Origin of the sequence: Catonella sp., from assembly GCF_052173895.1 — a bacterium.
Classification (GTDB): Bacteria; Bacillota; Clostridia; order Lachnospirales; family Lachnospiraceae; genus Catonella.
The window spans coordinates 1-57671 of sequence record NZ_JBQMXS010000007.1 but is presented as its reverse complement, the minus strand read 5'-3'; the positions used below and the strand labels follow the sequence as shown (position 1 = coordinate 57671).

The window sequence follows — 57671 nt, the reverse complement described above, 5'->3', positions numbered from 1 at the left end:
TTCCGGCAGGTGCTTTAGTTGAGATTGAAGCTATTGCTTCAAAATAAAAAATAAAATGAAGAGAATGCTTCAAAACAAAAAGAGGAACAGATGAATAAAGAAATTGCAATAGATGGACCGGCAGGAGCAGGTAAAAGCACAATAGCTAAAAAAGTGGCTGAAAAACTGGGTTTGATTTATGTAGATACAGGAGCAATGTTTAGGGCGATAGCTTTTTTTATGACTGAAAAAGGTATAGGTGTTGATGAGCTTGACAGGATAAAAAGTGAACTTGAAGATATAAGGCTTGATATTGTTTACGAAAATGGTGAACAGCAGGTTATACTCGGTGATGAAAATGTAAGTGGAAAGATAAGAAAGCCTGAGATTAGCAATGCTGCGTCTAAGTTCGCAGTCATACCTGAAGTGAGAACAAGACTGTTAAACCTACAAAGAGAGCTTGCAAAAAAAAGACCTGTAGTTATGGATGGAAGAGACATAGGCTCTAAGGTACTTCCTAACGCAAGTGTTAAGATTTTCTTGACTGCAGATGTAAGGGTAAGGGCAGAGAGAAGATATAAAGAACTTACACAAAAAGGTGAAAGTGTTAATATAGAGGATATTATGTCCGATATTAAAAGTAGAGATGAGCAGGATATGAATAGAACAGTTTCGCCGTTAGTACAGGCGAAGGATGCTGTATTAGTAGATACCTCAGCACTTAGCATAGAAGAAGTGGTTGAGGTTATAATAAAAATTGCTAAGGATAGAAATTCGGAATTTAAGTAGTTAGTTAGAAAGAGGAAACTATATTTGGAAATAAAGGTTGCTAAAAATGCAGGATTTTGCTTTGGAGTAAGGCGAGCAGTGGAGCTTGCAAATAAATTTTCTGATGAAGGAAAACCTGTATACACTTATGGTGAAATAATCCATAATGAAATTGTGGTAAAAGAGCTTGAAGAAAAAGGAGTAAAGGTTGTAAATGACTTGGATGAAATGAAAGAACTAGATGAAGGTATTTTAATAATTCGTTCACATGGAGTCCCTAAGTCAGATTATGATAAACTTTCTGAAATGGGAGTTTGCTACAAGGATGCAACCTGTCCCTTTGTAAAAAAAATACATAAGCTTGCAAAAGAGTATTCAGAAAATTCTAATAATCAGATTGTGATTGTAGGAGCAGAAAATCATCCTGAAGTTATTGGGATAAAAGGATGGTGTTTAACAGAGCCTGTTATTATAGGGAGTGTAGAAGAGGCTCTAAATTATTCGAAAAACTCTGAGAAAACTCATGTTATTTTAGCTCAAACCACATTTAATTTAAATAAATTTCAAGATATAGTTGAAATTTTTAAGAAAAAGAGATATTATAGTATTGTTTTGAATACTATCTGTAATGCTACCGCTGAAAGGCAGACAGAAACAGAGAAACTTGCAGAGAAGGCTGATGCAATGATAGTAGTTGGCGGCAGACATAGCTCCAACACTCAAAAATTATACGATATCTGTATAAAAAAATGTGTTGATACTTACTATATACATACACCTGAGGACTTGGACCTGGGAAAACTAAAAAAATTTCGTTGCGTAGGTATTACAGCAGGGGCTTCAACCCCAAATAATATTATTGAGGAGGTTCGGACCAAGATGGCTGAAATGAGTTTTGCAGAAATGTTAGAACAGGAGGAGTCTTTAAAGAATCCGGTACACACTGGTGCAGTGGTAAAGGGACAGGTGATTGCTGTTAAGGAAGATGAAATCATTTTTAATATTGGATATAAAGCTGATGGAATTCTTACAAAGAATGAGTACTCTAATACTCCTACTGATCTTACTACAGTTGCTAAAGTTGGAGATGAGATGGAAGTTAAGGTGCTTAAACTTAACGATGGAGATGGACAGGTACTTCTTACATATAAGCGTCTTGCTGCAGAGAAAGGCAATAAGCGTCTTGAAGAGGCATTTAACAACAAGGAAGTACTTAAGGCAAAGGTTACACAGGTGCTCAATGGCGGCTTAAGTGTTGTAGTTGATGAGGCAAGAGTATTCATCCCTGCAAGCCTTGTATCTGATACTTATGAGAAGAATCTTGATAAGTATGCAGGAGAAGAGATTGAGTTTGTAATTAGCGAGTTCAATCCTAAGAAGAGAAGAGTAATCGGTGACAGAAAGCAGATTCTTGCAGCAAGGAAGAGTGAGCTTAAGAAGGCACTTTTCGAGAAACTTGCAGTTGGTCAGGTTGTAGATGGAACAGTTAAGAATGTAACTGATTTCGGAGCATTTATAGATCTTGGCGGAGCAGATGGACTTCTCCATATTTCTGAAATGAGCTGGGGTCATATCGAGAATCCTAAGAAAGTATTTAAGGTTGGCGATATGGTTAAGAGCTTTGTTAAGGATATTCAGGGTGAGAAGATTGCTTTAAGCCTTAAGTTTGAGGATCAGAATCCTTGGGCAGGAGCTGAAGAGAAGTTTGCTGTTGGCAATATAGTTTCGGGTAAGGTTGCTCGTATGACAGATTTTGGTGCTTTCATTGAACTTGAGCCTGGAGTTGATGCCCTGCTCCATGTGTCACAGATAGCAGCTAATCATGTAGAAAAACCAAGTGATGTGCTTAAAACCGGCGAAGAGGTAACAGCTAAGATTGTCGATTTCAATGCTGAGACAAAGAAGATTTCACTTTCTATCAAGGCTCTTTTAGTTGGAGCAGATGAAACTGAAGAAAAAACTTCTGAAGATGAGAATAAGGCAGAATAATAAATTGAGCATACTCAGCTTGTGCAGTTAGTTCTGTATGAGCTGAGTTTTTAATTTATCATAATGAGAATATAAAAGTAGAAAGAGAAATAAATTAATCGGAGGGGAAGTATGAATGACTACGAAAGTTTTAAAAAGCAGATCTATACCTTGTCTTCAATTGATTTAGATGCATATAAAGAAAAGCAGATGAAGAGAAGAATAGATTCTCTTATTTCCAAAAATGGATTTAAGGGATATGATGAGTATGTGAGAGGTTTAAAAACTGATAAGGAGCTTTATGCAGCTTTTATAAATTATCTTACAATAAATGTATCTGAATTTTGGCGTAATCCAGAGCAGTGGGCAATCCTTGAGAAGGATATAATTCCATATCTTATGAAGAAACATGGAAGAAATATAAAAATATGGAGTGCTGCCTGCTCTACAGGAGATGAGCCTTATTCTCTTGTTATGTTGCTTTCAAAATTTTTACCGCTTAATCAGATAAGAATAATAGCGACTGATATAGATGATCAGGTGCTTGAAAAAGCAAAAATGGGAGTTTATAGCTATAATAGTGTAAAGGGACTTCCTAAGGAATTTTTGGAGAAGTATTTTACTAAGCTTACAGCAACATCATATAAGATTAATGATGATATAAAGGCTAGAGTGGAGTTTAAAAAACACAACTTACTTAAAGATCCTTACCCTGCCGGATGTTCTATGATAGTATGCAGAAATGTAGTTATATATTTTACTGATGAGGCAAAAAATGAAGTGTTTAAGAAGTTTCATTCTGTGCTAAAGCCGGAAGGAGTGCTTTTTGTAGGAAGTACAGAGCAGATTATCCAGTCTACAAGCATTGGATTTAAACCGCAGTACTCGTTTTTCTATATCAAGCAGTAAATAAAAAAATAGGTGATGAATGATAAGATGATTAAAGTTGCATTAGATGTAATGGGTGGGGATAATGCTCCGTATGAAATAATAAAAGGAGCAGTTCTTGCTGTAAGTGAAAATAAAGAGCTTAAGGTTTTTTTGACTGGTCAGACAGGACTAATTGAAGAGAATTTAGATAAATTAATTTCAGAAGGAATTTCGGTAGATAGGAAACTACTTGAAATAGTAGAAGCACCGGAAATTATAACAAATGATGAAGCACCGGTAATGGCAATAAGAAAGAAAAAGGATTCTTCTATATCAGTTGCAATGAGACTTGTGAAGGAAGGAGAGGCTGATGCTTTTGTATCGGCAGGTTCTACAGGAGCTGTCTTAGTAGGTGGTCAGCTGGTTGTAGGTAGATTAAAAGGGATAGAGCGTTCTCCACTTGCCTCTCTTTTGCCTACACAGAAAGGAGTATCACTCCTTATTGACTGTGGAGCAAATGTAGATTCTAGGTCTGCACATCTAGTTCAGTATGCGATTATGGGTTCTATTTACATGGAGAATGTAATAGGAATTAAGAATCCTAAGGTGGCTATAGTAAATGTGGGAGTAGAGGAAGAAAAGGGAAATGCTCTCGTAAAAGAAACTTACCCTTTATTGAAATCCTGTACTGACATTAATTTTACAGGCAGTATTGAGACGAGACAGATACCTTATGGAGATGCAGATGTAATTGTGTGTGATGCATTTGTGGGCAATGCTATTCTTAAGCTTTATGAGGGAGTTGCAGGGGTGCTTTTAGAGGAAATAAAAAAGGGACTTTTAAGCACTACTCTTAGTAAGCTGGGTGCAATGCTTTCAAAAAAAGCACTTAAAAATACATTGTCAAAATTTGATGCCACTAAACATGGCGGAGCACCAATGCTTGGACTTAACGGGTTGGTAGTAAAGACACATGGAAATGCTAAACATAATGAAATAAAAAATGCTCTTATTCAATGTATAAGTTTTAAGAAACAGGGCATTAATAATAAAATTAAAGAATATTTGTCAGAATAAACTGGCGTAAGGAGGAAGTATGGAATTTGAAAGAATTAAGGAAATTGTAGCAGGAGTACTTCATGTAGACGAAAACAGTATTACTCCTGATACAAAGTTTGTTGATGATTTGGGGGCAGATTCATTAGACCTTACATCGATTGTTATGGAAATTGAAGAGCAGTTCGGTATTGAAATTCCAGATGATGCAATTACATCAATAGTTACTGTGGGCGATGCTGTGGAAAAACTTGAAGAAGCTAGTGAACAGTAGTATAAGTCAAAACAAGTAGGTACTAAATATTGTAGTAAAATGTCTTTGATAGTTAGCTATACTTGCCTTATATCGAAAGTAAACTTTCATATAGGTAAATTAAGCTAACTATTTTGACATTCTACTTATGAAAGGGGAATGAGCTTGAATTTATTTATTAGACCTGAAAAGGCAGAGAAAATAGAAAAGATTATAGGCTATTCATTTAAGGATAGAAAACTTCTTGTCAATGCGTTTTCACATAGTTCATTTGTGAATGAAAAGCATCTTACAAAGTCTGATTGCAATGAGAGAATGGAATTTTTGGGTGATGCCGTTTTGGAGCTTATCACAAGCGAATATTTGTTTAGAAGATATAAAGAGATGCAGGAGGGGGAGCTTACCAAACTTCGTGCAGGACTTGTATGTGAGGCATCACTGTCTTATTCAGCAAGGGAAATAAAGCTATATGAATATTTGCTTTTGGGGCATGGTGAAGCAATGACAGGGGGACGAAATAGGGACTCTATACTTTCGGATGCGATGGAAGCACTTATCGGAGCTATTTACCTTGACGGTGGTCTTACTAATGCAAAAGAGTTCATTGAAAAACATATATTAAATGATGTTGAGAATAAAAAACTCTTTTTTGATAGTAAAACTATCTTTCAGGAAATGGTACAGAGTGAAAATATTGGAATTATTAGCTATAAACTTATTGATGAATATGGTCCTGACCATGATAAAAAATTTAGGGAAGCAGTTTATATTGATGATAAAGAGTATGGTATTGGTGAAGGACATACAAAGAAGGCGGCAGAGCAGGTTGCGGCCTATAATGGTATTTTAAAATTAAAAGCTGAAAGAGGCGAGGGAGGCTTATGTATTTAAAAAGTGTAGAAATACAAGGTTTTAAATCCTTTGCTAATAAAATAGTATTTTCTTTTAAAGATGGTATTACAGGTATAGTCGGACCTAATGGCAGTGGAAAGAGTAATGTGGCTGATGCTGTAAGATGGGTCTTAGGCGAGCAGAGTGCAAAACAGCTTAGAGGCTCGAAGATGGAAGATGTTATATTTTCAGGTACTGAAATCAGAAAGGCCCAGAGTTTTGCTTTTGTTGCAATCACAATAGATAATTCGGATAAAGTACTGCCTATTGATTATGAAGAGGTAACAGTTGCAAGAAGGGTGTATCGTTCAGGTGAAAGTGAATATCTAATAAACGGTCATGGTTGTAGATTAAAAGATATAAGTGAACTTTTTCTTGATACAGGCATAGGCAAGGAAGGTTATTCGATTATAGGGCAGGGGCAGATAGAAAAGATTATAAGTGGACGGCCTGAAGATAGGAGGGAGCTTTTTGATGAGGCAGTTGGAATAACTAAGTTTAAAAAGAGAAAAGCTGAGTCTATAAAAAATCTTGAAGAGGAGAGTGCTAATTTAGCCAGAGTAAAGGATATAATGTCCGAACTTGAAAGGCAGATTGGACCACTTTCTAAGCAAGCAGAAACAGCTAAGTTATATCTTGGATATAGGGATGAACTTAGAAAATATGAAATAATCAATTTTATAAATGAATATGATAACATAGCTGAATCAAAGACAAAGGCAGAATCAGATAAGATTTTGGCAGAAGGTAATCTTAAAGATGCAGAGTCTTCATACAATGATATTAAGGAAGAATATGAACAGCTGGAGCAGTTATTAAATGAAAAAACCGTTTTGATAGATGAGGCTGTAAAGATTATTTCAGCTAAACAGGTTGAAAATGAAAAGGCTGAGGGTGAGCTTAAACTTATAAAAGAACAGATTAGTTCTATAAATAAGAACTTAGAAGATAATGAGGCAAGAATTAAACAGGCTGAAGATAAACTTGAAGGAACTGTAAAAGAGGAAGAAGGTATTAGGCTTAAAATACAGGAATTGGATAGAAGGGAAGAAAAACTTTTATCTGAAGATACTGTATTAAAATCAGTACTAACTGAAAAGTTATCATTTAAAATTGAGATAGAAAATAAAAGAGATATAAAACTTAATGAAAAGGCCGGAAGAGAAAAGTTAAGAGCTGAGGCTAAAGGAAGAATAGAACTTTATAAGTCAAATTTGGAACAGCATAAAATAAGGCGACTTGAAATCAATCAGAAAATTCTTAGAAATAAAGAAATTAGTGATAGTCTTAATGCTCAATATAATGAAGCAACAGGAAAAATTGAGGAGCTGACAGAACAATTTGCAAAATTGGAAATGGCATATACGGATGCACAAGAATCAATAGAGCGTCTGACTAAGGAGAGATTGGCAAAGGATAAAGAGGTTTCAGAAAAACAAAAAGAAATGCTTTCAAGTAAGGCTCTGCTAAGCTCGCTTATGAACATGGCTGAAAAGTATGATGGATATGGTAATGCAGTAAAGCGAGTAATGGAACATAGAAAAGAAGAAAATGGAATTATTGGTGTAGTGGCCGATATTGTGAAGGTTAAGCCAAAATATGAGACAGCTGTAGAAACGGCTATGGGTGGAGCTATACAAAATATAGTTACAGATAAAGAAGTGACGGCAAAGCGTACAATAATCTGGTTAAAGGAAAATAAGTTAGGTAGAGCTACATTTCTTCCGTTAGATGCAATGACATTGCACAATCCGGGAAACTTTGGAGGTGCATTAAATGAAGAGGGTATAGTAGGAGTTGCCTCTTCGCTTGTTGAGTTTGAACCTAGGTATGCAGGGCTTGTAAACCATATTTTAGGGCGTACTCTTGTAGCAGAGAATATGGATTATGCAGTTAAAATAGCAAGAAAGTACAGATATTCATTAAGAATAGTTACTTTGGATGGAGAACAACTAAATCCCGGAGGATCTATTTCAGGAGGAGCATTTAGAAATACAAGCAATCTTTTGGGAAGAGCAAGGGAAATTGAGGAAAAAAAAGAGAGTTTGTCGGTGCTTGAAAAAGAATATAATGAATTAAAAAAAGCAGTAGAAGACATTAGGGTAGCTATTAATGAGGCAAAAAACAGTGCATCTATTTATAAAGATAATATCTCAGAAATAAGGGTAAGTCTAAAGACTGAGCAGAATAATATGAAGCAGTTAGAGGGAAGAATTGCAGAGGTGGAGCAGGCTCTGAATGAAATCAGGCTTGACGGTACAAACCTTGATAAGGAAAGAGATATTGCAGAAAGAGAAGTAGAACAGCTTGATAAGATAATAAATGAGGATGGAAATATTCAGGAAGAAGATTCTGAGCTTGACAGCCTCATTAAAAGCCTTGAAGATACTGTAAGTGAGATAAACAGTATAAATGAAGAGATAAATCAGATAAAAATAACTGAAAGTACCATTTCTACGGAGAAAAACTTTGTAAATGAAAGTTTGGAAAGGATAAATAAAGAGAGAACCTTAGCAGATGCAGAGATTGAAGAGTTGAAAAAGCTGGGATTAGAACTAAAGCTCGCTCTTAAAGAAAAATCTGAGGGTGTAGAGGTGTTATTAAAAAGCATAGATAGCTTGAGGGAAGAAATAGAGGTTTCTGAAAATAATAGAAAGATTCTTATTGCAGAAAAGGAAGAAATTTCTACAAGCTATAAATCATTTTTTGATAAGCGTGAAGAAATAGCTGAATTAAGGTCAAAACTTGATAAGGAAATATATAGGCTTGAAAGCATTATAGAAAAGGCTGATGCAAGTCTTGAAACTATGGTGGATTATATCTTTGCCGAATACGGAATAACCTATTCAGAAGCTGTTAAAAATAAGCTTGAATTAGATGCAGAATATACGAGTTTCGCACTAAAAAAGCTGATTAATACTCAGAAAAACCTTATAAGAGAGTTAGGGAATGTAAATGTCGGAGCGATAGAAGAGTATAAGGAAGTAGGCGAAAGATATGAATTGCTGAAAACTCAGGCAGAGGACATAGTAAAGGCGGAGGATGCTCTAAGGGCGATAATAGATGAACTTGACCGAAGAATGAGAGAGCAGTTTGATGAAAGGTTCAAGGATATAAATGAACAGTTTGACTTAGCTTTTGCAGAACTTTTTGGAGGAGGTAAAGGAAGGCTTGAGTTGACTGAAGGAGAAGATGTTTTAGAAGCAGGAATAAAGATTATAGCACAGCCTCCGGGTAAAAAATTACAGAACATGATGCAACTTTCGGGTGGAGAGAAGTCTCTTACAGCCATAGCACTTTTGTTTGCAATCCAAAATCTGAAACCCTCACCATTTTGTTTGCTTGATGAGATAGAAGCGGCTTTAGATGATTCAAATGTAACAAGGTTTGCAGATTATTTACATAAACTTACAAAGAATACGCAGTTCATAGTTATTACCCACAGAAGAGGAACAATGAATGCAGCAGATATGCTATATGGAATAACAATGCAAGAAAAAGGTGTATCTACAATGGTTTCAGTAAATCTTATAGATGCTGATATCAAGTAAAGAAAGAAGGGTGAAATATGGGATTTTTCAGTAAACTTGCAGAAGGTCTTACAAAGACAAGAAACAATATAATGAACAGTGTTTCAAATATTTTCACAGGGCATGATATTATAGACGATGATTTTTATGAAGAACTTGAAGAAACACTTATAATGGCAGATCTTGGTATAAGTACTACTACTTCGGTTATAGAGAACCTGAAAGTTAAGGTGAAGGAACTTAAGATAAAAGATCCTGTAGATTGTAAAAAACATCTGATGGACAGCCTTAAGGAACAGATGAAGGTAAAACCCGATGCTTATGATTTTGAAAATAAAAAATCTGTAGTGCTTATGATAGGTGTAAATGGGGTGGGTAAGACTACATCTGTAGGAAAGCTTGCCAGTCAGCTTAAGAGTTCGGGTAAAAAAGTACTTATAGCGGCTGCAGATACATTTAGGGCAGGTGCGATAGAACAGCTTACAGAATGGGCAAAACGCTCAGATGTAGAACTTATTGCACAGAAAGAAGGCAGCGATCCGGCTGCAGTTGTATTTGATGCAGTAAATGCAGCAAAAGCTCGTAATGTGGATGTACTTATTTGCGATACTGCAGGAAGACTGCACAATAAAAAGAATCTTATGGATGAATTAAATAAGATATATAGGATAATTGAGAAGGAATATTCTGATGCAATAATAGAAACCCTTGTAGTAGTTGATGGAACTACCGGACAGAATGCAAAAGAACAGGCAAGGCAGTTCTCTGAGGCAGCACCTGTAAATGGAATTGTACTTACTAAACTGGACGGAACAGCCAAGGGGGGGATAGCAATAGCTATTGAGTCTGAGCTTAGTATTCCCGTAAAGTACATAGGAATAGGAGAAAAGATAGAGGATTTGCAAAAGTTTGATGCGGAGCAGTTTGTGGAGGCACTATTTGAGGTAAGTTTGAAGGAAGAATGAGGTGATTATTTATGATAACACTTGAGAAATTTGAAGAGGCTGCCGAGGCAGTGAAAAAGGTTGTAAGTCCTACAAAACTCGTATATAGTGAATATTTTTCAACTCAAAGCGGTAATAAGGTATATCTTAAACCTGAAAATATGCAGTATACAGGAGCTTATAAGGTAAGGGGAGCTTATTATAAGATAAGTACTCTTTCAGAAGAAGAAAGGAATAGAGGGCTTATTACAGCCTCAGCAGGTAATCATGCACAAGGAGTGGCTTATGCAGCTAAACTTTTCGGTGTGAAGGCAATAGTGGTTATGCCTACAACAACTCCGCTAATAAAGGTAAACCGCACTAAGTCTTATGGTGCAGAAGTAATTCTACATGGTGATATCTATGATGAGGCTTGTGACTATGCTTTAAAGCTTGCTAAAGAAGATGGAATGACCTTCATTCATCCTTTTGATGACGAGATAGTGGCTATGGGACAGGGAACTATAGCTATGGAAATTATTAAAGAACTTCCTACGGTAGATTATATACTTGTGCCTATTGGAGGGGGAGGGCTTTGTGCAGGAGTTTCAACCCTTGCAAAGATGCTTAATCCTAAGATTAAGGTGATAGGAGTAGAACCGTCAGGAGCTGCCTGTATGAAGGCATCACTTAAAGAAGGAAAGGTAGTAAGCCTTAAGAAAGTAGAAACAATAGCTGACGGTACTGCTGTAAGAACTCCCGGAACAAATGTCTTCCCTTATATTAAAGAAAATGTTGATGATATAATTACAATAGATGATGAAGAACTTACCTTAAATTTTCTTGATATGATAGAAAATCATAAGATGGTAGTGGAGAACTCAGGTCTGCTTACAGTGGCAGCAGTTGGTAAGCTTGGTGTTACAGGCAAAAAAATAGTTTGTATTATTAGTGGAGGAAATATAGATATAATTACTGTTTCTTCTATGGTTCAGCATGGACTTAGGCAGAGGGGGAGGATATTTACTGTATCGGTTCTTCTTCCTGACCGTCCGGGTGAACTTGCAAGGGTATCTGAGGTAATAGCAGAGTTAAAGGGTAATGTAATAAGACTTGAGCATAATCAGTTTGTAAATATAAATAGAAATGCTGCTGTGGAGCTTATAATTACTATGGAATCTTATGGAATGGAGCATAAGAAAGAAATAATAGACGGACTTGGTAAAAAAGGCTATAAGCCGAAAGAAGTACAGGCTAAAGGAAGTCTTAACTGATGAAGATAATTGGTAGAATACATACTGATTTCAAAGAAAAATTTGGAATACCAAGGCAGAGTGGTTTGGTAGAAGAATTGACAGCAAAGATATATTTTGAGCCTGAATATCGTAATATAGATGCTTTCAGAGGCTTAGAGGGCTTTAATTATATTTGGCTTATTTGGAAGTTTTCAGAAACAGTCACAGATACTTTCAGAGCAAGTGTAAGACCGCCAAGACTTCCAAGAAATGAGCATCTTGGAGTTTTTGCAACAAGAGCACCATATAGACCAAACCCTATAGGGCTTTCGAGTGTGAAACTGCTTTCTATAGAAAATACTGAGGAAGGGCCTGTACTTACGGTTGGAGGGGCTGACTTGTTAGATGGAACGCCAATTTATGATATTAAGCCTTATCTGCCATATGCGGATTGCCACATGGATGCACTGGCCGGTTATACAGAAATTACTAAAAAGCATATTTTAGAAGTTGAAATACCGGAAGAAGAATTAACTAAGGTAATCGGGGAGAAAAGAGAAACTTTGATAAAAGTGCTTAAACAAGATCCAAGACCTTCATATCAGCAAGAGGATGAAGATAGGATTTATGGAATGTTTTTTGCTAATTATGAGATTAAATTTAGAGTTATTAATAATATACTTAAGGTAATAAATATTGATGATGTGATTGATTAGGAGAGATATAATGAAGAAGATTTCGGTAGTAATAAAGGAAACTGTAGAGAAGGTTTTTGTAAGTTTAGGTTATGATAAGAAATATGGAATGGTAGGCATCTCAAACCGTCCTGACCTTTGCCAGTATCAGTGTAATGGTGCGATGGCAGCGGTTAAGGAGTATAAAAAAGCACCTCTTGATATAGCAAATGAAGTGGCAGATAAACTGAAACTCTCTGAAGAAGGCAGGATATTTGAGAAAATAGAAGTAGTTAAGCCGGGTTTTATCAATCTCACACTTAAAGACGAATATTTGGCAGACTATGTAAATAAAATGGGAGAGACCGAGAGCTTTGGATATGAAAATGAAGGTAATCCTAAGAAAATAGTTATTGACTACGGTGGTCCTAATGTAGCTAAACCTCTACATATAGGGCATCTTCGTTCTGCAATCATAGGTGAAAGCATAAAGAGAATAGAAAGATTTGCAGGAAATGAAGTAATAGGAGATGTACACCTTGGTGATTGGGGACTTCAGATGGGACTTATAATTACTGAGGTTAAGCATAGAAACCCTGAACTTGTATACTTTGATGAAGGTTTTACAGGAGAGTATCCAAAAGAGGCACCATTTACCATAGGTGAGCTTGAAGAAATTTACCCAACAGCCTCAGCGAAGTCAAAGGAAGATGAAGAGTATAGAAATGAGGCACTTTCTGCTACCGCACTTTTGCAGAGTGGAAACAGAGGCTACATAGCACTCTGGAATCATATTTTATCAGTATCTGTGGCAGACCTTAAGAAAAATTATGACAACTTAAATGTAAGTTTTGATCTTTGGAAGAAGGAAAGTGATGCACAAGCCTATATACCGGATATGGTAGAAAAAATGAAGGCTGATGGTTTTGCACATATGAGTGAGGGTGCATTGGTAGTGGATGTTACAAGAGAAGATGATAAAAAGGAAGTACCTCCTTGCATTATCCTCAAATCAGATGGAGCATCACTTTATAGCACAACTGACCTTGCTACAATAGTAGAAAGAGTTAAGCTTTTTAACCCAACTGATATACTTTATGTTGTTGACAAAAGACAGGAAATGCATTTTGAACAGGTATTCAGAACTGCAAAGAAGACAGGAATTGCACCTGAGAATTTAAACCTTACCTTCTTAGGTTTTGGTACTATGAATGGTAAAGACGGCAAGCCTTTTAAGACAAGAGAAGGTGGAGTTATGAGGCTTGAGAGACTTATTTCAGAAATAACCGAAGAAGTAGAAATAAAAATGTCTGACAGGGACATGGACGAAGAAGTTAAGCATAAGGTCGCCAGACAGGTTGGACTGGCTGCCCTCAAATACGGAGATTTGTCAAATCAGGCAAGTAAGGACTATATATTTGATTTGGACAGATTTGCTTCCTTTGAAGGAAATACAGGTCCATATATCCAGTATACAGTGGTAAGAATACGTTCAATTTTGGATAAATTTATATCAGAAAAGGGTATTACAAAGGCTGAACTGGATAAGTTTTTTGTGGATAAAAAGATTGTTAAAAGTGTAACGGAGTCAGAGAGAAATCTTGAACTTGTTATAGCAAAGTTCTCTGATATGATAGATTTGGCTGCAACAGAGTTTGCACCACATAAGGTATGTGCATATATTTATGAAATGGCAAATTGTTTCAGTGCATTTTATCATGAGAACCATATACTTAATGAACAGGATGAGGATAGAAAATATTCTCTGCTTAAACTGTCTTATATAACTGAGAAGATAATAGTAAAATGCCTTGATTTACTTGGTATAGATGCTCCGGAACGTATGTAAAATGGTGATATAATGAAAAAAGGAAGAATAATAGTTAAATTATTAATATTTATCTTCATTTTTGAGGCTGTCTTTTATAAAGACAGCCAATTTTTAAATGCTGCTGTATCAGAAGGACAAAATATGGTGAGAGTTGGACTTACAAAGGAATATTTTAATAAGACTTCGATAAGCATTGATAATCAGGCTATTAAAATAGGATTTTCTAAGGAAGATAATTATTATCCAACTGATATATTAAGAGGCAATAAGGGGATAAGTATTTCTAGAGCCTATGGTAGCTATAATGTATATGGAGGAAGCTTTCCGTCTTTCTCTAAGGCTGCTTCGGAGGCTGCAAGTCTTAGGGCTTCCAAAAAGTCTTTAACTGTAGTTCCGGCTTTGGTAGGGCTTGACAGAAATAACAGGGGAGTTTGGAAACTTTATGATGTCTATTCTACTGAAAATGTATTGAATACCAATGATGTATATTCGATGAAATTAAAAAATAAAAGCAGTAAATATTTATTGGCTGTTACAATTGGCAGCAGTAAATTTCTTGTAGATGTGGATGAGGCAGGGGCAAACTCTCAGTTTGAGGCTGTAAACAAGGCTGAAGGAGTATCTGTAGAGGGAGAAAACAGGTACAGAGGGAGAATTGAGATAGGAACTTACGGAAAAAGTGGGGTAACGCCTGTAAATGTAATAAATCTTGAGGACTATATCAGAGGCTCGGTTCCTATGGAAATGAATCATACTTGGCATATTTCAGCGCTTAAGGCTCAGGCAGTATGTGCAAGAAGTTTTGGGGCAGCAGTTTCGGGTTTTGGTTCGGACAGTGATATAAAAAAAGGATATAAGCTTACCAATACAATTTCTCATCAGTCTTATGGAGGGATGAAGGTTGAAACTAAAGAAACTGACAAGGCAGTGAAGGATACCGAAAATGAATTTGTTACATATAAAAACAGGGTTGTAAAAACTACTTATTTTTCAACTTCAGGCGGTTATACAGAGGATTCGGAAAATGTATGGGGAGGTAAAAAGCACTGGCTTAGGGCTGTGCCTGACAGGTATGAAAATAAACCTGAAAAAAAGCCATGGAAGATGGGATTTACAAAGTATCAGCTTTCAGCTATGCTAAAAAGCTATGAGGCAATTAAGGGAAAGAAGATTGGAAACATAGAGGCAATAAAGGTTATAAGGCGTTCTAAGTCAGGAAGGGCTCTTGTGGTCAAAGTTACCGGAAGTCTTGGAAATCTTGTCTTAAAAAAGCAGGAAATCAGAAAGGCATTTAATCTTTATAGTACAAAAATAAAAATTTATACTGCCTCTGATTTTGTAAGAAACTTAAGTGGTTGGAATGAAGATTCAGTTAAAGGGGATTTTATTTTTTCAGGAAGTGGCTATGGACATGGAGTAGGGCTTAGTCAATCGGGGGCAAGAGGTATGGCCGAGGCAGGCTACGGCTATAAAAAAATAATAATGCATTATTTCACAGGGGTTGAAGTACATTAAAAAAGCGTAACAAAAAATCAAATTTTGTTACGCTTTTTTAATGTATTATATTATTATGTAGTTTCTCCGAAATCAGTTTCGGCATAATCAGAACTGTCTTCAGCATTTGGAAGCTTTCTTACTTTGATTATTTCTATTCTTCTGTGGTCTATGGATTCTATCAGAAAAGAGAGCAGGCCATCTGTAATAGCATCTCCTTTTTCAGGCAACCTCTCAAAAAGTTCAATAAGTTTTCCTGCAATAGAATCATAATCATCTGAATTGTATTCGGTACCAAAGAAATCGTTAAAATCTTCAAGCCTTGTAGAGCCGAGTACCATAAATTCATCCTGATCTAATTGTACTATATCATCAACTTCGTCTTCGTCATATTCATCACGAATATCCCCCACGATTTCCTCAAGCAAATCTTCAAGAGTAATAAGTCCTACTGCAGAACCGTATTCATCCAATACTACACACATAGAAAGAGAAGCCTTTCTCATTTCTATAAGCAGTTCTGAGGTCTTTTTAAATTCGTAGGTAAAGTTTGCAGGACGAAGGACTGAATCAATCTTAAAATCTTTTTTATCTCCCTTATAAAAAGCTACGTCCTTCAAGTAAACAATACCAATAATATTATCAACATTTTCCTGATAAACAGGAAGTCTTGAGTATTTATCTTCTTCAAAAGCAGATAGAAGTTCATCGTAACTTATGTCATCACTTATAAGGCACATATCAACTCTTGGTACCATTACATCTTTTACAAGTGAGTCACCAAAATCCACCACATTGGTTATCATTTCTTTTTCTTCATTTTCAATTATACCCTCTTCATGGCTTACCTCCACATAGGTTAATAGCTCGTTTTCAGTAATTCCGGAAGTATTTATGTCAGGATCGATACCAAAGAGCTTGAGTAGAGTGCCGGATATAATATTTAGAAGAAAAACAAGTGGAATAAAAACTTTCATTATAACTATAAGTATTGGTGCATAGGCAAGTGCTATACTCTCCGAATACATAGTTGCAATTGTCTTAGGTAATACCTCACCAAACACAAGTATTAAAAGGGTGAGAATACCTGTTCCGATACCTATGTATATATTGCCAAAAACTTTTGCAACAAAGGTTGTTGCAAGGGCAGAAGCAGATATATTTACAATATTATTACCGATAAGTACGGTGCTGATAAATCTTCTTGAGTCATCAGTAATCTGTGCTACAAGAGCAGCATTTTTAACATTTTCTTCTACCATAGAACGAATTTTAATCTTATTTACAGAAATTATTGCAGTTTCCGCTGATGAAAAAAATCCTGAAAGTAGAATTAGAATAAAAAGCACGATAATATTTATCGCGTCACTGGGGTCCAAATCATCATCTCCTTAGCTGTAAAAATAATAAAGTGTATAAAAATACCTCTTTATCATACATGAATAGAGGGTTTCTGTCAAGAGGGGGTAAGGCTTAGACATTAAAAACAATGAGCTATTTTGGTATGCGTATGTGTAAAACTCATATTTTGTATTGATACTTTTAGATATGAAATGTATACTTTAGGTTATATCAATATTAGATGAGGAGAAAATAATGGAAATCTGGTATTATGAAGTGGTAAGTATAGACGGTGATTATGCAAATCTAAGGAGAACAGATATTGAGTCAGATGATATTAAGCTTGTAGCAAGGGCTTTACTGCCTTTAGAGATTACAGAAGGCAGTAAGTTAAGATATGAAATGTTTGAATATATATTGGAGAATTGATTATGAATATACAGATTTTTGGAACTAAGAAATGTAACGATACTAAAAAGGCTGAGCGTTATTTTAAAGAGCGAGGAATAAAGTATCAGTTTGTAGATATGAAAGAAAAAGGGATGAGCAAGGGAGAATTTATCTCTGTTGCTGAGAAAAATGGAGGGGTGGATAATATGTTAAACCCCGATGCAAAGGATAAGGATGCGCTTGCACTTATAAAGAATATTGCAGATGAAGATAAGCTTACAACTATTCTTGAAAGTCAACAGGTAATTAAGACTCCAATTGTAAGAAATGGCAAGCAGTCCACTCTTGGCTACAAACCGGAGGTATGGAAGACTTGGGAATAAGGGGAAAGTTAACAAAAATATAAAAGAATGTTAAAACTTGTGAGATTGAAAAAACATAATCCTTATGTTAAAATTAAAAAATATATAAATAAAGACATATGTAACACTAGATGTAACACCAACATTAAAAATAATAATAAAAACCCGATTAAATAAGGGTTTTAAGGAGGAATTATAGAATTATGAAATTAGGCATAGTAGGACTTCCAAATGTAGGCAAAAGTACATTATTTAACTCATTAACCAAGGCAGGAGCAGAGTCAGCCAACTATCCTTTCTGTACCATTGATCCAAATGTAGGAGTGGTTGCAGTACCTGATGAACGTCTAAATGTACTTGGTAAGATGCATAATTCAGGAAGAATAGTGCCTGCTGCAATTGAATTTGTAGATATAGCAGGTCTTGTAAAGGGAGCATCTAAGGGAGAAGGGCTTGGTAACCAGTTTCTTGCAAATATAAGAGAGGTGGATGCTATAGTCCATGTTGTAAGGTGCTTTGAGGATACCAATATTATCCATGTAGAAGGCTCTATTTCTCCTGCAAGAGATATAGAAACTATCAATCTGGAACTCATATTTGCTGATATAGAAGTGCTCGAAAGAAGAAAAAGCAGGGTAGCTAAGTCTGTAAGTGCAGACAAGATATACAAAAAAGAACTTGATATGATAGTAAGATTGATGGCATTTCTTGAAACCGGTAATCTTGCAAAGGCTTTTGAAAGAGAAGATGAGGATGAGGAAAAGTTCTTTGCTGAATACAATCTTCTTACAGCAAAGCCTGTAATTTATGCAGCAAATGTAAAGGATGACGACTTAGCTGATGATGGAGCAAACAATCAGTATGTAAAAGAAGTAAGAGATATAGCCCTAAAAGAAGGCTCGGAGGTATTTGTAGTATGTGCGCAGATAGAACAGGAAATATCAGAGCTTGATGATGAGGATAAAAAGAGCTTTTTGGAGGACTTAGGTCTTTCTGAATCAGGACTTGAGAAACTTATAAAAGCCAGTTATAAGCTACTTGGTCTTATAAGCTATATTACAGCTGGTGAGATGGAGACTAAGGCATGGACTATAACAGCCGGAACTAAGGCTCCTCAGGCAGCAGGAAAGATTCATACAGATTTTGAGCGTGGATTTATCAGAGCAGAAGTGGTAAGTTACGACAATCTTATAGCTTGTGGAAGTATGGTGGCAGCTAAAGAAAAGGGGCTTGTAAGAAGTGAAGGCAAGGAATATGTTATGAATGACGGAGATATAGTTCTTTTCAGATTTAATGTATAAGGAGAGAGCCTATGTTTGCTTTAGATGCGATTTCTTTTCCAAACCTTGGGATAATGATTGAAAATCTTCCTAAGAGTATCTCGATATTCGGAAGATTTGACATAGCATTTTATGGAATAATAATAGGATTTGGTATAGCTTTAGGCTATATTGTTGCCAGCTTTCAGGCAATAAGAACCGGTCAGGATAAGGAAATGTATCTTGATTTTGCTATGTATGCAGTTATTATATCCATAATTGGTGCGAGAATATACTATGTAGTATTTTCATGGGATGATTATAAAGATGACATTGTCCAAATATTTAATCTGAGGGCAGGGGGACTTGCTATTTATGGGGGAGTAATAGGTGGTATAGTTACAGGTTTTGTTTACTCTAAAATAAAAAAGATTAAGTTTACCTTACTTGCAGATACAGCCTGTGCCGGACTTCTTACGGGGCAGATAATAGGACGATGGGGGAATTTTTTTAATAGAGAGGCTTTCGGAGATTATACTGATAGCCTTCTTGCGATGCGACTTTCTACCTATGATGTCAATCAAAATGCAATAACAAGAAAAATGCTTGAAATGGCTGAAGAAGGCGGATATGTGGGGTTTATACAGGTTCATCCTACATTTTTGTATGAATCTGTTTGGAACTTGTGCCTTCTTGTAATAATACTTTTATACACGAGGCACAAAAAATTTGGTGGAGAAATATTCCTAATTTATATGGGAGGATATGGACTTGGCAGAGCAATTATAGAAGGGCTTAGAACGGATCAGCTTACAATAGGCAGTTCGGGAATAGCTGTATCTCAGATGCTTGCACTGTTTTTATTTACCACAAGTGTATTAATAATCTTATATAATAGGGTCTTGTTAAAAAAAAATAAAAAAAAATAAATATTATTTGATAAGAATAAAGTCTTCAAAACCTAGTAAAATCAAGGGATTGAGGACTTTTTTTGATTTAAAAGGCGAATAACAGAACATGTGTATTATTGAAAAAAGTTTTAATTTATAATAAAATATTGAAAAAAGTGGAGCAAAGTGGTTTGTATATCACATAAAGTGGTTTAAAAGGGAAGGGTGGTGTTCTTATGTTTACAGGTTCTTATGAACATATAGTAGATAATAAGGGCAGATTAATTATCCCTTCCAAATTTAGAGAGGAGCTTGGGGAGAAGTTCATTATTACTTTTGGACTTGATGGCTGTCTCTATATTTATCCTATGGAAAAATGGGAGAGCTTTTTAGAACAGTTGTATAATCTGCCTAGTGGAAAGAAGAGTAGAGAATTGCAGAGATATTTTCTTGCAGCTGCTGTAGAAAGTGAAGTAGATAAGCAGGGAAGGACTTTAATTCCGGCAATGCTTAGGGAAAGAGCCAATATTGATAAAAATATTGTGATAGTTGGAATGATGGGAAAAATAGAGCTGTGGGATAAAGAACTCTGGGATAAGAATAATTCGGAATTTGGAGAGATTGATGAAATTGCCGAACAGATGGCAGAGTTTAACTTAAATTTTATGTGACAGACTGATTGAAAGGAGGAATATGTTTTATGAATGAGGATTTTAACTTTAAGCATATTCCTATAATGCTTAATCAGGTTATAGACGGACTTGATATCAAGCCAAATGGAATATATGTAGATGGTACTCTTGGTGGAGGTGGTCATTCTTATGAAATAGCAAAAAGGCTCACAGCCGGAGGCAGACTTATAGGCATTGATCAGGATGAGGCGGCAATAAGGGCAGCTACAGAAAGATTATCCGAGTTTGCTGACAGGGTTACAGTAGTAAGAAGTAATTATGCTCAGATGGTCAGTGTTCTTCAGAGTATTGGAATAAGGCAGGTAGATGGTATACTTCTTGATTTAGGAGTTTCTTCCTATCAGTTAGATACAGCTGATAGAGGATTTTCATATATGGAAGATGCTGTGCTTGATATGAGGATGGATACGAGACAGGAAAAGACAGCAAAGGACATTGTTAATAATTATAGTCAGGCTGAACTTACCAAGATAATAAGGGATTATGGTGAAGATAAGTTCGCAGCAAAAATAGCTGCACAAATAGTGAAATTTAGAGATACAAAGCTTATTGAAACCACAGGTGAACTGGCAGATATTATCAAAACTGCAATTCCTGTTAAGTTTAGGCTTACCGGAGGACATCCTGCTAAGCGTACCTTTCAGGCTATAAGGATAGAGTTAAATAGGGAACTGAGCGTGTTGGAAGAGTCTATAGAAGGAATGATAGACCAGCTTTCAGATGGAGGAAGAATGGCAGTGATTACCTTTCATTCTCTAGAAGACAGGTTGGTTAAGTATGCATTTAAAAAAGCAGAATCACCTTGCACCTGTCCACCTAATTTTCCGATATGTGTTTGTGGTAATAAGTCAAAGGGATTTGTAAATTCAAGAAAGCCGATAGTACCGGCTGATGAAGAAATGGAAAGGAATCCAAGATCAAAAAGTTCTAAGCTTAGAATTTTTGTCAGAAGGAGGGAAAGCAATGAATGAAAGAATGAATGTAAGAAACAGGAATCTGACAAATGGTTCTATGGCTTTAAGTACTAGGAATTCAGCACTTCCTAAAAGGAGAGAACTTCCTAATAGGTCACCACAGAAATTAAAAAAGCATAAGCCGAAACATATAAAATATGCAGATTTAAAATATGCTCCTTCAATTGACTTTTTTAGTTTTGTAGGTCTAATGTTGGCAGCAGTAATTCTTGTATTGGTTTGTGTGGGATATGTTAAAGTGTATAATGAAATAAAACAGACTGAAATGGAGACTAGAAATCTTAACAGTGAGTTAAACAGCATTAAAATTGCCAATGATAATATTGAAAATACTTTATATAGTAATATAGATTTGGAAAACATAAGAAAGATAGCAATAGAAAAATATGGCATGGTCTATCCTTATGAAAATCAGATTATATTATATAAGAGTGTGACTAACGGATATGTAAGGCAATATGGTGCTTTAAAAGGTAATGAGGATATCGGCATTATTGATAGAGTTTTAAGATTGGTAAATGCGAGATAGGAGAAAAATGTCGGAAAGAACTAATAATTCAAGTAGGGGCAGAAGAAGGAAGAAGAAAAAACCGAGCTTACTTGCACTTTTAGTATATAAGTTTTTAGTATTTATTGCTAGAGGAATTAAGTTTAAGACCAAAGTCAGGTTTACAGGTTTAATTTTTACAGGTGGCTTTATATTTATAATATTAGCTGTAATATCGGTAGCTTATGGGAAAGGTGACGGATATAAAAAAAAATATCTCAAACAGCAGACTTACAACAGCAATCCTATTATCTCTAAAAGAGGAGACATATCAGATAGAAGAGGAGTGGCTCTTGCAAAATCTGTTTTAGTTTATAACCTTGTATTAGAGCCTGCAATTATATTAAAAAAAGAAGATATTTACAGAGATGCTACAGTAAAGCTTATAAGTGATTATTTCAATATTGCAGTGGATGAATTAAATAAGATTATATCTGAGAATCCATCATCAATGTATCAGATTATAAAAAAAGAAGTGACCTATGACGAAAGAGATAGGTTCATATCAGCAGCAACTAAATTTAATGCAAGAAATACTGATGCAGAAAAAGAAGAAACAAAGAAAAATAGGGTAGTGGGATATAATTTTGAAGGATATTATAAAAGAACTTATCCGTTAAATAGCGTAGCAAGTAATGTCGTTGGTTTTGCTTATTCAGGAGATTATGCAGAATGGGGACTTGAAGGGTATTATAATACTAAACTAAATGGCAAAAATGGGGTAAGATATGGCTATTTCAATGCTAATATGGAGATAGAAGAGACAGAAATAGAGGCGAAAAATGGATTAAATCTAATCACAACAATAGACTCGGATGCTCAGAAACTGACAGAAGATATAATAGCAGACTATCAGAAACGAGAACAGGCCAAAAATGTAGGAATTATAATTATGAATCCTAATAACGGAGAAATTTATGTTATGGCGTCTGATAAAGGGTATGATTTGAATAATCCGAGAGATTTGAGTGCTTTTTTTAGTCAGCAAGAAATAGAGGGGATGGATGAAAATAAGAAATTAGAGGAACTCAGCAGACGCTGGAAAAACTATTGTGTAAGTGATATATTTGAACCGGGTTCAACTTTTAAACCATTTACAGTTGCAGCTTGCTTGGAAAAGGATATAATTGATAAGAAAGATTCTTTTGTCTGTGATGGATTTGAGAATGTAATGGACAGAAAGATTCACTGTGTAAAAAGAGAAGGGCATGGGAAGATAACGCTATCAGAGAGCCTTGAAAAATCATGTAATGATGTAATGATGCAGATTGTAAGTAAACTTGGAAGAAAAGAGTTTGCAAGGTATCAGGAATTGTTTGGAATAGGGAGTAAGACGGGAATAGATTTTCCCGGAGAGACTGTCGGCTTAGCGTATAAAGAAGATCAGTTAAATCCGGTAGAATTAGCAACCAGTAGTTTTGGACAGGGAGTTTCAGTAACAATGATAGAAATGGTTGCGAGTTTTTCATCATTGATAAATGGAGGAATTTACTATAGGCCTCACTTAGCAAAAGAATTTGTTAATGATGATGGAATGACAGTTGAAAAAATAGAGCCGGTTATTATGAAGAAAACTGTTACAAAAGAAACATCAGAATTTATAAGAAAGGCTCTATATAAGACAGTTGAAGATGGTACAGGATTTAGGGCTAAGTCAGTAGGCTATAAATTGGCAGGAAAGACTGGAACAGCACAAAAACTTGATGTTGAAAATGGAATGACTGTCAGATCTGATACTAACTACGTAATATCTTTTATAGGATGTGCTCCTTATGATAATCCACAAGCTGTGGTCTATGTAGTAGTGGATCAGCCAAGTGTTGAGGATCAGTCTACTAGTGGAGCGGCATCTTTGTTAGCAAGAGAGGTAACAGAGAAAGTATTTAGGGTACTTGGTATTTATCCTGAAAAGACTAAGGAGAAGTAGAGAATGTTTTCGTTAAAGATATTTTTACCTGCATTTATTTCATTTATACTTACTGTGATTTTATGTCCTATTTTTATTCCAATTCTTCATAAAATGAAGTTTGGACAGTTTGTAAGGGAAGAAGGGCCTGAGAGTCATCTAAAAAAAGTTGGAACACCGACTATGGGTGGGATAGTGATGCTTGCAGTATTTACATTGGTAGGTGTTGCTTGTGCTGCTAATAAGACGGAATTATTTCCTATTATTTTATTAACTGTTGGATTTGGATTTATTGGATTTTTAGATGATTATATAAAACTTGCTATGAAACGCTCTTTAGGACTTAGGGCATGGCAGAAGTTGGGATTGCAAATTATAGTTACAGCAGTATTTACCTATCTGATTCTTAAAAATTATCCTGAGCTTACTAAAATTATAGTGCCATTTACAGGTGGCAGTGTTGCATGGGAATTGGGAATTTTATTTGTGCCTTTTGTATTTGTTACAGTCCTAGGTACGGTGAATGGGGCTAATTTTACAGATGGTCTGGATGGACTTGCAACAACAGTTACACTTATAATTGCAATGTTTTTTGCGGCACTTTCTATAAAAGTAGGCTCAAATGTTTCTGATACAGCAATGATAATGATAGGTACTTTGCTTGGATTTTTGATATTTAATACCTATCCTGCAAAGGTATTTATGGGAGATACAGGCTCGCTTGCCTTAGGTGGATTTGTAGCTGCAGAGGCATTTATGCTTAAAATTCCATTATTTATAATAATAATAGCCTTTATATATCTTGCTGAAATATTATCAGTAATGATTCAGGTAAGTTATTTTAAACTTACACATGGCAAAAGGATATTTAAGATGTCGCCTATTCATCATCATTTTGAACTTTCAGGCTTTGAAGAAACAAGGGTTGTGGCAATGTTTGCTGTCGTAACTATAATAATGTGTTTTATAGGATTTATTGCATTATGAGTAAAAAAAGTAAAACTAAGAAAAAAAATGTATTTATATATTATGACTGGAATATTGTTTATCTTGTGCTTTTTGCCTGTGCTATGGGACTTATAATTATTTATAGTGCAAGTGCATATATTGCAAAAAGCAAGAATCTTGAATCTACATATTTTTTTAGAAGACAGCTTGAGGCAATAGGAGTTGGCTTGTTTTTGATGCTTTGTTTTTCGTTAAATAATTATAAAAAGCTATTAAAGAGTTTTAAAATCCCTTTTCCTAAGTTTATTCGAAATGCCACAAATATAGAGTATTTTATTTTATCAAAGCCTGGAGTGATGTTATTTGGAATGACACTATTACAGGCATATACAAGTTTTTTTACACCGGTTAATAATGGTGCCAGGAGATGGCTTAACATCGGAATAATGAGATTTCAGCCTTCGGAACTTGCAAAGTTTGTTGTTATAATATTTGGAGCATATACTTGTGCAAAAGTTTCAAGGGATAAGGTTAAATTTAGTAAATTATTCTTAGATATATTTGCAGTAACTCCGCTTATTATCTTTATTGCAGTGGAAAATCTTAGTGCAGGAATAATAGTTTCAGGCATATACGGATTAATTTTGTTTACTAATTCTAAATGGATATCTCCTTATATTTTATTAGGTGCGCTTGCAGTGGTATCGGCTTACTTATATGTAACTTTTACCGGAGGATATAGAAGTACTCGTTTGGAAATATGGGAAAATGTTGAAAACAGTGAAAAAGGACAGCAGATATTACAGGGACTTTATGCAATTGCATCAGGTGGCTTGTTTGGAAAAGGTCCTGGAGGGAGTGAGCAGAAGTATGGACGAGTTCCGGAAGCCTATAATGATATGATTTTTACTATTATATGTGAAGAATTTGGAATTTTTGGTGGGATTGCGATTATAGTGATTTTTGCACTTATACTCCATAGAATGTGGATTGTGATAATGAATGCCAGAGATAGATTCGGTGCTTTACTGGGAGTTGGGATAATGTCGCAGATAGGAATACAGGTAATTCTGAATGTGCTTGTTGTTACTAGTGTAATACCGTCTACAGGTGTAATACTTCCGTTTATTAGTTTTGGTGGAAGTGGTATAGTATTTATGCTAATAGAAATAGGCATTTTTTTGAATATATCCTGGCAGATAAAATATATTAATCGACTGAGTCCAAGAAATATTTAACAAAAACCTTGAAACTATAATTAGGAGAATATATGCGTAAGAAGATTAAAATAGTAATTTTTATGATTATTGTCCTTATAATAATAGCTGTAGGAATTGTTGTGGTTTCTAAACTTGAGGAGGTGAGTGTAAAGGGGAATACATATTATACAGATGATAAGATTAAAAAAGAATTAACCAAATATTATGTTGGGGGTAATACAATACTTACATATCTGAGGATTAAGTATGGTGAAGAAATTAGAATTCCATTTGTTGATGAAATTGAAGTAGATTTAGAGGGATTCCATAACTTAACAGTTGGTATTATAGAAAAAGAAGTTGTAGGTTGTCTTCCATACATGGGTGAATATATCTGTTTTGATAAAGATGGGATTATGGTTGGAAGTATTACAGAAAAGAGAGAGAATGTTCCTATTGTAAAGGGAATAGAATATGATGTAGCGGTATTTAACAAGCCGATATCTACCAAGACTGATGAAGTTTTTGAACTGACTCTTAATCTTACTCAGCTAATAAAAAAATATAATTTGGCTGTGGATAAAATAGAATTTGAAAAAAATATGGCAGTAAGGCTATATTATAAAGATATTAAGATTATACTTGGTAAGAAAAAACATTTTGATACAGAAATATCAAATTTAGCTGAATTATTGCCGAAAACAGAGGGGATGAAAGGAACTTTACATATGGAAGATTTTTCAGAGACCAGACAAAGAGTAATTTTTGAAGCAGATAAATTATGAAAAGTTATAAAAATAACTTGATTATTTTGAATATAATGTTATATTATTGAATGGGATATTTTATTGTAGTGATTACATGGGATTTTGTGTCATACAATCAGATGCTTAAGATTGATGTCGGATATGACAAATTCGTAGGAGGAAAAGATTTTGTTAGAGATAAAAGGTGAAAATCAGAGGGAATCAGGTGCTTGTAAAATAATTGTAGTAGGAGTTGGCGGTGCCGGAAACAATGCAGTTGACAGGATGATTAGTGACGGAGTTTCAGGAGTGGAATTTATCTGTATTAATACAGACAACCAGCAGTTGTTATCTTGTAAAGCTCCTACCTGTATAAGGATTGGAGAGAAACTTACAAAAGGTCTTGGTGCAGGAGCTAAGCCTGAGGTGGGAGAGAAGGCAGCGGAAGAGAATAGAGAAGACATTGCAGCGGCACTTAAAGGTGTTGAAATGATCTTTGTTACTTGTGGAATGGGTGGAGGAACCGGAACAGGTGCTGCACCGGTAGTAGCTGCAATTGCTAGAGAAATGGGAATCCTTACGGTGGGTGTTGTTACCATGCCTTTTAATTTTGAAGGCTCTAGAAGGGCAAAGAATGCTGAAGGTGGTATAGCGAAGATGAGCGAGGTAGTTGATACCCTAATTGTTATTAAGAATGAAAAACTTCTTGAGATTATGGATAGAAGAACTACTCAGCCTGAAGCTTTTGCAAAGGCAGATGAGGTATTAAGACAGGGAGTACAAGGTATTACGGATATTATATATAATAAGTTAGATGTAAACCTTGACTTTGCAGATTTAAGTACTGTTATGAAGGACAAGGGACTCGCACATATAGGAATAGGAGTAGGCACAGGCGACAGCCGTTGTATTGATGCTGTGAAGATTGCAGCTGAAAGTCCTCTTCTTGACATAAGTATTGAAGGTGCAACAGACTTGCTTATTAACTTCTATGGAGATGTAACAATGTACGATGTTAACGATGCATCTGATTATGTTAGGGAAATGATTGGAATGGATAATGATATCAACCTTATTTTCGGTTCAAAATATGATGCAGAATGTAAAGATCAGGTTACTGTTACTGTAATTGCAACAGGATTGAATAATAATGGAAAACTTGCTGCAACAGAAAATTCAAGGAGAACTTTGCAGTCAAGGCTTGGCACAGGAAGAAGTTCAGCTACTTCATTATCAAGGCAGAGTGCAAGGGCTGTTGACAAGAATGAGCAGAAAGAGAGTAATGATATAGGTAATACAGAAATAGAAATTCCGGAATTTATTTTTAAGAGAAAAAAATAATCCTTGCTTGGAGGTAAGGGATGAAATGTCCATTTTGTGGTAATGAAGATACTAAAGTGATAGATTCAAGGCCTTCGGATGATAATTCAGCTATAAGGAGAAGAAGAAATTGTGAAAGTTGCAATAAGAGATTTACAACTTATGAAAAAGTAGAAACTTTGCCCTTAGCTGTAATAAAAAAAGATTTGACGAGGGAGAATTATGATCGTTCTAAACTTGAATCAGGAGTATTCAGATCCTGCCATAAGAGGCCTGTTCCGATTGAAGATATTAATTCTTGTGTAGAAGATATAGAAAATGCTATATTTAATAAAGGAGTTAAGGAGATTTCAAGTTCTGAAATAGGCGAAATAGTTATGGAGAGGCTGAAAGAGTTAGATCAGGTTGCCTATGTGAGATTTGCATCTGTTTACAGGGAATTTAAGGATGTGAACACATTTAAAAGTGAATTAGAAAAGTTATTGATAAAGGAGTGATTATTCACAGATGTGGGAAAGAGAAATATTTGACACAGACATATATCATTTGGTCGGTGCATTTATTGTCTACAGCATGCTGGGGTGGCTTGTGGAGTCAATTTATATGTCTTTCTGTAATAGAAAGATAACAAACAGGGGGTTTGGAAAAGGTCCATTTTGTCCAATTTATGGAGTTGGAGCGATGGTAGGATATATTATTTTGAGTCCTCTTAAAGGTAATTATTTGGGTATATATATTGCAGGAGCTATATCAGCGACTATATTTGAGTTCATAGTAGGAAAGTTGATGATAAAGTTCTTGGGGGCTCTTTGGTGGGATTATAATGAAAAACCATTTAACTATAAAGGTATAATATGTCTTGAGAGTACAATTGCATGGGGGTTTTATGCGCTGGGCATAGTATATTTTCTTCAAAGTGCCGTATATGGATTAGTAGACCATATACATAGAGAGCTTGGAGTTGTAATTATTAGTGTTGTATTCTTTATTGTTTTTGTAGACTATATGATACAGTTTATAAAAGTTTTTGATATAGATCTTGAAGAGCAGAAAGATAAGATAGGAGAGAGAGTTAAATCGTTTAAATCAAGGTGGAGTTAAAAAAAGGCTGTGCATTATTATATGCACAGCCTTTTGCTATAGAAGTTAAAATTTACAGGTAATATAGAACCTGTATCTTTAGAAAAGAAGTTAAAAATACTTTTTAGCTTATATAGTTATGAAAAGTATGAATCTAAGTAAGAGACTTCAGGATGAGTATAGATGGTTTCTCTTGGAGAATTAGGATAGTCCATACGGTAAAGTATTTGTAAGGCAAGTCTTCTGCCTAGCTGTCGTGTATTGACATTTGCAGTGGTTATCTTATCGGCAACGTTTACATATTCCTTATTGCCGTCAAATCCTGTTAATATAATAGGTTTTATGAAACGCTCAGGATATTTTGATACGTACATGGCCACAAATTGTGCTACATAGTCACTTACACATATAAAGGCATCAGGCATGTTGGTGATGGAATCCAGAAAAGCAAAAATTCGATTCTGATAACTTGATATTCCTATGGTGTCTGTAAAGCAGATGGATGAATCAAAAGAAATATTGTGCCTTGTGAGGCTGTCAGTATAACCATAATAGCGTTCTAAATTGGTTCTGGCGTAATGGACATCTCCGATAAAACCTAGTCTTTTACAGCCTTTTTTAATTACGTCATTCACAATTTCAGAGATAGAAATTTTACCTTCTATAAGCATTAAGTCACAGTCTAGCATATTCTCAGTTATAGAAGGTACGGTATCTAGGAAAAGTTTGGGTGTATCAAGCCTGGCTATTCTTTTGATTATATGCTTATCGTAGAGATTAAGCACAATGATTCCATCTATATTATCCCCTGTAAGAATATCCGGGAGTTGAAAATTATCTTTATATGTACTTGGAATATATGTGTACATAAGATTGACATTATGAGTTGCAAGCTCCTTAGCTATGCTGTGTATTATATCAGTCCAAAAAATAGAAGAATCCGGCCTTGAAACTACAAGAGAAACAGTTTTATATTTATTGATGTTTTCAGCTAAAGATGTAATTGTAGTAAGCCCATTATAGCCGAGTTTTGCAGCTGTTTCCAAGACGTTATTTTTAAGTGTGTTAGATACGCCGGGCTGGCCATTAAAAACTTTCCATACACTAACTCTGGAAACACCTAGAGCATCTGCAACATCTTGCATTGTTACTTTACTCATATAAATTCTACCTTTCTTTATTTAGCTAACAATGTTAAGTTGATTATTAACTTATGTTAAGTATAATCAACTTTAGGAGTGATTGTCAATAAGAAATTTATTGAAAAAACACTAGAATTAAGATAATTTTAGCCATCATGTATATAAGTTAATATGAGTTAAATGAAGTGCAAGTTAAAAATATTAATTTAAAAATAATATTGTAAAAAAGTAAAATATATATTACTATTCATTTAGTAATATAAAAGAAATTTGTTAAGGAGATCAGAATATGAATATTTTGCCAATACCTAAAAAGTTAGTAGAAAATAGTGGAGAATTTTTTGCAGAATCAGGAATGAGAATTGTTGCAGAAACTGAGGAATTGAAAGTGAATACGGGTTGGGCGCTGCCAATGATTCTTAAGAATGAATTATTTCGTTTTGCAGGCATAGAAGTTGATGTAACAGCCGGTACAGCTGAAAAAGGAGATATTAGCTTAAAGCTTGATGAGACATTTGCAGAGCAGGCATATTCTCTACACATAACTGAAGAAAAAATTGAGATTATAGGTAAAGATAGAGTGGGAGTGGGTTATGGAATACAGACACTTTGTCAGATTATAAGGAGCAAAGGAGCTTTGCTACCTACACTTATTATTGAAGATGAGCCGGATATTAAGGTAAGAGGTTTTTACTTTGATCAGGCGAGAGGGAGAAGTTTTAAGCTTGCTGCATTAAAAAAACAGATTGACCTGCTTTCAAGATATAAGATAAATCAGTATCAGCTCTACATAGAGCAGTCTTTTGCTTTCAGAGGATTTTCAGAAATGTGGAGAGAGGACAGTGTGCTAACTTCTGAGGAAATAATGGAGCTTGATAAGTATTGTAAAGACCGAGATATTGATTTTGTGCCTTCGCTTGCCAGTTTTGGTCATCTCTATGAACTGCTTAGGACGAAGAGTTATGAGGATATTTGCGAACTTGAGAATGCATCAGGTAAGCCTTTTTCTTTTTTAGAAAAGATGCAGCATCATACTGTGAATGTTGCAGATGATCGCTCTTTTGAAGTTATTAAGAGGATGCTTGATGAGTATTTGCCGCTATTTAGTTCGGGGCTTGTAAATATTTGTGCAGATGAAACCTTTGACTTAGGCAAGGGAAGATCGAAGGTGCTTGCAGAGAAAATAGGCACGGACAGGATGTATATGGATTTTTTAAAGAAACTCTGCGAATACATAGTAAGCAAGGGTAAGATTCCTATGTTTTGGGGAGATATTATCCGTAAGTTTCCTGAATTTATTAAGGAACTTCCAAAAGAGACAATATGTATGGCTTGGGGATATTTAGCAGATCAAAAAGATGATATTTGTAAGCCTATTGCAGAGGCAGGAGCTAATTTATATCTTTGTCCGGGAGTTTGTGGTTGGAATGTATTCTTAAACATACTTGATACTTCATATTCTAACGTAAAAATAATGTGTGAATATGCTAAAACTTACAATGCTGTTGGAATTCTTAATACAGAATGGGGAGATTTTGGTCATATTAATGATATATCATTTTCTACACCGGGAATAATATATGGTGGAATATTTAGTTGGAATTTGGATGCTTATTCCAAGGAAAATGGTATTACTGAAGAAGAAGTTAATAAAGCAATTTCTAGTATCGAATATAGAGATATTACAGAAAACTATGTTAACCTGCTTAAAAATGCCGCTATACAGCAGATTTATGATTGGTGGGCAGCTGTGATTGTACATGAAGGTGTGATGGGAGATGGAAGTTTTGATAAAAATAAATCAAGCCTGCATGCAATTAATGCGGAGATTAATTCCAGGTTTATGAAGATAAGACAAGATTTGGAAAGGACAGATGAAATAACTGATAAACTTTATCAGATTAGGAAGGATTTAAGAAAATCTGCCTTTTATATGGACAGTATTGATAAGTCAGAATTTATAAAGGCAGATAATGCAATTATTGGAATTGATATTTGGAACAGGGTAGGAAGAGTGGTAGTTTTACCGGAAAGCCTGTCGGATGATGAAAGAAAACTGCTTGCTGAAGAACTTGAAACTTGGTTTATGAGATATAAAGAGATATATAGGGCAGATTCAAAAGAGAGTATGCTTAACCGAGTTACTAAAGTAGTATTTTGGTATGCAGATAAGCTAAGAGGAATGTAAATTATTACGGTTAATCCCGTTAAACTTCTTAGATTTATTGGTAAAGTTATACAGGTTGTACATTTCAATGTTAAAATTGATGTTTAATTGAACGTAAATTATTAAATAAAATGTTGCAAAATGTTAATTAATATGATAATATGTTAATCAGATGGAAAATGAATGGGAATTATTTAGGATAATTCTACAAAATGAATGAGGAGGGAAAAAATGAGCAGTAAAAAAGAAACTACACTGCCAAAGAGAAAGAAAAAATGGACTAGGGATGATACCGAATTGACTTTTCTTGGCATTCCAACTTTTATATGGTATGTATGCTTTTGTTACTTACCGATGTTTGGAATTATCATCGCATTTAAGAATTATAAAATGAAAGTTGGTCAAGGTTTTTTTGCAAATCTTATGACAAGTAAATGGGCTGGTTTTAAGAATTTTGAGTTTTTCTTAAAAAGTGGAAATTTCAAGCTGCTTTTGAAAAATACAATTGGCTATAATATTATATTTATTATACTTGGAATTCTTCTTCCTGTAACGCTTGCAATTATGATAAGTTTAATTCACAGTAAGTTTAAGTCTAAAGTATATCAGACAATGATGTTCTTACCTCATTTTATGTCTTGGGTTGTGGTAACTTACTTTGTAATTGCTTTTCTTGATACTGATAAAGGACTTATTAATAATATAATAGAATCTTTTGGTGGAGAAAGAATAAATTTTTATACTGAACCAAAGTTCTGGCCGGGTATTTTTGTTTTTATGAGACAGTGGAAGGGTGTTGGATATGGAATGGTAGTCTATCTTGCCAGTATCACAGGAATTGATGGCAGTCTTTATGAGGCGGCGGTAATTGACGGTGCTACCAAGTGGCAGCAGGTAAAGTATATTACACTTCCTAGCTTGAAGTCGATTGTTATTATGATGTTCATTCTCAGTATAGGAGGTATTTTCTATTCTGACTTTGGACTTTTCTACCAGCTTACAAGAGGAGCAAGTGGTTCTCTTTATGAGGTATCAAATACTTTTGATGTTTATATTTATAATACACTTTTAGGTGGTGGTGATTTGGGAAGACTTGCGGCAACCTCACTTACACAGTCTGTTGCTTGTTGCTGTACTATTCTGATTACTAATTATATTGTAAAGAAGATTGATAAGGATCAGGCTATTATTTAAGCTATTAAGAAATGTGGAGGAAGAAAAAGTGGAACAAAGAAAGCATAAAAAGTTGAATCAGATTAAGCCAACCACAAATATTCTTTTTAATATACTTTTTATCATTTTGGCGTTGATGTGTGTTATACCTGTTATATTTGTATTTATAATTTCGATAACATCAGAAAATTCGTTGGCGAATTATGGTTATCAGTTTATACCGGCTGAATTATCGTTATCTGCCTATGTTTTTCTGTGGGAGGCTAAAGAGCAGATTTTTACTGCGGTTGGTGTTTCTATTCTTGTAACTGTTGTAGGTACTGTTTTAGGTCTGGCACTTACTACATCTATGGGTTATGTACTTTCCAGACCTACTTATAAGTTAAAGAATTTCTTTACTTGGGTAGTATTTATTCCTATGATATTTAATGGAGGATTGATTTCAAGCTATGTTGTAAATGTAAAACTTCTCCATTTAAGAGATACAATATGGGCACTTATTTTACCTATGGCTGTATCTTCTTTCAATATCATAATTTGTAAAACATTCTTCAGAACTACAATTCCTGACTCTGTTGTTGAATCAGCAAAGATAGATGGAGCAACACAGCTTAATATTTATAGCAGGATTGTACTTCCTATATCCAAACCGGTTATTGCTACCATTGGTCTTTTCCTTAGTTTCGGTTACTGGAATGATTGGTTTTTATCATCCTTATACATTGATAATCCTAAGATGAAATCTCTTCAGGCACTCTTGAATCAGATTATCAAGGCTATTGATTATCTTGTTAAAAACCCTACAGCAGGAGCTCTTGCACAGGAATATTTAAATAATATGCCTAAGGAGTCTGCAAGAATGGCAATAGCAATTTTGATTGTAGTTCCTATTGCGTGTTCTTATCCGTTTTTCCAGAGGTATTTTGTTACCGGACTTACGATTGGAGCAGTTAAAGGTTGATTCTTACGCATTAGCGTTTAGAATATATAATACAATTTGTATAGTATGAAAGGAGATTTGTAATGAAAAAGAAATGGGGAAAATTATTAGCTGCTACATTAAGTACTGCTATGATTCTCAGTATGGCTGCTTGTGGTTCTAATGGTGGAGATAAGCAGCAACAGACAAGTTCAGCTAAGAAGAGTTCTGTTGTTTCAACAACAGACAACAAGGAGCAGAAGGAAGCAGAGACTCCTCAGGAGATTGTAAACCTTAAGTGGGTATTCCTTGGTGGTGGTGTTCCTACAAACATGGATGCTTGGAAAGATGAACTTAATAAGTATCTTGCAGAGAAGATTGGTGTAAATATTGATTTTGAATATGGTACTTGGGATAACTGGGGTGAGAAGAGAAACACCAGTCTTAATACAGGCGCTGATTATGACATTATGTTTACCGATTCAGGTTCTTATGTTAAGAATGTTCATGACGGAGCTTTCCTTGACATTACCAGCCTTTTAGATTCAGATGCTTCTGAACTCAAGAGCTTTATTCCTGAGAAGTTTTGGGATGCAGTAAAAGTTGATGGTTCAGTTTATGCAGTTCCTACTTATAAGGACAGCTCAAGAAGTGAGTACTTCGTTATTGATAAGGACATGGTAGATAAGTATAAGATTGATGGTTCAAAAGTTAATTCATTAAAGGATTTAGATCCATATGTAATGGAAATGGCTAAGAATGAGTCTCAGGCTCCATTTATTATGAATAAAGACGGTGTTTCAGGTCTCGTTGATCTTAGATATGACTCTATGGGACTTGTTGGTCTTGGTGTTAAGTATGATGGTGGTGAGAAGAAACTTGTTCCAGTATACGAGCAGCCTGAAGTAATGGAAGATTTCAAACTTCTTCATAAGTGGTATCAGAACAAGGTTATAAATACAGATGCAGCAGTTGCAACAGAAACTCCTAAGTATAAGGCTATGTTTGTAGCTTGGGGATGGAAGGGTGCAGGAAAGACTGTTTGGGGACCAGGTATAGGTAAGGAAGTTGAGACTTTCCAGTGGGGTAAAACTGTTCTTTCTAACTCTACCGTTGGTGGTTCTATGAACTGTATTTCTGCAAACAGCAAGAACCCGGGTAAAGCTCTTCAGTTCTTACAGCTTCTTAACCTTGATACTAAGGTAAGAGATATGTTTGCTTATGGTCTTGAGGGTGAGAACTTTACTTATACAGATGATAAGAAGGTTCATAAGGCAGAAGATGAAACAAAGAGATGGCCAATGCCTATGTACTCACAGGCTACATTCTTTACAGTTTCTCAGACTGATGATGTAGACTTCAATCAGTGGGATGAGGTTAAGGAGCTTAATGCAAATGCAGTTCCTTCTCCTGTTCTTGGTATTAACCTTGATGTTTCAGAGTTTGAGAACGAGCTTCTTAACTGTGGTGAAATTCTTAATAAGTACAGAAGTGAGCTTTACACAGGTACATCAGATCCTGAAAAGGTAATTCCTGAGATGATGAAGGAAATGAGAGAAGCAGGTTTTGATGATATGATGCAGAAGGCTCAGGCTCAGATTGACTCTGCTAAATAAGAACAAAATTTAGATACAGATAAGCATAAGACAAAATTAGACACTGTTTTATGAAAATAGAAGAGTTTTTTCCTGAATTTGTCCGTAGAGTGGGCGATGGACGGAAAAAACTCTTATTTTATAAAATATAAGGAGAAAAAGATGAGTAGTGAGATTAGATTGCCACAGATTCCTTGGGAGGAAGATAATACAGGAGGTAAAGAACCTGTATGGAGGTATTCCGGTAATCCAATTATAGGTAGGAATGGAAATAAAATTTCAAACAGTGTATTTAACAGTGCGGTAGTGAGATTTGAAGACGGATTTGCCGGAGTATTCAGATGCGATAGCCGTTCTATAAGTATGGATATCTTTGTAGGAAAGAGTAAAGACGGAATTAACTGGGAAATAGAGGATGAGCCTGTAAAGTTTGAAGGTGCTGACGAAGAAATATTAAAGAGAGAATACAGGTATGACCCTAGAGTGTGTTTTATAGAGGACAGATACTATGTGACTTGGTGTAACGGTTATCATGGTCCAACCATCGGAATTGCATATACCTTTGATTTTAAGAAATTTGTACAGCTTGAAAATGCGTTCTTGCCATTTAACAGAAATGGAGTTTTGTTCCCAAGAAAAATAAACGGTCTTTATATGATGCTTAACAGACCTAGTGATAACGGTCATACTCCTTTTGGAGATATCTTTATAAGTCAGAGTAAGGACATGGAATTTTGGGGAAGACATAGACATGTAATGGGTACAATTAAAGATGATATTTCTGCTTGGCAGTCTACTAAGATAGGTCCGGGACCTATTCCTATTGAAACAGATGAAGGTTGGCTTATGATTTATCATGGAGTTATAAATACCTGTAACGGCTTTGTATACCGTATGGGAGCAGCCCTTCTTGATTTAAATGAACCTTGGAAAGTTTTGGCTCGTAGCAAAAACTATATTTTAGCTCCTTGGGAACAGTATGAGTGTATGGGTGATGTTCCAAATGTAGTATTCCCTTGTGCGGCACTTCATGATAAAGAAAGTGGAAAGATAGCTATTTACTATGGTTGCGCAGATACAGTAACAGGACTTGCTTTTACAACAGTAGACAGGCTTGTTGACTATATTAAAAAGAATACACTATAGTAAATATTAAACCCAAATTGTTCAAAATATCTTGTGAAACATATCTCTGTATGCTATTTTGATGTTATACAAAAGAAAAGTTGAATGATTTGGGTGAAAATTTTTAATAGGAGAAAATTATGAGATTTTTAGATAAGCGTATCAAGGTCATTTGTGATAATCTTAACAAGCTTAAAATAAAGCAAAAGCTTGATTTAGATAAATGGCAGTATAAAGAGGGAAGATTTTTTAGGCCTTGTGAGGCAGAGAAGGCTGAGGCAAGTTTTGAAGAGTTTGACTCTGTAAATATGCATTGGTACGGTAAAGATAAGCATTATTGGTTTAAGAAAAAATTTGTTGTTCCTGAAAATATGGCAGGAAAAAGAATTTTCTTAAAACTTGCTACTCAAATAGAAGAATGGGATGATGCCAAGAATCCACAGTTCCTTGTATTTATAAATGGTGAAGTAGTACAGGGCATGGACATGAACCACAGGCTCTTATTCTTAGGAGATAGCTTTAAGGGTGGAGAGGAGCTTAATTTTGATATTCAGGCATATAGTGGAATTTTACATGATGAGTTCCTTTTCATTGCATCAATAATTGAAATAGATGAAGAGGTAGAAGGACTTTATTTTGACCTGTGGGTACCTCTTTCTGCCTTCCCTAGAATGGCAGAGGATGATAAAAACAGGCAGGATATTGAGGAAATACTGAATACAGCAGTAAACTTCCTTGATCTTAGAACGCCTTATACAGAGGAATTTTATGCAGGAATAAAGGCAGCAAGAGATTATCTTAAAAAGGCTTTATATGAAGACCATGCAGGGTACAGTGATGTAATAGCTACCTGTATAGGACATACCCATATAGATGTGGCTTGGTGGTGGACAGTAGCTCAGACTAGGGAGAAAGTTGCAAGAAGTTTTGCTACTGTATTAAAACTTATGGAAGAGTATCCAGAGTATAAGTTTATGTCAAGTCAGCCACAGCTATATGTATTCCTTAAAGAGAGATATCCTGAAATCTATGAGAAGATTAAGGAAAAGGTGAAAGAGGGAGTTTGGGAGCCTGAAGGTGGTATGTGGCTTGAGGCAGACTGTAACCTTACTTCCGGTGAGTCACTTGTAAGACAGTTTATGCATGGCAAAAAGTTCTTCAAAGAGGAATTTGGAGTAGACAATAAGGTACTTTGGCTGCCTGATGTATTCGGTTATTCAGGCTCACTTCCACAGATAATGAAGAAAAGTGGTATTAAGTATTTTATGACAACAAAGCTTGCATGGAACCAGTTTAACAAGATTCCGAATGATACTTTTATTTGGCGTGGAATAGATGGTTCAGAGATTTTTACTCATATGATAACCACACTTGGAATAGGACAGCCTGTAGTAAACTTCTTTACTACCTACAACGGAGAACTGCACCCTGATGCTTTGATGGGTGGATGGGAGAGATATCAGAACAAGCGTATAAATAACGATATTCTTATATCATACGGCTTTGGTGATGGTGGCGGCGGCCCTACAAGGGAGATGCTTGAAACTGCAAGAAGAATGGAAAAAGGAGTTAAGGGTATACCTAAGGTAAGAAGAGAATTTGCCGGTAAATACTTTGAAGAGCTTGAAACAAAGGTAAAAGACAATAAGAGGCTTGAAACATGGGAAGGAGAGCTATATTTTGAGTACCATAGAGGAACCTATACCTCTATGGCAAGAAATAAAAGGAGTAATAGAAAGTCTGAGCTTGGACTTATGGATCTTGAATTCTTCTCGGTACTTGCTGATAAAAAACTTGCTTATCCGGTTAAAGAACTTGATGAAATGTGGAAAGTAGTGCTGCTTAACCAGTTCCACGATATACTTCCGGGTTCTTCAATTAAAGAAGTGTATGAGGTAACAAAGGAAGAGTATGATAGAATTGCCAAAAATCTTGAAAAAGAAACTTCTGCAAGACTTGAAGTTCTTGCAGAAGAGGATACAGGCATAACCGTATGGAATACTACAGGACATAACCGTTCAGATATAGCTATACTTCCTGAGGGAGAGTACGAAAGTCTTAAATACGAAGATGGTACAACCGTAAAAGTACAGTTTACAAAAGACGGAGTGGTAGCTTTTGTGGAGAATATTCCATCAAAGGGTTATAGAACTCTTTACTTTGATAAAAGTGAGAAAAAGGAAGAACTCCCATTTAAACTTACAGGAGATAGAACTCTCGAAACTCCGTTTTATAAGATTGTACTTGATGAAAATGCTCTTTTTAGCAGTATTTTCGATAAGGAAAATGACAGGGAAGTATTAAGGGCAGGAGAAAAGGGAAATCTTTTCCGTATGTATGAGGATAAGCCTATTTATTATGATAACTGGGATATAGACATTTTCCATACAGAGAAATACTGGGATGTACTTTCAGTAGAAAAGATGGAATGGATTGAAATAGGAGAGGTAAGAGCAACACTTCTTGTAGAAAGAAAGATAAGCAATTCTGTTATCAAACAGAAGATTCATTTCTATGCCGATAACAGAAGAATAGATTTTGAAACCTTTGTAGACTGGAAAGATAATCAGCATCTGTTAAAGGTACATTTCCCTGTTGATATTCATTCTGATGAGGCTACATTTGAGATTCAGTTTGGTAACGCTGTAAGAAAGGTACATACTAACACAAGCTGGGATGAGGCAAGATTTGAAAGCTGTGCTCAGAAGTGGATGGATTTCTCAGAAGGACACTATGGTGTTGCACTTCTTAATGATTGTAAGTATGGCCATTCAGTAAGAGATGGTGTAATTGGTCTTACCCTTATTAAATCAGGTATAGAGCCAAATCCTACAACCGACCAGGAGGAGCATTTCTTTACTTATGCACTCTATCCACACGCTGAAAACTGGCGTTATAGCAATGTATCTGATGAGGCCTATAACCTTAACCAGCCACTTAAGGTAGTAGATAAGGCTATGGCTGAGGCTGTATATTCTTATGCAAGTGTAGATAAGAAGAATGTGGTAATAGAGACAATTAAGAAGGCTGAAGACGGTGAAGGAACAGTTGTAAGACTTTACGAGAGAGATAATGCAAAAACTTCTGTAAAGCTTTTTGTTGATACTGAGTTTACAAAGGCATTTGCTTGCGACCTCCTTGAAAATGAGGAAGAGGAACTTAAAGTAGAAGAAGTTGTAAATGCTTATGGAAAGAAGGTAAAAGAAGTTAGTCTTAAGCTTAAGCCTTTTGAAGTGTATACAGTTAAATTTAGATAAGTGCTAATAAGATGACCCAAATTACTCATGACTTTTACAATTATAGTGTAAAATGTGAGTAGTTTGGGTTAATTATATTTAAATATCATATTATTAAGGATTTTGTAATTGCAATTATATACATTTTAATGCTATAATATTATCATAGAAAAGGAAAATAGTTATATTTTCCACGAAAATAAAATTTTTACTAGGGAGTAAAAAGAATGAAAATTAATAAAGCAAAGCATAGTAAGAAACTACAGAAGAAGATAATTCCTCTTGCAATGGCAGCTGTCCTTACGGTTCAGGGAACAAGTGTGCCTGTGTTGGGAGGTGTGAGTGATAATAATAGTTTAGGCTCAACATATAGTGTGACAAAAAGGACGATAGTGGCAGATACAGCTGCTAAGAGCTTGACCCTTGAGAAAGATAAAAAAATTAAGATTACAGCTGCCGGATATACCGTAGACGGTGGGGTATTACAAGCACATACAGGAGCTTATGTTTTTACAACTAATGGAAATCCGGTAGCAGATGCTAATATTGAGATTGAAAATGTTGCAAATGCTGATATAACTTTGGAAAATTGTTATTTAACTTCAGCAAAAAAGATTGAAGGAAGTAATAAAGGACTTTTCAGTTTTAGTGGTGGAAAGGTTAACTTAAAGTTAGTTGGAACAAATTCTATTTCTTATACAGGTTCTGAAGATACATATACAATAGGAAGTAAAAGTGCTAATGAAGACCTTACTATAAGTGGAAATGGAAGTCTTTATCTTAAAAAAGTAAGCTTAAAGACAGAATTATCTAAAATTGAAATTGAGAATAGTAAAATATATTGTGACAAAACAATAAAGGCAGTGGGTGAACTTAGACTTACAGGTAAAAGTGTTTTGGCTGTAGATACAGTAGGTTTGAATAAGCCAAGTAAGCTTGTATTAGATGGAGATAGTGTAATATATTTTAAAAATCCTGAGATGGCTGGTGCATTCGATGAAGAATTAACAAAAGGTGTAGTTTATATAGGAACTACTGTTACTGTTGATTCAGATAAGTCTGTGAAACTTAAAGATGGATTTGGTGTAATATATGGTAATCCTAACATAACAGATTTAAGAAAGCCTGAAAACTCGCAATTGCTAGTGGAAGTTGCTGATGAAGATGTAACAGTTAAAGATGTAGAGTTTACCGGAAAAGATGTAACTCCGGAAGTTACAGTAAAAGTAAATAGACATATTTTAGGTGGAGAAAAGGTACTTAAAAAGGGTGAGGATTATGATGTAAAAGTACTTGATGATGATAAAATAAATGTCGGTAATAATAAAGAAGTAGAAATTAATTTGAAATCTGATAAAGGTTATAGAGGAAAAATTAAAAAGGTTTTCCAAGTTACACCAAAAAAGATTGCGTCTGCTGAAGTTTCAGCAAATTTAGCTCCTTGGGATTATAATGGTGAACAGAGAGTAATAACAATTAATTCAGTTAAATTAGGTGAGATTACTCTTAATGCACCTACAGACTATACTATTACAGGCGATAAAGCTACAAATGCCGGAGAGCATACATTAACAATAGCAGGTAAAGGTAACTATGGTGGAAGTATTGAGAAAAAGTGGAAGATTAATAAAGCTACACTTAATATTAAAGGAGCTACTATAGAACAAAAGACATACAATGGAAAGACGAATGCAACAGTTACGGCAGTTAATTTAGAAGGTGTAAAGGCTAATACTTTAATTAAGGGTACAGATTATGATGTAACCGGTACATTTTCTGATAAAAATGCAGGTAAAAATAAGACTGTAACTGTAAAAGTAACTCTTAAAAATACAGCTAATACTAATTATAACCTTGAAAAAGATACATTTATACTAACCGGGCAGGAAATTAAGAAGGGTAAATTTGATGCACCTCGTATTGCCGGAACTGTTTATGTAGATGAAGATGATCCTGATAATAAGTTTAAGTATATAGTAAGTGAGGATTCATCTGATTACCATCCTCAGTACCAGATGGATGATAAAGTTGAGGAAAAATGGCAGGATAGCAACGTATTTAAAGGAATAGCACCAGGTAGTAAACATACGTTTTATATGAGAAGAAAAGCTACAGAAAATATGGAGGCAAGTGAGCCTGCCAAAAGTAATGAGATTACATTTAATAAGATAGATAATCCTAATAAGCCTGTTCTTCAGTTTAAGGTTACTGACAGTGCGACTTCGGGTAAGAAGAAAATTACTATTGTTACTAAAGCCGGAGTAGAGTATAAATTTGGTGATGCCGTTTATTCAGAGGATGGTATAAAGGATAAGATTGATAACAATACTTCTGTTATTATAAAAGCACGTTTTAAGGCTACAAATACACGCAAGCCTTCATCAGATACCGAGCAGACAGTTGATGTAAGTAAGAATACATATGGTGCTCCTGCCCCTAGATTAGAAGAGGGGACATATTATGTAGATCCGTCTAATGCAAATAAATTTGAATACAGGGTAAAAACTGTTGAGGTTGCTCTTGCAGGAAAGACATACGAATATTCAAAGGACTTAGTAAACTGGATAACACCTGCTGCTGTTAATGGTGCTGTTACATTTGGTGCAATAGAGCCTAAATCAACTGTTAATTTCTATGCCCGTATAAAAGCAGATGGAGAATATGGTGCAGGTATTCAGGGAAGTAGAACAGTAACATTTAATAAGCTTAAAAGAAATGAACTCCCTACTCTTAATGTAGAAGTTGGAGGAGCAAAGGGGGATAAGACAGTTACTATTGCAGCTATTGCACTTGCAAGATATAAATTTGGTGATGATAATTGGCAAGATAGTAATGTTAAAAAACATATAGCTGGTGATAAAATAAAAGTAGGTATCTATATTAAGGAGACTACTACCCATGAGGTTTCCAAACCGGTATTTAAGGAAATTATATTAAATGAAAAAGAAAATAACAGTTCTTCTAATAATGGAGGAGTTATAGGTTCGCATGGGGTTCATGAGATACCTAAAGAAAATAAGCAGGAAAATAAAAAGCAGGAAAATAAAAAGCAGGAAAATAAAAAGCAGGAAAATAAAAAGCAGGAAGATAAAAAGACTGAATCATCTAAAAATATAGATACGATAGGTACAGATAAGAAATCAACTAAGCCTGTGGTAAAGATAGCTGCTGAGTCAGTATCAAAGAATAAGGCAGAGGCTAAAGTATCTTCTGATGATATTAAGGAAGTCTTGAAAGCTGCTAAGGAGTCTGAGAAGAATATTGTAAGGCTTAAAGTTGCTGTTCCAAAAGGAACTAAATCTGTAGATGTTAAGCTTGAAAAAGGTATTTTAAACAGTCTTATAGAGTCTGCTATAAAAGCCTTTGAAGTTACAGCAGCTAAGGTAAAGGTACAACTTGAGAACAAAGCAATTTCACTTATTGATAAGAAGGGTAAGGGAGATATTAATCTTTCTATAGCCTCTGTTACTAAGCTTAGTGCCAAAGAAAAGAAAATAGCAGGAAAAAGACCTGTATACAAGATTTCACTAAAGTCTGGAGAGACAAAGATAACTAATCTTGGAGAAGGTAAAGCTAAGATAAGTATTCCATATAACAAATCTGCAAAAGAGAAAGCAACCGGACTTTATGTTGCATATTTTAATAAGAAGGGTAAGGCTGTTCGCATTAAGACTTCTTATAGTGCTAAGAATAAAACTCTTACTTTCAGTACAAAATACTTTACTAAGTATGTAGTAGGATATAAAGCTCCTAAGAAGAGTAAATAATTTTTAGTGATATAGTATAATGTGAACGCTTAGTATGATGCACAGGAGATGTCGTGCAAATCAAACTGTAAGACAAAGAGTGAGCAGCCCATAGGTGGTATATTCCATCTGTGGGCTGTTTGTTGTGTGTTGGACGAGCTAAATTAATTACAGAAAGAATGGCTGTGACGGAATAATTGTTATTAAAGAATTGACGGCATATAAATAAGAGTATAGAATTATAAATATAAATTAACAAAGCTTGAGGAGAATATTATGGGAACCTGGAGTGCAGCAATTTTTGGTAATGATACTTCCTGTGATACTAAGGATGAATTTTTTAAACGCTATAATAATGGAGAAGAGCCTGAAGATATAAAAAATGATTTGCTTCCTGCTGAAGATGATGATGACAGATATGATGTCTTATTTAGTCTTGCATATTGCCTTTGGGAAGTAGGGGGACTTAAGGATGATTTTTTAGCTGAAGTAAAGGAAGCAGTTCTAAGTGGTAAGGATATAGAAATAGCTAGGGAACTTGGTGCTGATGATAAATTTATCAATAAAAGAATAACTAACCTTGCTGAATTTTTAGAAAAAATTAGTGTAAAAAAGGAAAAGCCTAAAAAAAGAGTGGCACCACCTGTTCCGGTTGAAAGTAAGTATAAAAACGGTGCAGTAATGGCATTTAAGTATGAAGATGGTATGTGGGGAGCTGTAATTGCCATAGACGGACATTTTTTTGATAAAGAAACAATTTATTGTTATATCCAAACTACAGTTAAAACATCTGAAAAACCTACAATGGATGATGTGCGTAAGTCTTATGTCATTGACAGAAATTTTCACAACAGGGAGAGAAATTCGCTTCCTTTTCGTGAGCCAATGTTCTATTATGCCTTTGACAACTGTATCACACAGTATTTGACTGCCAGAGCAACGAAAAAATTTGAAACTTATAATGATTCATTTTTTGAAATAATAGGACAGCTGTCTGATTGGGGAGCTTGTTCCGGAGGAATTTGCAAAGCTTTTGATTATAGCGTAAAAACTGCAGAAGAATTTAAGACGTATGCTGCTTGGATATTAACTAATGCCTATAATAAGGGTATATTTGCACATACAGATATGACGGTGGATGAAATTGACAAGGAGTTTATTGAACGACTTAGCCGGTAGTTTGGCCTACTAAGACTTATTTTTGATGCAGGCTAAGGTAATCAGGCAGAAAGGTGATAATTTGAAAGTAGAAGAAGTAATAGAACGAGCGGTAAAACTATGTAAAGAGTCGGGGGCAAAAAAAGTTTTTTTATTTGGCTCAAGGGCAAAGGGAACAGCACTCGAAAGAAGTGATATAGATATAGCTGTATCGGGAGTTAACGATATTGACTTGCTTATACAAAAAGTAGGGGAATTGCCAACGCTTTATAGTATAGATATAGTAAATATGGATGACTGTAAAAATGAACTTTTACTGGAGGATATAAGAGAATATGGACGAGAAATTTAAGAGAAGATTTGAGTCTTTTTGTAATTCGCTGAAAGCTTTGACTGAGGCAAGGGAAAGAGATTTTTCAGATTCATTTGTAATAAGTGGAACTGGAGCAAAATTTTCTATTACTTTTGATTTGGCTTGGAAGGTAATGAAAGATATTTTGATTCAGCATTATGCGATTATTGGGTTTGTAACAGGTTCTCCGAGAGATGTGCTTAGAGAAGCATTTAAGGCAAATCTTATTGATGATGATGGCTGGATGGAAATGCTAAAAGTTAGGAATGAACTGACTCACGACTATGATGGTGCGGTTGTAAAAGCCCATTGTGAGATGATTGTGGGAAAGTACATTGATTTGTTTTATGAGTTTGAAAAAATAGTGAAAGAATTAGCGTTATAACTGAAAAATACCCCCTGATTTGGGATAATATGAAATTTACGAGGCATGAATGGAAATTTTAGAAATCAAATCCTTTGAAGAATATTCGGACTTTATTTCGGAACTGGCAAATAATCCGTTGTATTATGATCCGCATTTTGTGTATGGTAAGAATAATCTCTATGGCGCATTAGAAAGAAAAGATGAATATTCATTTGCGGTTCTTGAAAATGGAATTATAAAAGGAATTTTTGTATGGCTTATTATTCCTGATGAAAAGTATATTGAGCTGCTTATCGGATTTACAAAAAGTAAAAAAGCTTTTAGAGAAATGCTTTTGTATATGGAAAATAAGTATCGGGGTTATAAGGCAGATTTTGTTATTAATCCGAAAAACTTTGCATTATGTCAGCCCTTAAAAGAAAAAGGGGCTGTTTTTGATACTGAACAGCAAAAGATGGTTCATACTGCTGTGGTGCCGAACGTGGATACAAGCAGTATAGAATTGTATACTGAAAAATGGAAAGAACAGTACTGTAAGCTTCATAGCATAGAAACATATTGGACGGCAGAAAGGGTTCTTTCTGCGAAAGACCGTTTTAGAGTGTTGCTTGTAATAAAAGATGGTCAGGTGCAGGGTTATCTGGATGTTACATATAGTTTTGAAACAAATGAACCATATGATATTTTTATGAAGCCTGAGTACAGATATCAGGGCTATGAACTTGCACTTCTTGCAAAAGCAATCGAATTAAACAAACCACATCAGATGATGGTGCTGGTTGATGTGGATGCTTTAGAGGATATAGCAATCTATACTGCTGCCGGCTTTAAAAAGGCAGAAGGACAGAACAGTATTTATGCAACTTATAGGCTTTAAGTAAAGAAGTAAAAGGTTTTGAAAAATTTGACTTAAATTTATGAAGATAGTAGAATAATGCTGTAAAAACAAGGAATATGAAAAGTCTAGGTAATGAAAAAGGATAATGTTATGGACATAAGTACATTGGAGTCAATTCTTGAAATTGGAGAAACTGTAGCTGTTGAATTTAAGCGTTGTGGAAATGGTATTGAAAATGATACCTATGAGTCTGTTTGCTCATTTTTAAACAGATTTGGTGGAGATTTATTTTTGGGTGTTTTAGATAATGGTAAAGTTAAGGGAATACCGGAAAAGTCTGCATCTGATATGGTCAAAAATTTTATAAGTGTGGTTAGTAATCCATTGCTTTTTTCACCTACAATTTACCTTTCACCTGAAATTATAAAAAATGCAGAAGGAAAAACCATTATTCATGTTCATATTCCGCCAAGTGCCGAGGTACATAGCTATAAAAAAGTCATTTATGATCGTGTAGATGATGCAGATGTAAAGGTAACTTCTACTTCACAGATTGCTCAGATGTATATACGCAAGCAGGAGATATTTACTGAGCGTAAAATTTATCCTTATGCAACAATAGATGATTTACGTTTAGATTTATTTCCTAAAGTTCGTAGGATGGCAGTAAATAATGCGGGAGGAAAACATCCATGGGAAGAAATGTCAGATCAGGAGTTGCTTGTAAGTGCAGGGCTTTATGGTGTTGATTTAGCGACAGGGCAGAAGGGATATAATCTTGCTGCTATTATGCTTTTAGGTAAAGATGAAGTTATTATGAATGTTTGTCCGGCGTATATGACAGATGCCCTGCTTCGTAAAGTTAATGTAGATAGATACGATGACAGAGAGACGGTTAGAACTAATTTGATTGAGAGTTATGATATATTAATGGAGTTTGCCAGAAAGCACTTGCTTGATAAATTTTTTCTGGAAGGTGTTAGCCGTATCAGTCTTAGAAACATAATTGCCAGAGAGATGATTAGTAATACGCTGATGCATCGTGAATTTACCAGCTCATATATAGCTAAGTTTGTAATTGAAGAAAATCGAATGTATGTAGAGAATGCCAGTCGTGCAGTAAAAAACGGTTTTATTACACCGGATAATATGGAACCTAATCCCAAGAATCCAATTATTGCTTCGTTTTTTAGAAATATTGGTTATGCGGATACACTTGGCTCCGGAACAAGAAAGCTGTTTAAGTATAGTGAATATTATTCAGGGCAGTATCCGGAATTTAAGGAAGGAGATATATTTAAGATTACTGTACCTTTGGATGATTCGTATTCCCTAGATTTTGATTTCGTTAATGAGCCCCCAAATGGACTGAATGAGCCCCCAAATGGACTGAATGAGCCCCAAAACGTATTAAATGAGCCCCAAAACGGACTAAATGAGCCCCAAAACGGACTAAATGAGCCCCAAAACGTATTAAATGAGCCCCCAAATGGACTGAATGAGCCCCAAAACGTATTAAATGAGCCCCAAAAAATGATAAGAAAGCATAGAATTGAAAAAATAATTGAAATTATTTTGGATAATCCACATATTACCAGAGCAGAATTAGCAAAGTTGTTGGGAGTTTCGGAAGCAACTATTAAAAGAGATGTTTCTGAATTGAATAAAAGTGGTAAGATAGAATATCTGGGAAGTTCAAAGGCAGGGAAGTGGATTGTAAAATAAGATTTTTTAATTATGGTTTTGATGGAGGAAAAACAAAATGGGAATGATAGCAAATTATCAATATTTGAGTAATGAAAACTTAAATGAAATGAAACATTTTAACGGAGAAGAAGACGAAATATTTGAAGAGGTTGAGGACTGGAATGAAGAAGCAGAGATTTTACTTGATATAGATAAGATGTGGGATGTGCTTCATTTTGTGCTAACCGGTGTAGACAGTTCAGAGCCTATAGAAGGCAACCCTTTAAGCGAGGCGGTTGTAGGTGTGACTTCGCTTGAAGAAGTATCTGAGTTTATTGCCTACATAGAAAAAGACAGGGTTGCAGATATCATTTTTGCTTTAGAAAATTTTGATATAGACGCAGCTTTAGAAAATTTCAGTATGGAAGCCTGCAAAAAAGCTGAACTTTATCCTGATATATGGGATAAAGATGTTGATGTAGAAGGAATAAAAAAAGAAATTTATATTTGTTTTAAGGAAATGATAGATTTTTACAAACAAATTTTGGAAGCAAATGGAAATGTACTGGTTACGATTTATTAGAAATAAGAGGAATGTGACCTAGGGCGTGAATAATGGGGATAAATTTAGTTTTATATATAAGGCTACACCCATAGAAATTTATTTTTGAATGGTATTATTATGAAGATTAACCGGTTATTGGAGGCAGAAAATGTGTAATTATTGTGAGAAAATTACTTTAGTTCAAGACTTTAAGTCTCCAAAGGATTATGAAAAAACTATGGATTATATTGGAGAGCTGGTTGAAAAAGAGGGTTTTCGGCTGGTAGATGGCACATGTCCGGTAGACGCATATAAGCGTGACGGATACTGGGTTGATGATATTATTTATCATGTCATAAAATGTCCAAAATGCAGGCAAAAGTTTACCTGCGTTGTAAATACATATAGAGGTGGAGGTTCGTTTAAAAAGGATGATGGATAATTTTAATGTATTTGAACAGGCTTGTAAGTATATTTCAGAAAAAATGTGTGAATTTAAGGATGTGTTGAATGTTAAAATAAGCTCACCGGAAAAGGCGGAATGGTCATATGACAAGGGAAATATAAAGGTATGTAAGCTTGATGAATCAGGAAGAAAACCAAGGTGTAAGACAGGGATAAAATACTGTTTAAAAGTCAGTTTATCAGGTGATGAGGCAGAGATAATATGGAATGAGTTTAGTGCATTTTTTGGTAAAACTCACATATCTGATATCGAGAGAGTGACCGGTAATGAAGAGCTTGGGAGGTATCAATTTATTGCAAAAAATTCAAAGGGAGATGAAATTCTATGTAGTATTTATCTACCTAATGAATGGAACATACCTCAGATTGGTCTTTTAGGTTTTGTATCTTCAAGGTACAAAAAGACTGATTATGTTGAATAAGCACACTTATAGAAAGAGGTAATAATATGGCGAGGTATGAAGTAGGTGCTATCTACAAAGTTGATGGAAGAGAAAGGACTTATTATTTAAGGCTCTTGACCAATGATGTTTATGGTGTATTTGAGCCTGTTAATGGAGAAATATGCGAAGAAACTTTTGAACATACAGCATACAGGCTTTACATTTCTACAGGTTCTTTTGCTGTAAAGAGAGGTTTTTGGGAAAAAGTTATTTCTTCACCTGATAAGACAGATACTAAAAGATGGAGCAGACCACCGCATTTAATAACATTTACTCCCTGGGATATTGAAAAAACTATTGAAAGGCGCAATTCATTTGACCAAGATGGTAATACAGAAATACTAAGTAAGGAAGATTATACTGCTTGTCTCAAGCAAGGCTTTATTTCAAATATATTCCCCATGTATGAAAATATTCCGGCTTTTCTTGACAGAGTTTATGAAGATTGGCCACAAAGTGAAATCTACAGTTCTGTTTCAGGGGGTACACCGGAGCATCAGAAAAATCAAATTGCAGCTTTAAAAGAGCTGGGCTTTGATGTTGAAGAATATGAAAAATCATTTACAAACAGCAAACTATAAAGGTCTGCTGTTTTTTTTGTTCATATTTTGTTCAAAAAATATTTTCTTGACATTAATCCAAAACAATGATATAAAAAGCTTAATAAATTTATCTAAATAAATTTAACTAAATTAAACGAGGTAAAGAAAAATGAATTTTGAAAAAGTAAAAGAAGTAATTGTAAATGCAGTAAACATTGATGAAGACAAGATTAAATTAAATGCAAGCCTTGAAAGTGACCTTGGACTTGACTCACTTGATGCAGTTGAACTTGGTATGGCTCTTGAAGAGGCATTTGAGATTACAATAGATGAGGATAAGCTTGCCTCATTTAAGACAGTAGAGGATATAGTGAACTTTATAGACGGTGCAGAATAAAGTAAAGCTAAAGGAAATAATCTATGGATATTAAAGATATTTATGAGGTTTGGGACAGATTTGAAAAATCTTCTTTAAGTGAACTGAAATTAAGCCTTAGTGGAGATAATCTTGAACTTAAGAAGGCTATGGAAGTGGTAAGTATAGAAGAGAGACCGATTAAAGTAAAATCTGTTTGTACAGCAGAGTCTGATTTGGTTATACAATCTGAGAAAAAGGAAGAGCAAGATTGTAAATATAAAGAAGTAAAAGCTCCTTTTGTAGGTACATTTTATCGCTCATCTTCACCCGAAACAAAGGCATTTGTAAGTGTTGGAGACATTGTAAAAAAAGGAGATATACTTGGTATAATAGAAGCTATGAAGATTATGAATGAAATAGCATCTCCTTTTACAGGTAAGATTGTAGAAATAAGAGCAGAAGACAGCAAAATGATAGAGTATAATCAAGTGCTGTTTGTGTTGGAGGAAACAGATGTTTAAAAGGGTTCTGATAGCAAATAGGGGTGAAATAGCAGTCCGTATAATAAGAGCTTTACGAGAGATGAACATAGAAAGTGTCGTGGTATACTCTGAAGTAGATAAGGAGTCTCTGCCGGTTATGTTGGCTGGCAGAGCAGTATGTATAGGACCTGCAAGTGCCAAGGAAAGTTATTTAAATGGAGACATCCTTATAGAAACTGCACTTAAGACAGAATGTGATGCAATCCATCCGGGATATGGATTTCTTTCAGAAAATGCTGATTTTGCAAGAAAATGTGAAAAAAATGGAATTATTTTCATAGGACCTTCAGCAGAAATTATAGAAAGAATGGGTGATAAGCAGGCAGCAAGAAGTCTTATGATGGCAGAGAAAGTGCCGGTAGTCCCCGGTTCTAAAGAACTTATCCATAGTGAGGAAGAAGCTGTAAGAATAGCGGAGGAGATTGGCTATCCGGTACTTATAAAAGCGAGTGCAGGTGGCGGAGGCAAGGGAATGCGTAGGGCATTTTCTAAGGAAGAGCTTGTAAGTGCCTATGCAGGTGCAAAGGCAGAGGCAAAGGCTGCTTTTGGAAATGACAGCATTTATCTTGAAAAACTTGTTATCAATCCTCATCATATCGAAATTCAGATTATTGCTGATAAAAAGGGGAATGTGGTACATCTTGGTGAAAGAGAATGTTCCATACAAAAGAATAACCAAAAGCTGCTTGAAGAATCTCCGTCATGGTTTCTGAAGCCGAAACTTCGTGAAAAAATGGGAGATATGGCTGTAAGAGCTGCAAAGGCGGCAGGCTATAACAGTGTCGGTACGGTTGAATTTATAGCAGATGATAACGGAAATTTCTACTTCATCGAAATGAATACCAGAGTACAGGTAGAACATCCCGTAACAGAGATGGTTACAGGGGTTGATATTATAAGAGAACAGATAAACATTGCTTCAGGTAAGAAATTATCTGTAAAGCAGGCAGATATATGCCTAAAAGGAAGTGCGATAGAATGTAGAATAAATGCACTTTCAACAGGAAAGGTTAGTTGTTTACATTTTCCGGCAGGCTTTGGAGTGAGGGTTGAAAGCCACTTATTTGAGGGATATGAAGTAAGCCCTTATTATGATTCAATGTTAGCTAAAATCATAGTACATGGCAGTACAAGGCTTGAGGCTATAAGGCGAATGAGGAGAGCCTTGGAAGAACTTATAATAGATGGTATAAAGACCAACAGTGAACTTATGTATATGATAACATATCAGCCTGACTTTATTGCAGGGCAGTACAATACAGGTTTTTATGAGAAAAACAAGGAAAAAATAGAAAAACAGGCTTAGAAAACAAGGGAATAGAGTATGAAAATAGCACAGATATTTTCACGAAAAAAGGATAATCTTAATGCTCTTAACAAAGCAAGAAGAGAGAAAAATAACAGAGTAGAAGAGGGAATAAGCTGTCCTTCTTGTGACAATAAGTTGGAAAGAAATATAATTAAAGAAAATTTAGGAATTTGCCCAAAATGTAATTACTACTTTCCGTTAAGCCCTATGCAGAGAATGGCTCTGTTGTCTGATGAAAAACAGGTAAAGAAACATTTTCATCCGTTAAAATCTATTAATCCAATAGATTTTCCTAATTATGAGGAAAAACTTAAGGAAAATAGAGAAAAAACAAGACAGAGTGATGCGATAGTTACAGAGATAATAAAGATAGGTGGAATTAGTACAGCCGTAGGAGTATTGGATGGAAGATTTTTACTTGGCAGTATGGGAACAGTGGTTGGCGAAGAGATAGCAAGACTGGCGGAATATGCTAAAAAGAAGAAACTTCCACTAGTTATATTTAGTGCCAGTGGTGGAGCAAGGATGCAGGAAGGAATATTTTCGCTTATGCAGATGGCTAAGACTGCTGCAGCTGTTGAGAGGTATAAACAAAGTGGAGGACTGTTCATTTCAGTACTTACCAATCCTACTACCGGTGGAGTGAGTGCAAGTTTTGCTTCACTGGGAGATATAACTATTGCAGAACCTAATGCACTTATTTGCTTTGCAGGACCGAGAGTTATAGAGCAGACAATAGGAGAAAAACTGCCGGAGGGTTTCCAAAGAGCAGAGTTTTTGCTTGAACATGGAAGACTTGATGCGGTGATTGGGCGAGTAGAAATGAAAGAATGGCTTACAAAGGTGTTAAAACTGCATAGTAAGAAGTAGAGAGTTTCATTTATAAGAAATGATGTTCCTTTACGAAAGAAGATTCTTACGGAGAGAATATTAACATGGAAGAGAATATAAAAACTCCTTATGAAAGAGTCATGTTGGCTAGAGATAAGGATAGGTTAAAAATAAATGATTATATAGATTTTTTGTTCGATGATTTTGTAGAGCTTAGAGGAGATGGGATAACAGGGGACGATAATGCTATACTTGGAGGAATAGCATTGTTTCATGATATTCCTGTAACTGTTATAGGACATAAAAAGGGTTCTACTACTGAAGAAAATATAGGTTGCAACTTCGGTATGGCTTCACCTGAGGGATACAGGAAGGCAGCAAGGCTTATGAAACAGGCTGAGAAGTTTGGAAGACCTATCATTACTATTGTAGATACTCCGGGAGCTTATCCGGGACTTATGGCTGAGGCTAATGGACAAGCGAATGCCATAGCTGAAAACCTTGCCCTTATGAGTGGCCTTAAAGTACCTATAATAGCAATAATCACCGGTGAGGGAAGTAGTGGAGGAGCTCTTGGTATAGCTGTTGCAGATAGGGTATTCATGCTTGAAAATGCTGTATATTCAATACTGTCTCCGGAGGGTTTTGCATCTATACTTTGGAAAGATAGTAAGAGAGCATCTGAGGCTGCAAAACTTATGAAACTGACAGCATATGAACTTCTTAATTATGAAATTATAGATGGTGTGATAAAAGAAGATGCAAAATTAGTAAAAAATATTGATGAAATAATCTATAAAGAACTTTTGGAACTTAGGAAGTTAAAAGAGGATAGTCTTGTAAAACAAAGATACAAGAAATTTAGAGAAATAGATAAAGAGAAGAAGGCTGTTAAGGCATAGATGGAGGATGAGCTTGGGAATACTTAAGTTTGTGGCAACAGGCAAGGCATTGCCTAAAAAAATAGTAACGAATGATGATATATCTAAGATAGTGGATACTTCGGATGAATGGATAGAAACAAGGACAGGAATCAAGAAAAGGTATTTTTGTGAAGAAGAAAGCTGTAACAGTCTTGCGATAGAGGCTGCAAAAGAAGCGATTAATAGGGCTTTACAAAAAGACAGTGAATTTGATGTATTAAAAATAGGGCTTATTATAGTTGCTACTACGAGTGGAAATTATGCATTTCCAAGTACTGCCTGTATGGTGGGAAAGGCATTGGGGCTTAAAGGAAGCGTAATGGCTTATGATTTAAGTGCTGCTTGTAGCGGATTTATGTATGCCCTGCAAAATGCAAAGGCTCTTCTCAATGAAATGGATAAGAAGTATGCTTTAATCATAGGCAGTGAAGAACTTTCGAAACTTCTTGATTTTAATGACAGAACAACCTGTGTTCTTTTTGGAGATGGTGCTGCGGCGACATTGGTAAAACTGGAAGATAGGGAGGGTATTTCTTATATCAGTTCATTTTCAGATGGCAATGATGAAGACTTGGTTTGTGAGGGGGTTGGAGAAGAAAATAGTTCTATCAAGATGAAGGGACAGGCTGTATTTAAGTTTGCAGTAAAAGCCATAAAGCAGAGTGTAGATGAGGTACTTCTTAAAACAGGACTTGACATGGAAGACATAGACTATGTTGTATGCCATCAGGCAAATGCCAGAATTATAGATTTTGTAAAGAAAACTTATGAAGGGCATGAAGAAAAGTTTTATCAGAATGTAGGAGAATATGCCAATACTTCAGCTGCCAGTATAGGGCTTGCTTTAGATGACTTATTTGAAAGTGGAAAACTTAAAAAGGGAATGAAAATAGTTTGTGTGGGATTTGGTGCAGGACTTACTTGGAGTGCAGGAGTATTTGAAATTTGATAAATATTTAACAATATAGATGCAGAGCTAGGAAAGGAAGGCTATGAAGAAATTAAATGAGATTTTAGATATTAAATACCCTTTTATTCAGGGAGGTATGGCAAATGTTGCAATAGGAGAGTTTGCGGCAGCAGTAACAGAGGCGGGTGGACTTGGTCTTATTGGTTCAGGTGGTATGAATCCTGAGATGCTTAGAGAAAATATAAGAAGATGTAGAGAGCTTACAAAGGGGAAATTTGGTGTAAACCTCATGCTTATGCACCCTCAGATAGATGAACTTGCAGCAGTAGTACTTGAAGAAGAAGTGAAGATAGTTACTACCGGAGCAGGTATGCCGAAGAAGTATATGAAGGATTGGAAGGCTAACGGAGTTTTTGTAATGCCTGTTGTAGCAAGTCCCATCTTAGCCAAAAGGCTTGAAGATATGGGAGCTGATGTTATTATAGCAGAGGGTACAGAAAGTGGGGGTCATGTAGGTGAAATGACAACTATGGCTCTTGTACCGAGGGTGGTAGATACAGTAAGTATACCTGTAATTGCAGCAGGAGGAATAGCAGGAGGGCGTCAGCTTGCGGCAGCCTATGCTTTAGGAGCGAGTGGAGTACAGCTTGGAACCTGTCTTTTGGTATCTAAGGAATGTCCTATACATGAAAATTATAAAAATGCCATTATTAATGCGAGAGATAATGATAGTGTTGTAACAGGAAGAATAGCAGGAACTCCTGTAAGAATTCTAAAAAATGAGATGTCAAAAGAGTATGTAAGGCTTGAAAAAGAGGGAAAAGATAAGATGGAATTGGAACATTTCACATTGGGAGCACTCAGAAAGGCAGTATTTGAAGGAGATGTGAAAAATGGCTCTTTAATGGCAGGACAGGTAGCAGGAGGGCTTACTGAAATCAGAACACTTAGTGAAATTTTTGAAACGATGAATAGAGAATATGAAGAAGTTATTAAAAATCTACAGTAGTAGAATAATTTGATATAAAGTAAAACTTTGTTTAACAGTATGAAATTTCGAAAGGAAATGTAATGAGTAAAATCTGTTTTTTATACGCAGGTCAGGGCAGTCAGAAAGTTGGTATGGGAGAGGATATTTATAAGGCCTATCCTAAATTTAAGCAGGTAATTGACGGCATAGAAGTTGATTTTAATTTAAAAGAGCTTATGTTTAGAGGAGAAGAGGCAAAACTTGCTAAAACAAGGTATACGCAGCCTTGTATGTCGGCATTTGCAGCAGGGGTTACAGAAGTTCTTAAAGATAATGGAATAAAGCCGGAAGGTGTTTTAGGACTGAGTCTTGGTGAATATGGTGCTCTCTATGCATCAGGAGTAATAGGGTTAAATGATTATCTTTCAATAACTGTATTTAGAGGCAGAGTGATGGAAGAGGCAGCAGAGGGAAAAGCTACTGTAATGAGTGCAGTGCTTGGACTTGATGTTGCAAAAATAGAAGAGATTTGCAAAGAAATAGAGGGCTTTGTAGAAGTTACTAACTATAATTGTACCGGTCAGTATGTAATCTGCGGAGAAGAAGAGGCTGTTGCAAAGGCTGAAGAAAAGCTAAAAGAAGTAGGTGCAAAGAGATGCATAAGACTTAATGTTACAGCTCCTTTTCATACAAAGTTGCTTAAAGAGGCAGGAGATAAACTCAGTGATTACTTTGAAAAAATAGATTTTAATGAGCCTAAGATTCCTTTGGCACTTAATCTTACAGGTAAGTTTTATAAAAAGGGTGATAATTTAAAAGAAATAATGGCACTTCAGGCTCAGAGCGCAATTCATTTTGAAGACTGTGTAAAGGCTATGATAGGTGAAGGCTTTGACAGCTTTATAGAGATAGGCCCAGGCAATGTACTTTCAGGCTTTGTAAAAAAGACAGCAGCAACTTTGAGTGCTAAGGTAGATATTCTGACCATTCAGAATAAAGAAGATCTGGAAAAAGTTATTAGTGTAATTAGATAAAAGGTTGTAGTCAATATATTGTTAGAGATAAATGATATAAGAGAAACAATATAGTAAATATACTATAAATTACTTAAGTGAAGTATATTGATTAAAGACTGATTAAAGGAGAGTGTATGAATAAAACAGCGATAATAACGGGAGGCAGTAAGGGAATAGGTAAGGCAATC

Annotated in this window: 53 protein-coding genes (1 of these 53 running past the window's edge); 51 read left to right on the top strand and 2 right to left on the bottom strand. The window is 35.3% G+C overall.

Annotated features, from left to right (window positions below; all coding sequences use genetic code 11):
• The 13 genes from ACTTG8_RS02900 to ACTTG8_RS02840 form a co-directional block, all read left to right on the top strand.
• Window positions 1-47 carry the final stretch of a RidA family protein gene (locus ACTTG8_RS02900; protein ID WP_442560624.1) on the top strand. Its footprint begins 325 nt before the window's first position, so only the last 47 of its 372 coding nucleotides appear in the window; its start codon lies off the left edge, out of view; the stop codon is at window positions 45-47.
• Between the two features lie 43 nt (window positions 48-90).
• The gene (gene cmk, locus ACTTG8_RS02895) at window positions 91-768 is read left to right on the top strand and encodes a (d)CMP kinase (RefSeq protein ID WP_442560623.1); all 678 of its coding nucleotides are present in this window, start codon (window positions 91-93) and stop codon (window positions 766-768) included.
• A gap of 24 nt (window positions 769-792) precedes the next feature.
• A complete protein-coding gene (locus ACTTG8_RS02890; RefSeq protein WP_442560622.1) occupies window positions 793-2736 on the top strand; it encodes a bifunctional 4-hydroxy-3-methylbut-2-enyl diphosphate reductase/30S ribosomal protein S1 in 1944 nt (647 codons plus the stop codon).
• Between the two features lie 111 nt (window positions 2737-2847).
• Window positions 2848-3624, top strand: a complete 777-nt coding sequence (locus tag ACTTG8_RS02885) for a CheR family methyltransferase (protein ID WP_442560621.1) — start codon at window positions 2848-2850, stop codon at window positions 3622-3624.
• A gap of 27 nt (window positions 3625-3651) precedes the next feature.
• On the top strand, window positions 3652-4662 hold the full coding sequence (gene plsX, locus ACTTG8_RS02880; protein WP_442560620.1) for a phosphate acyltransferase PlsX: 1011 nt from the start codon (window positions 3652-3654) through the stop codon (window positions 4660-4662).
• Between the two features lie 19 nt (window positions 4663-4681).
• Complete coding sequence (acpP, locus tag ACTTG8_RS02875; RefSeq protein WP_442560619.1) at window positions 4682-4915, top strand: acyl carrier protein; 234 nt, start codon at window positions 4682-4684, stop codon at window positions 4913-4915.
• Between the two features lie 144 nt (window positions 4916-5059).
• A complete protein-coding gene (gene rnc / locus ACTTG8_RS02870) occupies window positions 5060-5785 on the top strand; it encodes a ribonuclease III (RefSeq protein ID WP_442560618.1) in 726 nt (241 codons plus the stop codon).
• Window positions 5776-9336, top strand: coding sequence for a chromosome segregation protein SMC (gene smc / locus ACTTG8_RS02865; RefSeq protein ID WP_442560617.1), 3561 nt, complete (start codon window positions 5776-5778; stop codon window positions 9334-9336). The genes rnc and smc overlap by 10 nt, the downstream gene beginning before the upstream one ends.
• Window positions 9337-9353: 17 nt before the next feature.
• On the top strand, window positions 9354-10280 hold the full coding sequence (gene ftsY, locus ACTTG8_RS02860; RefSeq protein WP_442560616.1) for a signal recognition particle-docking protein FtsY: 927 nt from the start codon (window positions 9354-9356) through the stop codon (window positions 10278-10280).
• An 11-nt stretch (window positions 10281-10291) separates the two neighbouring features.
• Entirely contained in the window at window positions 10292-11512 is a 1221-nt protein-coding gene (gene ilvA / locus ACTTG8_RS02855; protein WP_442560615.1) for a threonine ammonia-lyase, read from the top strand.
• On the top strand, window positions 11512-12189 hold the full coding sequence (tsaA, locus tag ACTTG8_RS02850; RefSeq protein WP_442560614.1) for a tRNA (N6-threonylcarbamoyladenosine(37)-N6)-methyltransferase TrmO: 678 nt from the start codon (window positions 11512-11514) through the stop codon (window positions 12187-12189). Before ilvA ends, tsaA begins: the two co-directional genes overlap by 1 nt.
• A 10-nt stretch (window positions 12190-12199) precedes the next feature.
• A complete protein-coding gene (gene argS / locus ACTTG8_RS02845; RefSeq protein ID WP_442560613.1) occupies window positions 12200-13996 on the top strand; it encodes an arginine--tRNA ligase in 1797 nt (598 codons plus the stop codon).
• A gap of 12 nt (window positions 13997-14008) precedes the next feature.
• Window positions 14009-15493, top strand: a complete 1485-nt coding sequence (locus ACTTG8_RS02840) for a SpoIID/LytB domain-containing protein (RefSeq protein ID WP_442560612.1) — start codon at window positions 14009-14011, stop codon at window positions 15491-15493.
• A 53-nt stretch (window positions 15494-15546) separates the two neighbouring features.
• Here ACTTG8_RS02840 and ACTTG8_RS02835 read toward each other — a convergent pair whose 3' ends face one another.
• Window positions 15547-16851, bottom strand: coding sequence for a hemolysin family protein (locus ACTTG8_RS02835; RefSeq protein WP_442560611.1), 1305 nt, complete (start codon window positions 16849-16851; stop codon window positions 15547-15549).
• 217 nt (window positions 16852-17068) lie between these two features.
• Here ACTTG8_RS02835 and ACTTG8_RS02830 point away from each other — a divergent pair, with 217 nt between their 5' ends.
• The 14 genes from ACTTG8_RS02830 to ACTTG8_RS02765 all read left to right on the top strand — a co-directional run bounded on the left by ACTTG8_RS02830 (window position 17069) and on the right by ACTTG8_RS02765 (window position 29147).
• Window positions 17069-17242, top strand: coding sequence for a chorismate--pyruvate lyase (locus tag ACTTG8_RS02830; protein WP_442560610.1), 174 nt, complete (start codon window positions 17069-17071; stop codon window positions 17240-17242).
• A 2-nt stretch (window positions 17243-17244) separates the two neighbouring features.
• Complete coding sequence (locus ACTTG8_RS02825; protein ID WP_442560609.1) at window positions 17245-17586, top strand: arsenate reductase family protein; 342 nt, start codon at window positions 17245-17247, stop codon at window positions 17584-17586.
• A gap of 182 nt (window positions 17587-17768) precedes the next feature.
• Window positions 17769-18866: a redox-regulated ATPase YchF gene (ychF, locus tag ACTTG8_RS02820; protein WP_442560608.1), complete on the top strand. Its 1098-nt coding sequence runs from the start codon at window positions 17769-17771 to the stop codon at window positions 18864-18866.
• 11 nt (window positions 18867-18877) lie between these two features.
• A complete protein-coding gene (lgt, locus tag ACTTG8_RS02815; protein WP_442560607.1) occupies window positions 18878-19753 on the top strand; it encodes a prolipoprotein diacylglyceryl transferase in 876 nt (291 codons plus the stop codon).
• Window positions 19754-19950: 197 nt separating this feature from the next.
• The gene (mraZ, locus tag ACTTG8_RS02810; protein ID WP_442560606.1) at window positions 19951-20385 is read left to right on the top strand and encodes a division/cell wall cluster transcriptional repressor MraZ; all 435 of its coding nucleotides are present in this window, start codon (window positions 19951-19953) and stop codon (window positions 20383-20385) included.
• 29 nt (window positions 20386-20414) lie between these two features.
• The gene (rsmH, locus tag ACTTG8_RS02805) at window positions 20415-21377 is read left to right on the top strand and encodes a 16S rRNA (cytosine(1402)-N(4))-methyltransferase RsmH (RefSeq protein WP_442560605.1); all 963 of its coding nucleotides are present in this window, start codon (window positions 20415-20417) and stop codon (window positions 21375-21377) included.
• Window positions 21370-21909, top strand: coding sequence for a hypothetical protein (locus ACTTG8_RS02800; protein ID WP_442560604.1), 540 nt, complete (start codon window positions 21370-21372; stop codon window positions 21907-21909). The genes rsmH and ACTTG8_RS02800 overlap by 8 nt, the downstream gene beginning before the upstream one ends.
• 7 nt (window positions 21910-21916) lie before the next feature.
• Complete coding sequence (locus ACTTG8_RS02795) at window positions 21917-23854, top strand: peptidoglycan D,D-transpeptidase FtsI family protein (RefSeq protein WP_442560603.1); 1938 nt, start codon at window positions 21917-21919, stop codon at window positions 23852-23854.
• Between the two features lie 3 nt (window positions 23855-23857).
• Window positions 23858-24820, top strand: a complete 963-nt coding sequence (gene mraY / locus ACTTG8_RS02790) for a phospho-N-acetylmuramoyl-pentapeptide-transferase (RefSeq protein ID WP_442560602.1) — start codon at window positions 23858-23860, stop codon at window positions 24818-24820.
• Window positions 24817-26019, top strand: coding sequence for an FtsW/RodA/SpoVE family cell cycle protein (locus ACTTG8_RS02785; protein WP_442560601.1), 1203 nt, complete (start codon window positions 24817-24819; stop codon window positions 26017-26019). The genes mraY and ACTTG8_RS02785 overlap by 4 nt, the downstream gene beginning before the upstream one ends.
• Window positions 26020-26051: 32 nt before the next feature.
• On the top strand, window positions 26052-26765 hold the full coding sequence (locus ACTTG8_RS02780; RefSeq protein ID WP_442560600.1) for a cell division protein FtsQ/DivIB: 714 nt from the start codon (window positions 26052-26054) through the stop codon (window positions 26763-26765).
• A gap of 150 nt (window positions 26766-26915) precedes the next feature.
• Window positions 26916-28067, top strand: a complete 1152-nt coding sequence (gene ftsZ / locus ACTTG8_RS02775; RefSeq protein ID WP_442560599.1) for a cell division protein FtsZ — start codon at window positions 26916-26918, stop codon at window positions 28065-28067.
• 20 nt (window positions 28068-28087) lie between these two features.
• Window positions 28088-28543 (top strand): transcriptional regulator NrdR, encoded by a 456-nt coding sequence (nrdR, locus tag ACTTG8_RS02770; protein WP_442560598.1) that lies wholly within the window; start codon window positions 28088-28090, stop codon window positions 28541-28543.
• A gap of 10 nt (window positions 28544-28553) precedes the next feature.
• Entirely contained in the window at window positions 28554-29147 is a 594-nt protein-coding gene (locus ACTTG8_RS02765; protein ID WP_442560597.1) for a putative ABC transporter permease, read from the top strand.
• Between the two features lie 116 nt (window positions 29148-29263).
• Here the strand turns inward: ACTTG8_RS02765 and ACTTG8_RS02760 are convergent, their stop codons facing one another.
• Window positions 29264-30286 (bottom strand): LacI family DNA-binding transcriptional regulator, encoded by a 1023-nt coding sequence (locus tag ACTTG8_RS02760; protein WP_442560596.1) that lies wholly within the window; start codon window positions 30284-30286, stop codon window positions 29264-29266.
• Between the two features lie 271 nt (window positions 30287-30557).
• On the opposite strand from ACTTG8_RS02760, the gene ACTTG8_RS02755 reads away from it, so the two are divergent.
• From ACTTG8_RS02755 to ACTTG8_RS02640, 24 genes are all read left to right on the top strand, one after another.
• Window positions 30558-32456 (top strand): family 20 glycosylhydrolase, encoded by a 1899-nt coding sequence (locus tag ACTTG8_RS02755; protein WP_442560595.1) that lies wholly within the window; start codon window positions 30558-30560, stop codon window positions 32454-32456.
• A gap of 210 nt (window positions 32457-32666) precedes the next feature.
• Window positions 32667-33629 (top strand): ABC transporter permease, encoded by a 963-nt coding sequence (locus ACTTG8_RS02750; protein ID WP_442560594.1) that lies wholly within the window; start codon window positions 32667-32669, stop codon window positions 33627-33629.
• Window positions 33630-33657: 28 nt separating this feature from the next.
• Window positions 33658-34569: a carbohydrate ABC transporter permease gene (locus ACTTG8_RS02745; protein WP_442551911.1), complete on the top strand. Its 912-nt coding sequence runs from the start codon at window positions 33658-33660 to the stop codon at window positions 34567-34569.
• Window positions 34570-34631: 62 nt separating this feature from the next.
• Entirely contained in the window at window positions 34632-36143 is a 1512-nt protein-coding gene (locus ACTTG8_RS02740; RefSeq protein ID WP_442560593.1) for an ABC transporter substrate-binding protein, read from the top strand.
• A gap of 141 nt (window positions 36144-36284) precedes the next feature.
• Window positions 36285-37268, top strand: coding sequence for a glycoside hydrolase family 130 protein (locus ACTTG8_RS02735; protein WP_442560592.1), 984 nt, complete (start codon window positions 36285-36287; stop codon window positions 37266-37268).
• A 119-nt stretch (window positions 37269-37387) separates the two neighbouring features.
• Window positions 37388-40504: an alpha-mannosidase gene (locus ACTTG8_RS02730; RefSeq protein ID WP_442560591.1), complete on the top strand. Its 3117-nt coding sequence runs from the start codon at window positions 37388-37390 to the stop codon at window positions 40502-40504.
• 206 nt (window positions 40505-40710) lie between these two features.
• Entirely contained in the window at window positions 40711-44250 is a 3540-nt protein-coding gene (locus ACTTG8_RS02725; RefSeq protein ID WP_442560590.1) for a YDG domain-containing protein, read from the top strand.
• Window positions 44251-44505: 255 nt separating this feature from the next.
• Entirely contained in the window at window positions 44506-45408 is a 903-nt protein-coding gene (locus ACTTG8_RS02720) for a hypothetical protein (RefSeq protein WP_442560589.1), read from the top strand.
• A gap of 25 nt (window positions 45409-45433) precedes the next feature.
• On the top strand, window positions 45434-45739 hold the full coding sequence (locus ACTTG8_RS02715; protein WP_442560588.1) for a nucleotidyltransferase domain-containing protein: 306 nt from the start codon (window positions 45434-45436) through the stop codon (window positions 45737-45739).
• Window positions 45723-46124 (top strand): HI0074 family nucleotidyltransferase substrate-binding subunit, encoded by a 402-nt coding sequence (locus ACTTG8_RS02710; RefSeq protein WP_442560587.1) that lies wholly within the window; start codon window positions 45723-45725, stop codon window positions 46122-46124. Before ACTTG8_RS02715 ends, ACTTG8_RS02710 begins: the two co-directional genes overlap by 17 nt.
• Before the next feature lie 49 nt (window positions 46125-46173).
• Window positions 46174-46983 (top strand): hypothetical protein, encoded by an 810-nt coding sequence (locus tag ACTTG8_RS02705; protein ID WP_442560586.1) that lies wholly within the window; start codon window positions 46174-46176, stop codon window positions 46981-46983.
• A gap of 93 nt (window positions 46984-47076) precedes the next feature.
• Entirely contained in the window at window positions 47077-48669 is a 1593-nt protein-coding gene (locus ACTTG8_RS02700; protein WP_442560585.1) for an RNA-binding domain-containing protein, read from the top strand.
• Window positions 48670-48706: 37 nt separating this feature from the next.
• Entirely contained in the window at window positions 48707-49213 is a 507-nt protein-coding gene (locus tag ACTTG8_RS02695) for a YfbM family protein (RefSeq protein WP_442560584.1), read from the top strand.
• Between the two features lie 130 nt (window positions 49214-49343).
• Window positions 49344-49616 (top strand): hypothetical protein, encoded by a 273-nt coding sequence (locus ACTTG8_RS02690; protein ID WP_442560583.1) that lies wholly within the window; start codon window positions 49344-49346, stop codon window positions 49614-49616.
• Window positions 49606-50061, top strand: coding sequence for a hypothetical protein (locus ACTTG8_RS02685; protein WP_442560582.1), 456 nt, complete (start codon window positions 49606-49608; stop codon window positions 50059-50061). The genes ACTTG8_RS02690 and ACTTG8_RS02685 overlap by 11 nt, the downstream gene beginning before the upstream one ends.
• A 26-nt stretch (window positions 50062-50087) precedes the next feature.
• Window positions 50088-50663, top strand: coding sequence for a hypothetical protein (locus tag ACTTG8_RS02680; protein ID WP_442560581.1), 576 nt, complete (start codon window positions 50088-50090; stop codon window positions 50661-50663).
• Window positions 50664-50793: 130 nt separating this feature from the next.
• Window positions 50794-51021 carry an acyl carrier protein gene (gene acpP / locus ACTTG8_RS02675; protein ID WP_442560580.1) on the top strand — a complete coding sequence of 76 codons (228 nt, stop codon included), beginning with the start codon at window positions 50794-50796 and terminating at the stop codon, window positions 51019-51021.
• Between the two features lie 23 nt (window positions 51022-51044).
• The gene (gene accB, locus ACTTG8_RS02670) at window positions 51045-51503 is read left to right on the top strand and encodes an acetyl-CoA carboxylase biotin carboxyl carrier protein (protein WP_442560579.1); all 459 of its coding nucleotides are present in this window, start codon (window positions 51045-51047) and stop codon (window positions 51501-51503) included.
• Window positions 51496-52830 (top strand): acetyl-CoA carboxylase biotin carboxylase subunit, encoded by a 1335-nt coding sequence (locus ACTTG8_RS02665; RefSeq protein WP_442560578.1) that lies wholly within the window; start codon window positions 51496-51498, stop codon window positions 52828-52830. Before accB ends, ACTTG8_RS02665 begins: the two co-directional genes overlap by 8 nt.
• Before the next feature lie 18 nt (window positions 52831-52848).
• A complete protein-coding gene (gene accD, locus ACTTG8_RS02660) occupies window positions 52849-53703 on the top strand; it encodes an acetyl-CoA carboxylase, carboxyltransferase subunit beta (RefSeq protein WP_442560577.1) in 855 nt (284 codons plus the stop codon).
• Window positions 53704-53768: 65 nt separating this feature from the next.
• Window positions 53769-54566, top strand: coding sequence for an acetyl-CoA carboxylase carboxyl transferase subunit alpha (accA, locus tag ACTTG8_RS02655; protein WP_442560576.1), 798 nt, complete (start codon window positions 53769-53771; stop codon window positions 54564-54566).
• Between the two features lie 13 nt (window positions 54567-54579).
• Complete coding sequence (locus tag ACTTG8_RS02650; RefSeq protein ID WP_442560575.1) at window positions 54580-55536, top strand: beta-ketoacyl-ACP synthase III; 957 nt, start codon at window positions 54580-54582, stop codon at window positions 55534-55536.
• Window positions 55537-55579: 43 nt separating this feature from the next.
• Complete coding sequence (locus ACTTG8_RS02645) at window positions 55580-56506, top strand: DUF561 domain-containing protein (RefSeq protein WP_442560574.1); 927 nt, start codon at window positions 55580-55582, stop codon at window positions 56504-56506.
• Window positions 56507-56568: 62 nt separating this feature from the next.
• Complete coding sequence (locus ACTTG8_RS02640) at window positions 56569-57501, top strand: ACP S-malonyltransferase (RefSeq protein WP_442560573.1); 933 nt, start codon at window positions 56569-56571, stop codon at window positions 57499-57501.
• Window positions 57502-57671 lie beyond the last annotated feature (170 nt).

Coding starts and splice junctions, on each gene's coding strand:
- cmk (WP_442560623.1), top strand. CDS start 91: ATGAATAAAGAAATTGCAATAGATGGACCGGCAGGAGCAGGTAAAAGC.
- ACTTG8_RS02885 (WP_442560621.1), top strand. CDS start 2,848: ATGAATGACTACGAAAGTTTTAAAAAGCAGATCTATACCTTGTCTTCA.
- plsX (WP_442560620.1), top strand. CDS start 3,652: ATGATTAAAGTTGCATTAGATGTAATGGGTGGGGATAATGCTCCGTAT.
- acpP (WP_442560619.1), top strand. CDS start 4,682: ATGGAATTTGAAAGAATTAAGGAAATTGTAGCAGGAGTACTTCATGTA.
- smc (WP_442560617.1), top strand. CDS start 5,776: ATGTATTTAAAAAGTGTAGAAATACAAGGTTTTAAATCCTTTGCTAAT.
- ftsY (WP_442560616.1), top strand. CDS start 9,354: ATGGGATTTTTCAGTAAACTTGCAGAAGGTCTTACAAAGACAAGAAAC.
- ilvA (WP_442560615.1), top strand. CDS start 10,292: ATGATAACACTTGAGAAATTTGAAGAGGCTGCCGAGGCAGTGAAAAAG.
- tsaA (WP_442560614.1), top strand. CDS start 11,512: ATGAAGATAATTGGTAGAATACATACTGATTTCAAAGAAAAATTTGGA.
- argS (WP_442560613.1), top strand. CDS start 12,200: ATGAAGAAGATTTCGGTAGTAATAAAGGAAACTGTAGAGAAGGTTTTT.
- ACTTG8_RS02840 (WP_442560612.1), top strand. CDS start 14,009: ATGAAAAAAGGAAGAATAATAGTTAAATTATTAATATTTATCTTCATT.
- ACTTG8_RS02830 (WP_442560610.1), top strand. CDS start 17,069: ATGGAAATCTGGTATTATGAAGTGGTAAGTATAGACGGTGATTATGCA.
- ACTTG8_RS02825 (WP_442560609.1), top strand. CDS start 17,245: ATGAATATACAGATTTTTGGAACTAAGAAATGTAACGATACTAAAAAG.
- ychF (WP_442560608.1), top strand. CDS start 17,769: ATGAAATTAGGCATAGTAGGACTTCCAAATGTAGGCAAAAGTACATTA.
- lgt (WP_442560607.1), top strand. CDS start 18,878: ATGTTTGCTTTAGATGCGATTTCTTTTCCAAACCTTGGGATAATGATT.
- mraZ (WP_442560606.1), top strand. CDS start 19,951: ATGTTTACAGGTTCTTATGAACATATAGTAGATAATAAGGGCAGATTA.
- rsmH (WP_442560605.1), top strand. CDS start 20,415: ATGAATGAGGATTTTAACTTTAAGCATATTCCTATAATGCTTAATCAG.
- ACTTG8_RS02800 (WP_442560604.1), top strand. CDS start 21,370: ATGAATGAAAGAATGAATGTAAGAAACAGGAATCTGACAAATGGTTCT.
- ACTTG8_RS02795 (WP_442560603.1), top strand. CDS start 21,917: ATGTCGGAAAGAACTAATAATTCAAGTAGGGGCAGAAGAAGGAAGAAG.
- mraY (WP_442560602.1), top strand. CDS start 23,858: ATGTTTTCGTTAAAGATATTTTTACCTGCATTTATTTCATTTATACTT.
- ACTTG8_RS02785 (WP_442560601.1), top strand. CDS start 24,817: ATGAGTAAAAAAAGTAAAACTAAGAAAAAAAATGTATTTATATATTAT.
- ACTTG8_RS02780 (WP_442560600.1), top strand. CDS start 26,052: ATGCGTAAGAAGATTAAAATAGTAATTTTTATGATTATTGTCCTTATA.
- nrdR (WP_442560598.1), top strand. CDS start 28,088: ATGAAATGTCCATTTTGTGGTAATGAAGATACTAAAGTGATAGATTCA.
- ACTTG8_RS02765 (WP_442560597.1), top strand. CDS start 28,554: ATGTGGGAAAGAGAAATATTTGACACAGACATATATCATTTGGTCGGT.
- ACTTG8_RS02760 (WP_442560596.1), bottom strand. CDS start 30,286: ATGAGTAAAGTAACAATGCAAGATGTTGCAGATGCTCTAGGTGTTTCC.
- ACTTG8_RS02755 (WP_442560595.1), top strand. CDS start 30,558: ATGAATATTTTGCCAATACCTAAAAAGTTAGTAGAAAATAGTGGAGAA.
- ACTTG8_RS02750 (WP_442560594.1), top strand. CDS start 32,667: ATGAGCAGTAAAAAAGAAACTACACTGCCAAAGAGAAAGAAAAAATGG.
- ACTTG8_RS02740 (WP_442560593.1), top strand. CDS start 34,632: ATGAAAAAGAAATGGGGAAAATTATTAGCTGCTACATTAAGTACTGCT.
- ACTTG8_RS02735 (WP_442560592.1), top strand. CDS start 36,285: ATGAGTAGTGAGATTAGATTGCCACAGATTCCTTGGGAGGAAGATAAT.
- ACTTG8_RS02730 (WP_442560591.1), top strand. CDS start 37,388: ATGAGATTTTTAGATAAGCGTATCAAGGTCATTTGTGATAATCTTAAC.
- ACTTG8_RS02725 (WP_442560590.1), top strand. CDS start 40,711: ATGAAAATTAATAAAGCAAAGCATAGTAAGAAACTACAGAAGAAGATA.
- ACTTG8_RS02720 (WP_442560589.1), top strand. CDS start 44,506: ATGGGAACCTGGAGTGCAGCAATTTTTGGTAATGATACTTCCTGTGAT.
- ACTTG8_RS02715 (WP_442560588.1), top strand. CDS start 45,434: ATGCAGGCTAAGGTAATCAGGCAGAAAGGTGATAATTTGAAAGTAGAA.
- ACTTG8_RS02710 (WP_442560587.1), top strand. CDS start 45,723: ATGGACGAGAAATTTAAGAGAAGATTTGAGTCTTTTTGTAATTCGCTG.
- ACTTG8_RS02705 (WP_442560586.1), top strand. CDS start 46,174: ATGGAAATTTTAGAAATCAAATCCTTTGAAGAATATTCGGACTTTATT.
- ACTTG8_RS02700 (WP_442560585.1), top strand. CDS start 47,077: ATGAAAAAGGATAATGTTATGGACATAAGTACATTGGAGTCAATTCTT.
- ACTTG8_RS02695 (WP_442560584.1), top strand. CDS start 48,707: ATGGGAATGATAGCAAATTATCAATATTTGAGTAATGAAAACTTAAAT.
- ACTTG8_RS02690 (WP_442560583.1), top strand. CDS start 49,344: ATGTGTAATTATTGTGAGAAAATTACTTTAGTTCAAGACTTTAAGTCT.
- ACTTG8_RS02685 (WP_442560582.1), top strand. CDS start 49,606: ATGATGGATAATTTTAATGTATTTGAACAGGCTTGTAAGTATATTTCA.
- ACTTG8_RS02680 (WP_442560581.1), top strand. CDS start 50,088: ATGGCGAGGTATGAAGTAGGTGCTATCTACAAAGTTGATGGAAGAGAA.
- acpP (WP_442560580.1), top strand. CDS start 50,794: ATGAATTTTGAAAAAGTAAAAGAAGTAATTGTAAATGCAGTAAACATT.
- accB (WP_442560579.1), top strand. CDS start 51,045: ATGGATATTAAAGATATTTATGAGGTTTGGGACAGATTTGAAAAATCT.
- ACTTG8_RS02665 (WP_442560578.1), top strand. CDS start 51,496: ATGTTTAAAAGGGTTCTGATAGCAAATAGGGGTGAAATAGCAGTCCGT.
- accD (WP_442560577.1), top strand. CDS start 52,849: ATGAAAATAGCACAGATATTTTCACGAAAAAAGGATAATCTTAATGCT.
- accA (WP_442560576.1), top strand. CDS start 53,769: ATGGAAGAGAATATAAAAACTCCTTATGAAAGAGTCATGTTGGCTAGA.
- ACTTG8_RS02645 (WP_442560574.1), top strand. CDS start 55,580: ATGAAGAAATTAAATGAGATTTTAGATATTAAATACCCTTTTATTCAG.
- ACTTG8_RS02640 (WP_442560573.1), top strand. CDS start 56,569: ATGAGTAAAATCTGTTTTTTATACGCAGGTCAGGGCAGTCAGAAAGTT.